At 56.2% G+C, this 57,003-nt stretch carries 51 protein-coding genes, 3 tRNA genes, 3 rRNA genes, 2 pseudogenes and 1 other annotated feature (1 of these 60 only partly in view); of the genes and pseudogenes, 25 read left to right on the forward strand and 34 right to left on the reverse strand.

The window, feature by feature from the left end; all coding sequences use genetic code 11:
* Positions 1–1,491, forward strand: the 3' portion of a protein-coding gene (gshA, locus tag CPH57_RS00540) for a glutamate--cysteine ligase (protein ID WP_046688257.1). 72 nt of this gene lie to the left of the window's left edge; only the last 1,491 of its 1,563 coding nucleotides appear in the window; its start codon lies off the left edge, out of view; the stop codon is at positions 1,489–1,491.
* Between the two features lie 166 nt (positions 1,492–1,657).
* The gene (gene luxS, locus CPH57_RS00545; protein ID WP_033641910.1) at positions 1,658–2,173 is read left to right on the forward strand and encodes an S-ribosylhomocysteine lyase; all 516 of its coding nucleotides are present in this window, start codon (positions 1,658–1,660) and stop codon (positions 2,171–2,173) included.
* Between the two features lie 65 nt (positions 2,174–2,238).
* On the opposite strand, the gene CPH57_RS00550 is transcribed toward luxS, so the two are convergent.
* Together CPH57_RS00550 and CPH57_RS00555 are read right to left on the reverse strand one after the other, a co-directional pair.
* Entirely contained in the window at positions 2,239–3,528 is a 1,290-nt protein-coding gene (locus tag CPH57_RS00550) for an HlyC/CorC family transporter (protein ID WP_016929024.1), read from the reverse strand.
* 42 nt (positions 3,529–3,570) lie between these two features.
* A complete protein-coding gene (locus CPH57_RS00555; RefSeq protein WP_004932506.1) occupies positions 3,571–4,362 on the reverse strand; it encodes an inner membrane protein YpjD in 792 nt (263 codons plus the stop codon).
* 169 nt (positions 4,363–4,531) lie between these two features.
* Between CPH57_RS00555 and ffh the strand changes: the two genes are divergently transcribed.
* From ffh to rplS, 5 genes are all read left to right on the forward strand, one after another.
* Positions 4,532–5,893 (forward strand): signal recognition particle protein, encoded by a 1,362-nt coding sequence (gene ffh, locus CPH57_RS00560; protein WP_004932504.1) that lies wholly within the window; start codon positions 4,532–4,534, stop codon positions 5,891–5,893.
* 214 nt (positions 5,894–6,107) lie between these two features.
* On the forward strand, positions 6,108–6,356 hold the full coding sequence (rpsP, locus tag CPH57_RS00565; protein WP_004932501.1) for a 30S ribosomal protein S16: 249 nt from the start codon (positions 6,108–6,110) through the stop codon (positions 6,354–6,356).
* An 18-nt stretch (positions 6,357–6,374) separates the two neighbouring features.
* Positions 6,375–6,923 carry a ribosome maturation factor RimM gene (rimM, locus tag CPH57_RS00570; RefSeq protein ID WP_019455135.1) on the forward strand — a complete coding sequence of 183 codons (549 nt, stop codon included), beginning with the start codon at positions 6,375–6,377 and terminating at the stop codon, positions 6,921–6,923.
* A gap of 52 nt (positions 6,924–6,975) precedes the next feature.
* Positions 6,976–7,743: a tRNA (guanosine(37)-N1)-methyltransferase TrmD gene (trmD, locus tag CPH57_RS00575; protein ID WP_033641911.1), complete on the forward strand. Its 768-nt coding sequence runs from the start codon at positions 6,976–6,978 to the stop codon at positions 7,741–7,743.
* 48 nt (positions 7,744–7,791) lie between these two features.
* Entirely contained in the window at positions 7,792–8,148 is a 357-nt protein-coding gene (gene rplS, locus CPH57_RS00580) for a 50S ribosomal protein L19 (RefSeq protein ID WP_015376707.1), read from the forward strand.
* A gap of 143 nt (positions 8,149–8,291) precedes the next feature.
* Here the strand turns inward: rplS and CPH57_RS00585 are convergent, their stop codons facing one another.
* From CPH57_RS00585 to CPH57_RS00690, 22 genes and pseudogenes are all read right to left on the reverse strand, one after another.
* On the reverse strand, positions 8,292–8,519 hold the full coding sequence (locus CPH57_RS00585) for an ogr/Delta-like zinc finger family protein (protein WP_033641912.1): 228 nt from the start codon (positions 8,517–8,519) through the stop codon (positions 8,292–8,294).
* An 89-nt stretch (positions 8,520–8,608) separates the two neighbouring features.
* Positions 8,609–9,703 (reverse strand): phage late control D family protein, encoded by a 1,095-nt coding sequence (locus CPH57_RS00590; protein WP_069101122.1) that lies wholly within the window; start codon positions 9,701–9,703, stop codon positions 8,609–8,611.
* Complete coding sequence (locus tag CPH57_RS00595) at positions 9,700–10,173, reverse strand: phage tail protein (protein WP_033641914.1); 474 nt, start codon at positions 10,171–10,173, stop codon at positions 9,700–9,702. The genes CPH57_RS00590 and CPH57_RS00595 overlap by 4 nt, the downstream gene beginning before the upstream one ends.
* 22 nt (positions 10,174–10,195) lie before the next feature.
* A complete protein-coding gene (locus tag CPH57_RS00600) occupies positions 10,196–12,289 on the reverse strand; it encodes a phage tail tape measure protein (RefSeq protein ID WP_033641915.1) in 2,094 nt (697 codons plus the stop codon).
* Complete coding sequence (locus tag CPH57_RS00605; RefSeq protein WP_033641916.1) at positions 12,282–12,404, reverse strand: GpE family phage tail protein; 123 nt, start codon at positions 12,402–12,404, stop codon at positions 12,282–12,284. Before CPH57_RS00605 ends, CPH57_RS00600 begins: the two co-directional genes overlap by 8 nt.
* A gap of 32 nt (positions 12,405–12,436) precedes the next feature.
* Positions 12,437–12,724 carry a phage tail assembly protein gene (locus tag CPH57_RS00610; RefSeq protein ID WP_033641917.1) on the reverse strand — a complete coding sequence of 96 codons (288 nt, stop codon included), beginning with the start codon at positions 12,722–12,724 and terminating at the stop codon, positions 12,437–12,439.
* A 64-nt stretch (positions 12,725–12,788) separates the two neighbouring features.
* Complete coding sequence (locus CPH57_RS00615; RefSeq protein ID WP_033641919.1) at positions 12,789–13,298, reverse strand: phage major tail tube protein; 510 nt, start codon at positions 13,296–13,298, stop codon at positions 12,789–12,791.
* 12 nt (positions 13,299–13,310) lie between these two features.
* Positions 13,311–14,480, reverse strand: coding sequence for a phage tail sheath protein (locus tag CPH57_RS00620; protein WP_033641920.1), 1,170 nt, complete (start codon positions 14,478–14,480; stop codon positions 13,311–13,313).
* 140 nt (positions 14,481–14,620) lie between these two features.
* Positions 14,621–15,178 (reverse strand): tail fiber assembly protein, encoded by a 558-nt coding sequence (locus tag CPH57_RS00625; RefSeq protein ID WP_050594401.1) that lies wholly within the window; start codon positions 15,176–15,178, stop codon positions 14,621–14,623.
* Positions 15,178–17,055 carry a phage tail protein gene (locus CPH57_RS00630; protein ID WP_033641921.1) on the reverse strand — a complete coding sequence of 626 codons (1,878 nt, stop codon included), beginning with the start codon at positions 17,053–17,055 and terminating at the stop codon, positions 15,178–15,180. Before CPH57_RS00630 ends, CPH57_RS00625 begins: the two co-directional genes overlap by 1 nt.
* A 2,768-nt stretch (positions 17,056–19,823) precedes the next feature.
* Positions 19,824–20,345, reverse strand: a pseudogene (locus CPH57_RS24805) (phage tail protein I); the annotation flags it as partial.
* Entirely contained in the window at positions 20,338–21,246 is a 909-nt protein-coding gene (locus CPH57_RS00640) for a baseplate assembly protein (protein WP_033641923.1), read from the reverse strand. The pseudogene CPH57_RS24805 and the gene CPH57_RS00640, both read right to left, overlap by 8 nt.
* Before the next feature lie 4 nt (positions 21,247–21,250).
* The gene (locus CPH57_RS00645; RefSeq protein WP_033641924.1) at positions 21,251–21,601 is read right to left on the reverse strand and encodes a GPW/gp25 family protein; all 351 of its coding nucleotides are present in this window, start codon (positions 21,599–21,601) and stop codon (positions 21,251–21,253) included.
* On the reverse strand, positions 21,598–22,233 hold the full coding sequence (locus CPH57_RS00650) for a phage baseplate assembly protein V (RefSeq protein WP_069101126.1): 636 nt from the start codon (positions 22,231–22,233) through the stop codon (positions 21,598–21,600). Before CPH57_RS00650 ends, CPH57_RS00645 begins: the two co-directional genes overlap by 4 nt.
* A gap of 85 nt (positions 22,234–22,318) precedes the next feature.
* A complete protein-coding gene (locus tag CPH57_RS00655; RefSeq protein WP_033641926.1) occupies positions 22,319–22,783 on the reverse strand; it encodes a phage tail protein in 465 nt (154 codons plus the stop codon).
* Positions 22,784–22,836: 53 nt separating this feature from the next.
* Entirely contained in the window at positions 22,837–23,349 is a 513-nt protein-coding gene (locus CPH57_RS00660; RefSeq protein WP_033641927.1) for a lysozyme, read from the reverse strand.
* Positions 23,333–23,550 (reverse strand): annotated as a pseudogene (locus CPH57_RS00665) (HP1 family phage holin). The gene CPH57_RS00660 and the pseudogene CPH57_RS00665 overlap by 17 nt, the downstream one beginning before the upstream one ends.
* A gap of 3 nt (positions 23,551–23,553) precedes the next feature.
* A complete protein-coding gene (locus CPH57_RS00670) occupies positions 23,554–23,757 on the reverse strand; it encodes a tail protein X (protein WP_033641929.1) in 204 nt (67 codons plus the stop codon).
* A gap of 191 nt (positions 23,758–23,948) precedes the next feature.
* Positions 23,949–24,143, reverse strand: coding sequence for a hypothetical protein (locus tag CPH57_RS00675; RefSeq protein WP_033641930.1), 195 nt, complete (start codon positions 24,141–24,143; stop codon positions 23,949–23,951).
* Positions 24,144–24,206: 63 nt separating this feature from the next.
* Positions 24,207–26,303, reverse strand: a complete 2,097-nt coding sequence (locus tag CPH57_RS00680; RefSeq protein WP_096241906.1) for a replication endonuclease — start codon at positions 26,301–26,303, stop codon at positions 24,207–24,209.
* A complete protein-coding gene (locus CPH57_RS00685; protein ID WP_033641931.1) occupies positions 26,287–26,508 on the reverse strand; it encodes a TraR/DksA C4-type zinc finger protein in 222 nt (73 codons plus the stop codon). The genes CPH57_RS00680 and CPH57_RS00685 overlap by 17 nt, the downstream gene beginning before the upstream one ends.
* A 78-nt stretch (positions 26,509–26,586) precedes the next feature.
* Positions 26,587–26,892, reverse strand: a complete 306-nt coding sequence (locus tag CPH57_RS00690; protein WP_060659931.1) for a hypothetical protein — start codon at positions 26,890–26,892, stop codon at positions 26,587–26,589.
* A gap of 242 nt (positions 26,893–27,134) precedes the next feature.
* Between CPH57_RS00690 and CPH57_RS00695 the strand changes: the two genes are divergently transcribed.
* On the forward strand, positions 27,135–28,031 hold the full coding sequence (locus CPH57_RS00695) for a helix-turn-helix domain-containing protein (RefSeq protein WP_096241907.1): 897 nt from the start codon (positions 27,135–27,137) through the stop codon (positions 28,029–28,031).
* 47 nt (positions 28,032–28,078) lie between these two features.
* Here CPH57_RS00695 and CPH57_RS00700 read toward each other — a convergent pair whose 3' ends face one another.
* A complete protein-coding gene (locus CPH57_RS00700) occupies positions 28,079–28,843 on the reverse strand; it encodes a YdiY family protein (protein ID WP_033641933.1) in 765 nt (254 codons plus the stop codon).
* 495 nt (positions 28,844–29,338) lie between these two features.
* On the opposite strand from CPH57_RS00700, the gene CPH57_RS00705 reads away from it, so the two are divergent.
* On the forward strand, positions 29,339–30,415 hold the full coding sequence (locus CPH57_RS00705) for a 3-deoxy-7-phosphoheptulonate synthase (protein ID WP_016929016.1): 1,077 nt from the start codon (positions 29,339–29,341) through the stop codon (positions 30,413–30,415).
* Positions 30,416–30,418: 3 nt separating this feature from the next.
* On the forward strand, positions 30,419–31,540 hold the full coding sequence (gene tyrA, locus CPH57_RS00710; RefSeq protein ID WP_033641935.1) for a bifunctional chorismate mutase/prephenate dehydrogenase: 1,122 nt from the start codon (positions 30,419–30,421) through the stop codon (positions 31,538–31,540).
* 55 nt (positions 31,541–31,595) lie between these two features.
* Here tyrA and pheA read toward each other — a convergent pair whose 3' ends face one another.
* From pheA to bamD, 4 genes are all read right to left on the reverse strand, one after another.
* Complete coding sequence (pheA, locus tag CPH57_RS00715) at positions 31,596–32,753, reverse strand: bifunctional chorismate mutase/prephenate dehydratase (protein WP_033641936.1); 1,158 nt, start codon at positions 32,751–32,753, stop codon at positions 31,596–31,598.
* A gap of 42 nt (positions 32,754–32,795) precedes the next feature.
* Positions 32,796–32,922, reverse strand: a sequence feature (Phe leader region).
* On the reverse strand, positions 32,874–32,921 hold the full coding sequence (locus tag CPH57_RS24235) for a hypothetical protein (protein ID WP_101428074.1): 48 nt from the start codon (positions 32,919–32,921) through the stop codon (positions 32,874–32,876). Its footprint overlaps the feature before it by 48 nt.
* A gap of 122 nt (positions 32,923–33,044) precedes the next feature.
* Complete coding sequence (gene raiA / locus CPH57_RS00720; protein ID WP_004932457.1) at positions 33,045–33,386, reverse strand: ribosome-associated translation inhibitor RaiA; 342 nt, start codon at positions 33,384–33,386, stop codon at positions 33,045–33,047.
* Positions 33,387–33,698: 312 nt separating this feature from the next.
* Entirely contained in the window at positions 33,699–34,430 is a 732-nt protein-coding gene (gene bamD / locus CPH57_RS00725) for an outer membrane protein assembly factor BamD (RefSeq protein WP_004932456.1), read from the reverse strand.
* 131 nt (positions 34,431–34,561) lie between these two features.
* Here bamD and rluD point away from each other — a divergent pair, with 131 nt between their 5' ends.
* From rluD to dkgB, 9 genes are all read left to right on the forward strand, one after another.
* A complete protein-coding gene (gene rluD, locus CPH57_RS00735) occupies positions 34,562–35,539 on the forward strand; it encodes a 23S rRNA pseudouridine(1911/1915/1917) synthase RluD (RefSeq protein WP_004932452.1) in 978 nt (325 codons plus the stop codon).
* Positions 35,539–36,270 carry a purine nucleoside phosphorylase YfiH gene (yfiH, locus tag CPH57_RS00740; protein WP_033641938.1) on the forward strand — a complete coding sequence of 244 codons (732 nt, stop codon included), beginning with the start codon at positions 35,539–35,541 and terminating at the stop codon, positions 36,268–36,270. Before rluD ends, yfiH begins: the two co-directional genes overlap by 1 nt.
* Before the next feature lie 130 nt (positions 36,271–36,400).
* On the forward strand, positions 36,401–38,974 hold the full coding sequence (gene clpB / locus CPH57_RS00745; protein ID WP_025301647.1) for an ATP-dependent chaperone ClpB: 2,574 nt from the start codon (positions 36,401–36,403) through the stop codon (positions 38,972–38,974).
* 512 nt (positions 38,975–39,486) lie between these two features.
* A 16S ribosomal RNA gene (locus CPH57_RS00750) occupies positions 39,487–41,028 on the forward strand.
* Between the two features lie 88 nt (positions 41,029–41,116).
* Positions 41,117–41,192: transfer RNA gene (locus tag CPH57_RS00755), tRNA-Glu, on the forward strand.
* A 239-nt stretch (positions 41,193–41,431) separates the two neighbouring features.
* Positions 41,432–44,339, forward strand: a 23S ribosomal RNA gene (locus CPH57_RS00760).
* Between the two features lie 99 nt (positions 44,340–44,438).
* Positions 44,439–44,554, forward strand: a 5S ribosomal RNA gene (gene rrf / locus CPH57_RS00765).
* Together the 16S, 23S and 5S rRNA genes with 2 tRNA genes alongside form the textbook arrangement of a ribosomal RNA operon.
* Positions 44,555–44,648: 94 nt before the next feature.
* Positions 44,649–44,725: transfer RNA gene (locus tag CPH57_RS00770), tRNA-Asp, on the forward strand.
* Between the two features lie 213 nt (positions 44,726–44,938).
* On the forward strand, positions 44,939–45,742 hold the full coding sequence (dkgB, locus tag CPH57_RS00775) for a 2,5-didehydrogluconate reductase DkgB (protein ID WP_033650993.1): 804 nt from the start codon (positions 44,939–44,941) through the stop codon (positions 45,740–45,742).
* Positions 45,743–45,789: 47 nt separating this feature from the next.
* On the opposite strand, the gene yafC is transcribed toward dkgB, so the two are convergent.
* Positions 45,790–46,677: a DNA-binding transcriptional regulator YafC gene (gene yafC / locus CPH57_RS00780; protein ID WP_004930183.1), complete on the reverse strand. Its 888-nt coding sequence runs from the start codon at positions 46,675–46,677 to the stop codon at positions 45,790–45,792.
* A 105-nt stretch (positions 46,678–46,782) separates the two neighbouring features.
* Here yafC and CPH57_RS00785 point away from each other — a divergent pair, with 105 nt between their 5' ends.
* Positions 46,783–47,958, forward strand: coding sequence for an MFS transporter (locus CPH57_RS00785; protein WP_046688268.1), 1,176 nt, complete (start codon positions 46,783–46,785; stop codon positions 47,956–47,958).
* A 262-nt stretch (positions 47,959–48,220) separates the two neighbouring features.
* A complete protein-coding gene (locus tag CPH57_RS00790; protein ID WP_033634121.1) occupies positions 48,221–48,994 on the forward strand; it encodes an endonuclease/exonuclease/phosphatase family protein in 774 nt (257 codons plus the stop codon).
* A 52-nt stretch (positions 48,995–49,046) separates the two neighbouring features.
* Here the strand turns inward: CPH57_RS00790 and mltD are convergent, their stop codons facing one another.
* Both mltD and gloB read right to left on the reverse strand, forming a co-directional pair.
* A complete protein-coding gene (mltD, locus tag CPH57_RS00795; protein WP_033650995.1) occupies positions 49,047–50,429 on the reverse strand; it encodes a murein transglycosylase D in 1,383 nt (460 codons plus the stop codon).
* A gap of 71 nt (positions 50,430–50,500) precedes the next feature.
* Positions 50,501–51,256: a hydroxyacylglutathione hydrolase gene (gene gloB, locus CPH57_RS00800; RefSeq protein WP_096241908.1), complete on the reverse strand. Its 756-nt coding sequence runs from the start codon at positions 51,254–51,256 to the stop codon at positions 50,501–50,503.
* A gap of 44 nt (positions 51,257–51,300) precedes the next feature.
* On the opposite strand from gloB, the gene CPH57_RS00805 reads away from it, so the two are divergent.
* Entirely contained in the window at positions 51,301–52,020 is a 720-nt protein-coding gene (locus CPH57_RS00805) for a class I SAM-dependent methyltransferase (protein WP_060659928.1), read from the forward strand.
* Here the strand turns inward: CPH57_RS00805 and rnhA are convergent.
* Positions 52,017–52,484, reverse strand: coding sequence for a ribonuclease HI (gene rnhA, locus CPH57_RS00810; RefSeq protein ID WP_033641944.1), 468 nt, complete (start codon positions 52,482–52,484; stop codon positions 52,017–52,019). The two genes, CPH57_RS00805 and rnhA, sit on opposite strands and share 4 nt — an antisense overlap.
* A 72-nt stretch (positions 52,485–52,556) precedes the next feature.
* Here rnhA and dnaQ point away from each other — a divergent pair, with 72 nt between their 5' ends.
* On the forward strand, positions 52,557–53,300 hold the full coding sequence (gene dnaQ, locus CPH57_RS00815; RefSeq protein ID WP_033641945.1) for a DNA polymerase III subunit epsilon: 744 nt from the start codon (positions 52,557–52,559) through the stop codon (positions 53,298–53,300).
* Positions 53,301–53,444: 144 nt separating this feature from the next.
* Positions 53,445–53,521 (forward strand) — tRNA-Asp (locus tag CPH57_RS00820).
* 105 nt (positions 53,522–53,626) lie between these two features.
* On the opposite strand, the gene CPH57_RS00825 is transcribed toward CPH57_RS00820, so the two are convergent.
* Positions 53,627–55,867 (reverse strand): TonB-dependent siderophore receptor, encoded by a 2,241-nt coding sequence (locus tag CPH57_RS00825; RefSeq protein ID WP_046688270.1) that lies wholly within the window; start codon positions 55,865–55,867, stop codon positions 53,627–53,629.
* Between the two features lie 229 nt (positions 55,868–56,096).
* Between CPH57_RS00825 and CPH57_RS00830 the strand changes: the two genes are divergently transcribed.
* On the forward strand, positions 56,097–56,975 hold the full coding sequence (locus CPH57_RS00830) for a siderophore-interacting protein (protein WP_046688271.1): 879 nt from the start codon (positions 56,097–56,099) through the stop codon (positions 56,973–56,975).
* Positions 56,976–57,003 lie beyond the last annotated feature (28 nt).

Here is a 57,003-nt window from a genome sequence, read left to right on the forward strand (position 1 = left end):
GGCATCGAGCGTGAAACGCTGCGAGTCACGCCGAACGGCACCTTGGCGACCACCGGGCATCCGGAAAAGCTGGGGGCGGCATTGACGCACCACTGGATCACCACGGATTTCGCCGAGGCGCTGTTAGAGTTCATTACGCCGGTTGATGACAATATCGATCACTTGCTGACGTTCCTGCGCGATATTCATCGCTACGTGGCGCGCAACATTGGCGATGAGCGCATGTGGCCGCTCAGCATGCCGTGCTTTATCGAAGCCGAGCAGGACATCGAGCTGGCGCAGTTCGGTTCGTCGAACATCGGCCGCATGAAGACGCTGTACCGTGAAGGGCTGAAGAATCGCTATGGCGCGCTGATGCAGACCATTTCCGGCGTGCACTACAACTTCTCGCTGCCGCTGGAATTTTGGCAGGCCTGGGCCGGCGTGCAGGACGCAGAAAGCGGTAAAGAGCAGATCTCGGCCGGTTATTTCCGCCTGATCCGCAACTATTACCGTTTCGGCTGGGTGATCCCGTATCTGTTCGGCGCATCGCCGGCCATTTGTTCTTCGTTCCTCAAAGGGCGCGAGACCAATCTGCCGTTCGAGCGCACCGAGCAGGGGATGTGCTACCTGCCGTACGCCACTTCGCTGCGCCTGAGCGACTTGGGTTATACCAATAAATCGCAGAGTAATCTGGGCATCACCTTCAACGATCTGCACACCTATGTGGCCGGTTTGAAGCGGGCGATCGCCACGCCTTCCGAAGAGTTCGCCAAGCTGGGCGTGAAAGAGGGCGATCGCTACCTGCAGCTGAACAGCAACGTTCTGCAAATCGAGAACGAGCTGTATGCGCCGATCCGGCCAAAGCGAGTGACCCAAAGCGGCGAGACGCCGTCGGACGCGCTGCTGCGCGGCGGTATCGAATACATTGAAGTGCGTTCGCTGGACATCAACCCATTCTCGCCGATCGGCGTGGATGCGGTGCAGGCGCGTTTCCTGGATCTGTTCCTGGTGTGGTGCGCGCTGGCGGATGCGCCGGAGATGAGCAGCGATGAGCTGCTGTGCACGCGCAAGAACTGGAACCGGGTGATCCTCGAAGGGCGCAAGCCGGGCCAGACCATCGGTATCGGCTGTGGCGCCAGCCATGAGCCGCTGGAGAAAGTCGGCAAGGCGCTGTTCGCCGATCTGCGTCGGGTGGCGGAAGTGCTGGACGGCGAAGCCGGCGATCGTCAATACCAGCAGGTGTGCGATGAGCTGGTCGCCGCGTTTGACGATCCTGAGCTGACCTTCTCCGCGCGCATTCTCAAGGCCATGAAGGCGGAAGGCACCGGGCGCGTCGGTTTGCAGCTGGCGGAGCAGTATCGCCAGACATTGCTGGAAGAACCGTTGGAAATCCTGAACGAAGCCGAGCTGGATAAAGAGCGAGAAGCCTCGTGGCAGCGTCAACGCGACATAGAAGCCAATGATACGCTAAGCTTTGAAGCGTTCCTGAAGCAAAACGGCGGAAGCTGAAAAAGAAAAAGGCCACATCAATGTGGCCAAATATGCATCTCTGATGACAGGGATGATGATAACAAATGCGCGTCTTTCACATACTCAGACTCGCAGGGTTGGAAAAGGTTTCCCGGTTAGGAAAAAAAGTTTCGAAATAAATGCTCTTTTACGAGGAGGTAGCGAAATGCCATTGCTGGATAGCTTTACCGTCGATCATACCCGTATGGCAGCTCCGGCTGTCCGCGTTGCAAAAACCATGAAAACGCCTCATGGCGATACCATCACGGTGTTTGATCTGCGCTTTTGCCGCCCGAACCTGGAAGTGATGCCCGAGCGCGGCATTCACACGCTGGAGCACCTGTTCGCCGGCTTTATGCGTGACCACCTGAACGGCCAGGGCGTGGAAATTATCGACATCTCCCCGATGGGCTGTCGCACCGGTTTCTACATGAGCCTGATCGGCGTGCCGGAAGAGCAGCGCGTTGCCGATGCCTGGAAAGCGGCGATGGCCGACGTGCTGAAAGTGACCGACCAGCGCAAGATCCCTGAGCTTAACGAGTACCAGTGCGGCACCTACCATATGCACTCGCTGGAAGAAGCGCAGGAAATCGCCAAGCACATTCTGGATCACGGCGTGGTGGTGAACCACAACGACGAGCTGGCGCTGCCGAAAGAGAAGCTGCAGGAACTGCATATCTAGTCGTGCGTGGCCCGCAAAATAAAAAAAGACGCGATTTCGCGTCTTTTTTACGTTCTGGCCGAGGACTAATGATGGCCGACGCTGGACTGCAGCGAGGTGATCGGCGTGACCCGCACCTGTTTAATCATGTTGCCCTGCACGTCGAGGATGTCGATATCGTAATGACCGATGCGCACCCGGGTGCCGATTTCGGGGATCTCTTCCAGCTCTTCCAGCAGCATGCCGTTGACGGTGCGAGCCTCGTTGGCCGGCAAGGTCCAGTTGAAGGCCTTGTTCAGCTCGCGCACGTTGGCGGTGCCGTCGATCAAGACCGAACCGTCGCTCTGCGGCGTGACTTCTTCCGCCAGCGTGGGTGACATCGAGGTGGTGAAATCGCCCACGATCTCCTCGAGGATGTCTTCCACCGTGACCAGGCCCTGAATGTCGCCGTACTCGTCGACCACGATGCCGACCTTCTCTTTGTTGCGCTGGAATTTCACCAGCTGCACGTTGAGCGGCGTGCCTTCCGGAACGAAATAGATCTCATCGGCGGCGCGCAGCAGGTTCTCTTTGTTGAACTCTTTTTTCTCGGTCATCAGGCGGTAGGCTTCGCGCACGCGCAGCATGCCGATCGCATCGTCCAGCGAGCTGCGATACAGCACGATGCGGCCGTGCGGCGAGTGGGTAAGCTGGCGCATGATCGACTTCCAGTCGTCGTTGACGTCGATGCCGACGATCTCGGTGCGCGGCACCATGATGTCGTTGACCGTCACCTTTTCCAGATCCAGCACCGAGATCAGCATGTCCTGATTGCGGCGGGAGATCTGCGACTGGGATTCGCGCACGATGGTGCGCAGCTCATCCTTGCTGACGGCGTCGCTGATGCGCACGTTGGTGCGAATGCCGAACAGGCGCAAGGTCAGGCTGGTGATGCCGTTGAGCAGCCAGACCAGCGGGAACATCACCTTTTGCAACGGGGCCAGCAGGACGCTGCTGGGGAAGGCGATGCGTTCCGGATAGAGTGCGGCGAAGGTCTTCGGCAGCACTTCGGCGAACAGCAGCACGGCGAAAGTCAGTATGCCGGTCGCAATCGCCACGCCGAGATCGCCATACAGCCGCATGCCGACGATGGTCGCCAGCGCCGAAGCGAGGATGTTGACCAGGTTGTTGCCGATCAGCACCAGGCCGATCAGCCGATCCGGTTTTTGCAGCAGCTTCTCGACCCGACGCGCCGAGCGGTTGCCCTGTTTGGACAGGTGACGCAGGCGATAACGGTTGAGCGTCATCATGCCGGTTTCGGAGGCGGAGAAGTAAGCGGAGACCACGATCATGATCACCAGGATAATGATGAGGGTCCCCGTCGACACATGCTCCAATGCAGTATTCCTTATAGAGAGGGAGAATTGAGCCAGGCTGGCCTAGCGCACCATCACCTGCTGAATCAGACGGCTGCCGAAGTAGGCAAGCGTCAGCAGGAAGGCGCCGGCGAAGCTGAACCAGACGACGCGGCGGCCGCGCCAGCCCTCATGGTAGTGGCCCCACAACAGCACGATATACACGAACCAGGCCATGATCGACAGCACGGCTTTATGCACGTTCTCTTTGCTGAACAGATTATCCATGTACAGCAGGCCGGTGCACAGGGTGAGCGTCAGCAGCACCACGCCTATCTGGGTGATATGGAACATCTTGCGCTCAATGCTCATCAGCGGCGGCATGTCGGCGCTGAAGGTCAGCTTCTTGTTTTTCAACAGGTAGTCGAGCCAGGCGAGCTGCAAGGCATAGAGCGCGGCGATGATCAGGGTGGCGTAAGAGAACAGCGCCAGGCCGATATGCACCATCAGTTCCGGGCTGGCCTCCAGGTGAGTGATGAACTCGCCGGGCATAAAGCTGGCGAAGGCCAGGTTGATCATCGCGAAGCTGTAGACGATTGGCAGCAGGAACCAGCCGCGATCGCGCGAAGCGACGAAGGTCATCACCGAGCAGATGATCAGGCTGACGATGGAACCAATGTTCAGCAGGCTGAGATTCTGCCCGGCGCTGACGTCAAAGATGCGCTGCTGCAGCGCGATGGCGTGGCAAATCAGCGCCACCACCGCCGAGACGAGGGCAAGCCGACGGTATGCGCTGTTCTTCCGCAACAAACTGGGAATGATCAGTCCAAGGCTGAGCAGGTAGGCCATCAAAGCCACAATGGAGAAAACTGGCATAGCGTTTAATTTTGCTTCGGCGTGGTTAATTGGAGTGTCAGTATAACGTTGCGCGCGTTTCACTCCAACCTATCTCCAACGCTGAGGCAGAGATCCTGCTCGCTTCGTGTTATCATCGGCGCAATTGTGTCGCCGGAGCGGCCTGTCATTACACGTTGAGCATGAGACGATGTTTGAAAATTTAACCGATCGATTGTCGCGCACGTTGCGCAATATCAGCGGCCGCGGGCGGCTGACCGAAGAAAATATCAAGGAAACCCTGCGTGAAGTGCGTATGGCATTGCTGGAAGCGGACGTTGCGCTGCCGGTGGTGCGCGACTTCATCAACCGCGTCAAAGAGAGCGCGGTTGGCCATGAAGTCAACAAGAGCCTGACGCCGGGGCAGGAATTCGTCAAGATCGTCAAGGGCGAGCTGATCGCCGCGATGGGCGAAGTCAACACCGAGCTGAATCTGGCGGCTCAGCCGCCGGCGGTGGTGCTGATGGCGGGCCTGCAGGGCGCCGGTAAAACCACCAGCGTCGGTAAGCTCGGCAAGTTCCTGAAAGAAAAACAGAAGAAGAAAGTGTTGGTGGTTTCCGCGGACGTTTATCGCCCGGCGGCGATCAAACAGCTGGAAACGCTGGCGGAAGGTGTCGGCATCGATTTCTTCCCGTCCGACGTCAAAGAAAAACCGATCGACATCGTCAACCGCGCGTTGCAGCAGGCCAAGCTGAAGTTCTATGACGTACTGATCGTCGATACCGCCGGCCGTCTGCACGTTGACGAAGCGATGATGGACGAGATCAAACAGGTGCACGCGGCCATCAAGCCGGTGGAAACCCTGTTCGTGGTCGACGCCATGACCGGCCAGGACGCCGCCAATACCGCCAAGGCGTTTAACGAAGCGCTGCCGCTGACCGGCGTGGTGCTGACCAAGGTCGACGGCGATGCGCGCGGCGGTGCGGCGTTGTCCATCCGCCACATCACCGGCAAGCCGATCAAGTTCCTCGGCGTCGGCGAGAAGACCGAAGCGCTGGAGCCGTTCTATCCGGATCGCGTGGCGTCACGCATCCTGGGCATGGGCGACGTGCTATCGCTGATCGAAGATATCGAAAGCAAGGTCGACCGCGAGCAGGCGGAGAAACTGGCCAACAAGCTGAAGAAGGGCGACGGTTTCGATCTGACCGACTTCCTGGAGCAGCTCAAGCAGATGCGCAACATGGGCGGCATGGCCAATATGCTGAGCAAGCTGCCGGGCGCGGGCCAGCTGCCGGATAACGTCAAGTCGCAGATGGACGACAAAGTGTTGGTGCGCATGGAGGCGATCATCAACTCGATGACGCTGAAAGAGCGTGCCAAACCGGAAATCATCAAGGGCTCGCGCAAGCGCCGCATCGCGATGGGGGCCGGCATGCAGGTGCAGGACGTCAACCGCTTGCTGAAGCAGTTCGACGAAATGCAGCGTATGATGAAGAAGATGAAGAAAGGCGGTATGGCGAAGATGATGCGCGGCATGAAAGGTATGATGCCGCCGGGCTTCCCTGGCCGCTGACGGGCCTCCGCACGCCGAGTGCGGGCGCTTTCAGCATTCGCCGTTCGCGGTGAAAACCGCCCGAAATTTGACAGGCTGCAAAAGTTGTCCCCTGCGATCGACGCTTTAGATTGCTTTTTGCGCCAAAATGAGTAAAATTTTCGGGCTTTTTATATTGCAACCGGGCCCCGTCCCTCAATGGGGCCCGGCTGTTTTATTAACTAAAGAGGATGTTATGGTAACAATTCGTTTGGCACGTGGCGGCGCTAAAAAGCGTCCGTTCTATCAAGTAGTAGTGACCGACAGCCGCAACGCTCGTGATGGTCGTTTCATCGAGCGCGTAGGCTTCTTCAACCCGATCGCTTCCGGTCAGGCTGAAGCACTGCGTCTGGACCTGGACCGCATCGAGCACTGGGTTGGTCTGGGTGCAACCGTTTCTGATCGCGTTCACGCGCTGATCAAAGACGCTAAGAAAGCAGCTTAATCTGTCGCGGTGGTGGCAATGAGCAAGCAACTCAAACCGGTAGCGCCTAAGCAGCCGATTGTACTCGGTAAAATGGGGTCCGCTTACGGCATTCGTGGTTGGCTCAGAGTGTTTTCATCCACCGAGAACGCCGAAAGCATTTTTGACTATCAGCCGTGGTTTATCCAGCAGGCGGGTCAGTGGCAGCATATCGAGTTGGAAGACTGGAAGCGCCACAGTCAGGATCTGATCATCAAAGTCAAAGGCATTGACGATCGGGACGCGGCGAATCTGCTGACTAATCGCGAGATTATGGTGGATTCTGAGCAACTTCCTCCGCTGGAGGGTGACGATTACTACTGGAAAGACCTGATGGGCTGCCAGGTAGTCACCACCGCCGGCTACGAGCTGGGTAAAGTCATCGATATGATGGAAACCGGCTCGAACGATGTGATGGTTGTGAAAGCGAACCTGAAAGATGCGTTCGGCATGAAGGAGCGGTTGATTCCGTTTCTTCATGGGCAGGTTATCAAGAAAGTCGATCTCACTGCCCGCGTGATTGAGGCAGATTGGGATCCTGGTTTTTGACCCCCGGATCAAACGGTCGAAGCAAGTGGAATAACGGTAAGGGGATTGGCTTGTGTTCATCGGTATTGTAAGCCTGTTTCCTGAGATGTTCCGCGCTATCACCGATTACGGGGTGACTGGCCGGGCAGTAAAAAATGGCCTGCTGAGCGTGCAGTGTTGGAGTCCTCGCGACTTCACCTACGACCGGCATCGTACCGTGGACGATCGCCCTTACGGCGGCGGCCCGGGAATGCTGATGATGGTGCAACCTTTACGGGAAGCCATTCATGCGGCGAAAGCAGCGGCAGGCGAGGGAGCAAAGGTGATTTATCTGTCACCTCAGGGGCGCAAGCTGGATCAAACCGGCGTGTGCGAACTGGCGGCCAATCAGAAGATGATTCTGGTGTGCGGCCGTTACGAAGGGATAGACGAGCGCGTAATCCAAACCGAAATTGACGAAGAATGGTCAATCGGCGATTACGTTCTCAGCGGCGGGGAACTGCCGGCGATGACCCTGATTGATTCAGTCGCCCGTTTCATACCGGGTGTGCTGGGCCATCAGGCCTCAGCGGAGGAAGACTCCTTCGCCGACGGATTGCTGGACTGCCCGCACTATACCCGCCCCGAGGTGTTGGAAGGAATGGAAGTACCGCCGGTTCTGCTGTCGGGCAACCATGCCGAGATACGTCGCTGGCGCTTAAAGCAGTCGCTGGGCCGAACCTGGCTTAGAAGACCTGAACTTCTAGAAAGCCTAGCTCTGACTGACGAGCAAGCGGTGTTGCTGGCTGAGTTCCAACGGGAACATCAGACCAGGCAACAGGACTATGAAGGAAACGTCTGACATCAGACGGGACCGATATATCAGTTTACCTAGGGTAAGAGACATATTATGAGCAACATTATTAAGCAACTTGAACAAGAGCAGATGAAACAAGACGTACCTGCATTCCGTCCGGGTGATTCCGTGGAAGTGAAGGTATGGGTCGTTGAAGGTAGCAAAAAACGTCTGCAGGCATTCGAGGGCGTGGTTATCGCTATCCGTAACCGCGGTCTGCACTCTGCATTCACTGTTCGTAAGATTTCCAACGGCGAAGGTGTTGAGCGTGTATTCCAGACTCACTCCCCAGTAATCGACAGCATTACTGTTAAACGTCGTGGTGCCGTTCGTAAAGCTAAACTGTACTACCTGCGTGAACGTACTGGTAAGGCTGCTCGTATCAAAGAGCGTCTGAACCGCGTTAACTAACGCTGCATCCAAAAGTTAATAGTTATCAGGGGTTGGCCTATGCCAACCCCTTTTTTTATCTTAAAACCTCGGCAGGTTGCATTTGCGAGATTTCGTCTGCGCACCGCCAACATAATAAAGCCTGCATAAGCAGGCTTTTTGCATTACAGCGCCGCGGCGCTTTGTTTCTGCTGACTCTCCGGCGGGTGAGGCTGCGCCGGGATAATGTCATCGCCAGGTTTGACGATCACCCGCGCGACGGACTCGTGCGTGGCGAACGTGCAGCTGCAATTGATGTTGCGGCATTGATGGTAACGCTCTTTGGTCGACTCGCTCAGATAGCGGCTGGAGCGAGTGTGGGCCACGTGACCGCATAATGGACAGTGCATCATAGTTGAATCCCTCGTTCTGCTACATCAGGTTATATGACTTATAATAGCTCATTAACTCGCAAAAGCAAGATTAAGATGCAAATGAATTATCACCCCTCCGTGATTGCAAACTCCATGCGTTGAGTCAGTACATCTAATGCGAGGCTGGTGGAGAAACCTCGATCATTAAGCGTGTGAACGACTTGACTAATGATCCAAGGTTGTCTGTCGATAACCTCTTTGAATCCACTTAGGTGGATCGGCGTTTCTGGACTGAGATCAGGCCGGCCGACGGCGAGGTTTATGGAAAATTGCACATTCCCTTGTTGAATGTTTGCCCACCTCGCTTTTGCCGCACGCATTGCGCTTTCTTTGTTCGCGTAGAGCGTCGGCAGGGTAAAAACGTTATTGCTTTCACCTGCCAGATAGCTTGAAGCCGCATTTTCATCTGTGGTATTCCCTTCCTCACGTTGTACTGTCATCTGTTGTTGCCTGGCATGCTGAATATCTTGCCATTTGGCAATAACGCCGGTGTAAGCGTTCCGATCGGCCACATTGAAGTAGTGCTGGTCGCCATCGCTGCGTTCCAAAGTCAGTGACGGCAGAGGTTTGCCCGAGATGCTTAGACCGGAACCTGGGACCAGAAACAGCAGGCGTTCATTTTTAATGGCGGCGACGGCACCATTCATGGTCGCCAGCCGGGTAAGAAAGGCGACATCCGTTTCCTGAGACTGATCGATATGCGTGATTTTGATCTCTGCCAGTCCTGCCGCCAGCGTATGCCCCATCCGGTTACGGTTGGCCACTTCGTTGACGATGTCACCAAGGGTACGATCGTGATAGGAATGATCTCGCGCCACGTTCATCGAGTTTCGAAAGTCGACGCTGCGGGCCCGAATGACGAGTTTATCCGGTGCGCCACGATGTTCGATTTCATCAACGATAAACTTGCCTTTGTCGATCAAGGCTTGTCCTTTCCAGCCGAGCTTCACAGTGAGCGTTTGGCCGCGTTTGGGCATGGCGATTTGCCCATCCGCATCGTCGAGCTCAAGATCCAATCGATCCGCGGTAAAACCGCGATTATCGGTTAACGTCAATGAGAGCAGACGGTGGCGGAAAGCCTCCGTGATGTCCGCTTGCTGTAAAAACAGGGCATAGTCTGGCGCAATGAGCGCGCCAATAGGGACGGGGGTTTGCGTGATCACGGCAGCATCTCCCCGAGCCGCGCCGCAGCCTGACCTGCTTTATCGGCAAGGTCAGAGGCTTGTTGGCGCAGATCGCCGAACATGGCGATCAGCGATTCATCAACGCGCATCAGATTGATCGTAAACTCTATCTGTCGCGCGCTGCCGTTCGAGAAAAGCTGGGTTTTCGTGTCGACTATGCTTTCAATGACATACATCCCATGAATAGTTCCATTGCCCTCGATCAGCGGCCAGGCTCTGCCTTGGGCAGCCATGAGTTGAAGCGCCATCAATGATAATGTCCCTCCGGTTACTTCCGGTACCAAGACTCCCGTCAGCGTTATTTTCTCATTGTCTACTCCCAGAAACTGCGCGGCAGGGCGCTGGCCGATGCGCGGCAGGGTCGGCCAGCGGTAATTGGCGCTGCGTTGCATGCTTTGATAAGGCACGGTTTTCAACATAAAAACGAACATGCCGAGGGTCAGCATCATCATATTTCTCCTATTCGCGAGATTAACTCATCCGACTGCGGGCGTTTGCCGCTTGGCGATGAGCAAGCAATTCAAATTGCCGCGCGACTTCGCGGCCGATGTCTTGTTCATTCTGACCGGCGCCGGCAGTGATGTTGATAGTGACCGACGGAACCTGGATTTGGGTTACCGGCGAACCTGCTACCGGTGAGGCCGGCATTACAGGCGCGCTGAGCGACAGTAAAGCCGCCGACATGGCGGCCGTATGGCGGCGGCCGGTCACTTGAACGGGGCCGCTGACCAACTCAGGACCGTTTTCACCTACAATGCCGAATTGTCCGGCAGGAATGTCTCCCCCGCGATCGAACTTGCCGGCAAACCAGGCGCTGCCGTTTTCGGCATTGCCAGAGGTGCCGCTCTTATCGCCAAATTGCATCCAGTCGGGAAGATATTCGGTCAATGAAGTCAGTTGTTTTATCCAGCCATCAATGGTGTCTGAAATGTAATTCTTCAGCGCCTCACACCCTGCCGATATCTGTTCCCAAAGGTGGCTAAAGAAGGGGCCGACCTTGTCCCAGTTTTCAATCAGGGTGAAAGCGGCAAGCGCAACCAGGCCGACAATGGCCAGCAGCGGGTTGGCCATCGCTATACGCCCCAGCCACATCATGGCTTGCCCGGCCTTTAGGATCGCGCCGCTGATAATAGAGAACCCTGAGAGTACCTGGGTGGCGACCAGGCTGACGCCGCTGAGGCCGCCGAGCAATAACGTGAGCCCACCGGCGACCTGCAGCAAGGTGCCGGCTAACGCCGGATTATTGGTTATCCAGGTATTCAGTTTTACCAGCCACTCTGTCGCCGTTTGGGTCAGTTCCCGCAGGGCTGCGTTTTGGCCGGTAAACAAGTTGATTCTCAGGCTATCCCATGAGGCAAAAAGCTTTTGGATATCACCCTCTATATTGTCGCCTTTGACGGTGACCAAGTGCTGCGCTGAGCCGGCAACCTGGTTGGCCTGGAGTTTTTCTCTGCCCAAAGGCGCAATCTGTTGCGCCGCACTGAAGATATCGGCACCTGTTGTGGCTTTACTTTTCATGGCTGCACCAACGGCCCGAACATCCATGCCATATTGATTGCTGGCCAGCGCCAATACATCGGCAATACGATCGAATTGATCGGGGCCCAGATTGAAGCTGCGCTGCATTTCCGTCATCGTTGCGACGATTTCGTTGACGCTGCTGCCCGTCGCGGCGGAGAGTGTCAGTGCGGCGGGCGAAGCCGTTAAAATTTCCTTGGCATTCAACCCTTGTTTTGCCAGCGCTGTTTGCGCTTGTAGGGCTTGATCCGGGGTATAACCGGATTGGCTCATACCGCGAGCCTGCTGCTCGAGAGCCGTGAGCTGCGGATCGGACTTGCCCAGATTCAGCTGTGCCCGCAGTTGAGAAAGCTGTTTTTCAAATTCGATTCCCGGCGCCAGCAGGTTAGCTCCCCCTATGGCGGCACTTTTGGCGACAGAAAAGCCTGCGCTGCTGGTGTTGCGTAATTTTTCCAGCTTGTCTAGGCGCGCTTGATTGCCTGCCTGTGCGGATCGATAGCGCTCCTGCGCTATCGATTGCCGTTGTTCTTTTAGGGTAACGATAGCGGCGCCGGCATTAATTCTGCCGTCACGCAGATTTTTGCGCTCATTGCCGAGCGATTGTAGATTAATCCCTTGCTGGGTAAGATGATGGCGCTGGCTTTTATCGATTGCGGCGAGGAGATCACGTTTCTTTTCCAGGGCATTTATCGTCTCCGCGACCTGCGCAATCTCTTTGTTCATAAATCGGGAACGCTGGCTTGGCTCGCGATCTTTCGTCAGCATTGCCAGCGCGGCGGATTTTTTGCGCGACGCTGCCAGCAACTTATTGGTCTCAGCCAGCGACTGGTTCGTCTTTTGGAAAGCGTCGATGTCATTTTCCTGCCGGCGCAGATGTTTGACTTTTTTCTCTGCTCGTTGGATATCCTGTCCCAGACTGTTATACAGGTTTTTATCCCCGGTGGGCCTGCGCAACTGCCTCATCAGTTCTTTGCTCTGCTTGGCTATCGCTTGAAGCCCGATGACAATCTCGTTTTGTGACTCCAGCTCCTGTCTGCTGTTACTCATCTGTTTTTACTCCACTACGTTGCAGCGCTCTGTGGCGCCAGCCGATCAGCTCCGCCAGCGTCATGCCGTTCATTTCTGACGGCGGCCAGTGGAAAATCACCGCGATATCCGCCATCAGGTCATCTACTGTCAGAGTAGGATCGACCGTTACTCGGCCGATGTCGGCGACAAAAAACCGATCACCTGGCCGGCCAGCGCAATCAGGTCAGGCAGTTCCAAACGGGCACACTCTTCCTTGGTCAGGTTCGGGTAGGTGACCCGAGGCAGAATAGTGATCAACGCATCGACATCGGCGTTGGCCAGCGCGGCCAGACCGATGCCGCGCAGGCTGCCGGCATTCGGCTTGGTCACTTGCACGCGAGTGATTTCGCTATCGCCACGTTTAATCGGAGTATTCAGGACGACGGTGTTTTCCTGGGATGCATTCAGTTCCATGGGGTATCCAGTTTTCAGTCGGAAAAAGGGGGCCAGCGCGGGGCTGGCCGTTTGAGGTGAAAAATTACAGGCCGATGGCGCGGCGGTGCGCTGCCAGCAGATCTACGCCGTCGACTTTTTCGATCATGTTGACGGTATCGATCTCGATCAGCTCTTTGCCGTCGATGCTCAACTTGAAGTAAGTGCAGTCGGTGGAAACTTTGGTTTCGGTATCTTCACCCTGCTTGAAGTCGCCGCTGTCGATCTCTTTATGACGGCCGCGCATCACCACTTCGAGCGCAGAGACGTCGCCGGTATCGTCGCGTTGGAAAGAGCCGGTAAAGCGCAGCGGTACCGCATCGACGCGGCCCCATTGCTTGAGCACCAGTTCGTCAATGCCGCCCATGGTCCATTCCACCACCAGCGCATCGTCGTCCAGGCCGAAGTCCACCGAGGCTGCGCCGCTCATGCCGCCGCCGCGGAATTTTTCCAGCTTGCGTGTCAGTTTCGGCAGCGTCATTGAGGAAACCACGCCCATGTAGTTGAAGCCGTCGTTAAACAGGTTCAGGTATTTCAGTTTTTTTGGCAGTGCCATGCTTCAGTCTCCTTAGCTGTTCACGGATGCGGCGAAGTTCGCCAGGTAGCGATCGGTAATGCGCTGACGCAGAGTCAGATCCTCCAGAGGCGGTACCGGGGTGTAGTCGTAATCGATAAACAGCTTGCCGGCCTTCAGGGTCTCTTTGTCGTTGGCGCTTTCGTCATACCAGCAGTCACCGTCGATGATCAGACCGGCGGATTTCAGTTCGCGGAACTTGGCCTTGATGCCGTCGATCATGTCGCGGATCAGCGTCGGGGTAAGCGGACGGTCAACCGCCCACAGATGAGCTTCGGCCAAGGTGTCGGCCAATACCTGCGCGGTGCGGGTATAGTTTTCAAACTGGAACAGCGGCTCGTCGGAGCAGGTGCGAGATCCCCAGAACTTGAAGCCATCTTTGCGGATCAGGGTGGTGACGCAACCTTCATTCAGCAGATCGGCGTCGGTGCCTGCGGTTTGCAGATCCCAAAATACGCTGGCCGAGATACCGCTCACACCGTTGACGCCGACGTTGGATAAGGTTTTATGCCAGCCGGTCTCCTGGTCGATCTTGGCACGCAGCCCCAGTGCACGAGCGGTGGCGAAGGCGATGTCGCTGCTGTTGGTGGTGGTATTCCAGTTGATGAAGTCCGGCCAAATCAGCATCAGTTCGCGCTGGCTGAAGTTGGCGCGATATTTGATGGCGTCGGACACGGTTTTACAGCCGTAAGCGCTGATATAGCCGAAAGCGCGCAGCTGCTGGCAGATGCCGGCCAACGCGGTCGCCACTTCCTGATTATCATGGCCCGGTACGCCCAGAATGCGTGGTTTCACGCCCAGCTCGGCCTGAGCGGCCAGCAGCGCTTTCATGCCGGTGTACTTACCGTTTTCATCGGCGCCACCGATGATATTGGACGTGGTTTCGGCCTCGTCTTTCCCTTCCGCCACGCGTACCACGACGGTTACCGGCTTAGTCTGCTCGGCGATCGCCAGCAGCGAACGCGCCAGCGTCCCTTTTTTACCTGCTTTGCCGCTGGCGGCCAGGACGTCGGTAATCAGCACCGGGGTGTTGAGAGGAAACAGGGTTGCATCGGCATCTTCTGCGGTACAAACCATGCCGACAATGGCCGTCGAGACGGTGGAAATTACGCGGGTGCCTTCGTTGATTTCGAGGACACGCACGCCGTGGTGATAGTCACCCATAGCATTACTCCGTTTGTGGTTGGTGATGACAGCATGCCTGTTGGGAGGTGGTGCCGCATCTCATTCGGGGTGTGGGATAACTGGTACAACAGCAGGAAAAATAAAGAAAAAAAACGCCCCGGGCGGGGCGTTGAACGACGTTATTGCGGCGGTTGCGGCCAGTCGATATCCGGGGCCGCTTCGGGATCGACCCGATTAAGCAATACGCGGTAGGTTTTCCAGCGGGTCAGCAGCCGCAGTTCCTCTTCGCTCGCCATTCCCAGGTCAGTAGCGTCGTTAAGCGTTTCTATCTGCAGCGAACTTTGCTTAATCAACTCTTGTTTTTTATTGGCGGCCTGTTGCCGTAGCTCCTGAGTTGAATACGATCTTGGTATGATGTTTTCTCCATCAAAAATCCAGCGGCCGTTGATATCAGCGCCTTCCGGCAAGTTTTCGACCTCCGCCACACTCATATTTTCTGGGAAAAATCCGGAAACGTCATAATGGCCTTCGGCATTCGGTTTCGCGGTGATTGAACGAATGATCCCGTCCTTGTCATACATCAGTTTTACCGTCTCAGGACGGAAGCTTTTTTGACATTCATACCAGTCTTCCCCGGCATCGGATTTTAAAAACAAAACACCGTGCGAGGCGGCCAGCTGTTTCTGTTCTACCGTTTCCGGCGCGGCGAGGGTAAAGTTTTTCATGTTATTCATCATTATACGCTCCAGACGGTAACCCAATTGCCACCAATGTGTTTTTGCAGCGGACGACGGAAAATTACGTCGATGTATTCATCCACGTTGTTGTTTGCTGCGCCGGTCAGGACATAACCCGCGCTATCCGAATAGCCGGGGCCTCGCCAGGTAGCGATACTTTCCACATTACCCAGGCGAACATCCCGCACAAAGTTGTGATTGAGATAGTTGCTTAAATAGCCTCCCCAAATGCCGCCGTTAATATTGCCGTCTGTTTGATAAGCGGCACCTGCAGCAAATAAGGTGCCGTTCGCGCGGAGTTCACCGTTATTACGGAAGCTGAACCAGCCATCGGCCCCGCCGTTGGCAACATGGATACCGAACTCATGGTGGCTCCCGACCTTCTCATAGTGGTAAAGATCGACGAGCAGATTACCTTGCCCCTGTAGACGCATACCGTTTGTTTGGCGATTGCCGTCGGGATGAGTAAGATTTCCTTGTTTAGTAATAAAATCAGAACTATAAAAAGCGGCCATACCGTTGATATTGGCCTTTCCGCCTATCCAGGCATCACCCGTCGCGCTCAGCTTGCCATTGACGTAATATTCATTGCCGTGAAAGGCTAAGGTGCCTTTGTTGTCATTGATGAGTCTGACATCGAAGTCACCGTTGCTATTGCCGTAATGAAAATCCAGATAGGGGGTGGTACCGAACAGCTCGACACCGGCTTTTGTGGTCAACGCTCCGGCGATGGTTACGCTGCCATTTACGGCTAAAGAGGGTGTAGTGAGGCCGGATTTACTCTCAATCGCTCCATTGACCGTTAAAGCGCCGGTAATGGTATCGCCGCTCTGTTTGACGAACTTCCCGTCGGCTTCCGCCTTGCTGTAGGCGTCGACGTCTGTGGCCGTCGGTTTAAAGCCGGTAGTGTAAATTCGGTACCAGTTCAGCGGTTTGTCAGGGGTCGTGGACGTGCCGATGTAAGATGATCCATTAGGCTGGATCGCCAGATAGCCGCTGGAAGGGCCGCCGTCACACGGCAGGTTCAAGACGCCATAAACACCGCCGCCCGGCGCATTTTTCGATGCACCCGTAACCCGATAGATTTCGCCACGGTTGCTCAGAGCGTCTTCGCGATGTATCGGGCCCCCCCCCAAACCGAACGCGCCCACCTCCATCAGGTTGGTTTTTTGCGCGCCGACGTTGCGTGTGGCGGCAGTACCCAGCTCCAGGTTGCCGCGCGCGACGGACTTGTTTGGCAGGTCTTTCAGGTTCGCCGCGATTTTCAGCGAGGCATCGTTAACCGCTTTGACGGCTTTCGGGGTAGCGGCCAGCGTTTCGCTACCGCTATTGCTGTCGTTGCTCAATTGAGTGAAACCCTTTGCCAGCAAGGTGGCGTCAGGATGATTGCGCGAGCGGGCATGTTCGGCAATGGCTGCACTCAGCGTATCGCGCGAGACCAGTAAGGCGGTCTTGTCTGCGACGATCGCCGCATTGGCGTCGCCTTTTACCAGAAGCACCATGCGCACGACCTGGGTGCGGCCGGCACCTTCGGTCAACTGCGGCTTGTAGGTGTCGGGCGTATTGGCGATCGCCACCAGCACGCCGTTTTTGTCATACAGCCCCAGCTCGCGGATCCACCAACCGCCAACGTCCTCCGGGATCACTTGTTCAGCGATCACTTGGTTGCTGTTGCCGGTATCTATCTGCAGTGAATTCAGCTCGGCGCGCCGTTTTTCGTTCACCAGCTTGGTCTGGCTTTCATCGGGCTGCGTTGGCGAACCGCCGCCGTCGCCGACCGCCATATGCGTAATTTCCAGCTTTTGGCCGGTTGCTGCAGCGTTAGCCAGCAGCGCTTTGCCCTGTTCGGTGAGCAGGGCGCGGTATTTTGCTGTCATGGTGTGGTTCTCTTCTGTTTGCCGGCCGGGTAGGTAAGGCCGTTTTTATACATCACATACAGACTCAATCCGCGCAGGATCTCGCCTGACCAAAAGCCGAAGAACATGCCGTTATCGGTGCCGAGACGCGGCGCGGGCGACCAGCCGCCGTCCATCACGTCACCGGTGGAGAGGTAATGTCTTTGTAATTCCGTAACGCATTGTTCGATAAAGTGTTCGAGGCCCTCAATTTCACTGCCGGCCATTCTTGCCAGCACCGCGCCAGCCAGCCACAGGCCGCACATGTGGCCGGTAAAATCCTGTGCATCGGGCTGCGGCAGGCCGGCCATCGGGAAATCGGTCGGCGTGACACCGCCGGCGTCATTGGTAAAATCAATCAGCCAGCGCAGCCAGTTTTCGACATATTCCACCAGCTTGAGCGGTGGCGTTTTGCTCGCCTGCTGTAACTCGAGCCAGGCGCGCGCGGCACCGAAGAAGGCGCGTGGCTGATAGCCGGACCAGGCCGTGCCGTCACCCCAGTGATACATGGTCCAGGTATCCGCCGGACCGTAACTCAGATTGTCCCAACGGTTCCAGATATAGGCCGATGCGCTGGGGCCCAGCACGCCGAATTGCTGCTGATACCACTGCTGCGACTGCCACAGAAACTCGACCATGTTGTTGAGCATCACCCCGTCGGGATCGGCGGCGGCGTGCACGAAAATGAACGGGTACTGGTAGCCCGGATAAGGCATGCCGTGCCAACCATCGAACTGTTGGCTGTCCGCCTGATAAATGTTGGAGAACGGCATGACGCCCGGCGTACAGAACAGGCCGTCGCGGCGGTGATTCAGGAGGGTGCAGTCTCCCAACAGCGCGGTGTAGGGGTGTGCCGCCTGGAACGTGATGCGATAGCGGATCGTGTAGCCGTCATCGGCGTTGAGCGTCGGTGGAATGTCGTTCAGTACGTAGTAGCTGAACGTGGCGTCCGGTACATTTCCGTCTTGCAGAATGGTTACTTGCTTGACGCGGCTGAAGCGAGGTGCAGCCGGTTTGGGCTCGACATCCTGATGGTCCGGCTGATAGCCGCTCAGCGTAGCCGCTTGCGGGGCGAAATTTGCGATTTGCCATTTGCCGCCGGTGGCGGGCAGCATCCAATACCAGCGCCATTTGTCATCATCTTCGAGCCGCAGGTTGAAGTCGGCGTCCGCGCGATAGACCAACTGCGTAACGGGGAAACTTTCCTCTGCGGTCAACCAGGCGCCGATCACCATACCTGCGTCGTCATTGGGGAAACGGGCTTGGATCACTGTCGCGCTGCGGCTGTCGTAAACCTGTTCCTCAAATTGGCTGGCGATCGCGCAACCGCCGTAGTCGGTCACTGCGCGCAGATCGGCCAGCAGATAGTCGCTGCCGTCTTCTTTCGTCAGCGCCGCCAGGCTGCTGAGCGCGATGTCGTAAGTTTTTACCTGAGGTTGGAGCGACTGCGGCAGACCGATGCCCCATTCCGTGGTGCTCGCCGCGTTTTTTTCCGGTGCTATAGATAGCTGTATTTTGCAGGAGATCGGCTGATTCTGATCGTCGACGCCGCCAAAGCAGGTGCGGATTTTTGACTGGCGATTAATGCGGAACCAGATTGCCTGTTGTTCCAGCGATTGTTGCGATGCTATCTCTTTGCGAATGGTGATCATGCCTTCGGCGCTGCGGCCGTAGCTTACCGGCGCACCGGAAGGGTATGACCAATCGTAGGAGATGCCGTCGGTAAACGGCGTATTGGCGCTGCGGCTCTGGCGAAAGAACTTATCCTGCGCATCAATATCGGTATATTCCATCGCGGTGAATTCAACGCTTTTCCAGGCGTTGAAATAGCGCTGCTCGCCGGTGATGCTGTGTAGCAGATAGCAGGCGTCGGCAAACCACAGCTCGGCATCGGCCGCGTTGCCCATGGCGTTGTGCGGGACCGGCACATGCAGCGGACGGTTATGCTGTACCTGATTGCGTTCGATTAACACGCCGCCGTGTTCGACCGGTTGGCGATTGGCGAAATTCAGCTTGTGATTGCCGCCGAGCGTGGCGTCTTTTAATTGCACCGTACCGATTTGTTCAGCGGGCAGCCCTTTGGCCAGGATCTCGCCGTCGGCGCCGATCTGGTAACCCTGCCAATTGATGATCCAGTCCACGTCATAGCGTGTACCGTCGTTATTCCAGTCGATTTCACCGGCGGCATTGAGCGCGCGCACCTGGGCGTTGACGGCATCCCAGGCCAGCGCGCCGTCGAAGGCGAAAGTAGCGATATCGAGATATTCACCCCAGTAGGGCGCGCCGTGAGGGATCTGCGTACGGCCCTTGTTGAACGTTAGCGGAATACCTTTGAAACCGCTATGCGTCGGATCCCTCGTATCGACCGGCCAATTGGCGGGCACTGGCTCTTTGGCGTTGACGATCCAGTTGGCGATCCAGCGTTGAGGGCTGTCAGGGATCGGCGCACCGTCGTAAAAGTAGGTCATATAGGCGTCAAAACAGGCGATGGCCTGATCCAAATATTTTTGTTCTCCGGTCGCCAGATACGCATGGGCATAGCCAAGGATCTGCAGAGCCTGTCCTTCGGTGGTGGCGTCGTTAGGCAGCCCCGCCATGCGCGACAGCTCGCGTTCATGACGGGAATCGGCCAAAACATGTTCGTCGTTGAACACGAAGTGTTGCTGAGTCGAGTCCAGCGTGGTGCCGGTATTGCGTTGCAAGAATTGGTAATGTCCCTCCAGCATTTGCAGGGCGAGACTGGCATAGTCGGGGTACACGGTAGTAAGCTCTCCATCATATTGACCGCCGGCGACGTCGATTGCGCCAGCGGCTTCGAGGTTCAGCGCCAGGCCTGTCAGATGGCGGCTGACCGGCTTGGCATCGGCGATCATCCGCTCCATTTCCAGATACATCTCTTCGGTGATACCGTTCTCCAACACGCCGATATCCAGCGTAAAGGTGCCGGGCTCACCGTTGGTTTCCCACCACTCGCGCAGTTTGATCAGGTAACCCAACGGTTCCACCACGCGGCGAATAGCGCCGATGGTGCCCTTGTGACGGTGGATGAAGAAAGCGGCGGCTACGACGCTGCGTTTGGCATCTTCCGTCCAGGTTTCATCCCAATGATCGACCGAGAAGGCCCAGGCCAGGTACGGCAGCAGATTGACCGGACAGGTGGCTGGATCCCACAGATCGCGCAGCGGCACCGGCATGGCGGCCAGTTCGGCACAGGCGGCCGCAGCCGCGACCTCCAGCGGGGAAGAGCCGACCGGCAGCAGACGGTTACTCATCGGAGCCTCCCACCGTCAGACGATAAGAAGCGCAATGTGACGCCTGGGTTTTGTCCAATACGATGTCGGCCTGCGGGGTCTTCAATTCAACGCGTTGCACCCCTTCGGCATGCAGTGCGGCGTAGATTGCCGACAAGCGAATGTCACGGCCTAAACGGTGCTGGGCGCTGATGTAATTTTTCAGTTTGGCTTCGGCAGCGCGACGTACCGGTTCTGCTTCAGGGCCAGGGTAGAGGTACAGTACGGCATCGATGTTGTAGCTGATGATGTTGGCAGAGCGGACGGTGACGCGATCGGCCACCGGGCGCACATCTTCATCGTTCAACGCTTTATCGACGATCGCCACCAGTTCGGCGCTGGCGGTACCGTCTCCTTCGCGTGACAGTACGGAAATCAGCACGTTGGCCGGACTCGGACTTATTGCGGAAACGTCGGCGACCCGGCCATCGGCGGAACGACCGTGATACTCGTAAGAGCCACTGGATCCAGCCACGCTTAAGCCTTCGAATGCCTGCTGGATGCGCACGCGGAAATCGCTATCCGATTCCATGACCGCCGGCAAGGGCGGGATGACGCTGTCATCCGGCTGTTGCACCACCAGGCGTCGCACCTGGAAGTTTGCGCCCAGTTGGTCGAGGTCGCTGCCGCTGGCATAACCCAGCATCACGGCCTTTGCGGCTTCATTCACGCGCTGGCGTAACAGCAGTTCGCGGTAAGCATTTTCTTGCAACAGTTTGACGATCGGCTCCGATTCCAGCGCCAATGTGCGGGCGATGGCTTCGCGCTGCTCTTCCGGGTAAAGGGAAATCAGCGTGGCCTTGCGATCGGCCAGCAGCGATTCGTAATCGAGAGGATCCACCACCGTCGGGGCGGGTAATAAACTCAGGTCAATGGTTGCCATGGTGTCAGCTCACTGAAATAGAAAGGGAAAAGGCATCCGGCGTATCTGTGCGGTTGCCGGTAATGTCGACCACCATTTTTCCGTCAAAGGTGGTGTTGCAACTGATGCCCGTCAACCGAATGCGTGGTTCCCACTGCAGCAGTGCGCTGTAGCAGGCCGCCATCATTTGCAATCGCAGTACGTCGTTTTGCGGCTGATCCAGCAACTCGGACAGCAACGAACCGTAGCTGCGGCGCATGACGCGTGAGCCGATAGGCGTAATCAGGATGTCGCTCACCGACTGACGAATGTGCTCGAGATCGGCGATTGCGCGGCCGTTGCCGCGATTCATGCCAAGAAATTTCGCGTTGTTCATGCTGGTTTGTCCGTTTGGCCTCCGCCGTTTTGCACTCCACCGTGGGTGTGGGTATGCACCACAATGCCGTTAGAGCTGATGCTGCCACCGGTGTGATTGAGATCGCCGGTCATCGAGCCGCCCTGATGGATGGCGATGGTGCCGGTAGTGAGTTGCTGGGTACACTCCACTTCGGGAGCGTCCAGCGTAATTTTTCCGCTGGCGATACAGGTGATGTTTGGCGCCGTCAGAGTGATCCGCTCGGCGGCTTCAATGGTGGCGCTTTTTATGCCGACGGCCTTAAGCGCCCCGATAGCCGGCTCGTATTCGAGCACTGCACCGTCAGGAAAAGCGATATGCGCCGCCTGTGCTGAGGCCGACGGTGCGGGGTGAGCATCGGAAAATACGCCGGGCAACACGAAAGCGGTTTCAAGTTCCCCGCCAAGTGACAGCACCAAGACCTGTTCACCAATGCTGGGCGCCCACCAGCTGCGTGCGTCGCCGGCCCGTCCGGTCAGCCAGTTGAGCCAGTCGGTAAGATTGCCGCCGGTGGCGACGCGGCAGCGCCCGCGTTCCAGGTCGAGCTCGCTGACGGTCCCGATCCGTATCAGGTTGCGCACCAGGCGCTGAATATCGAAGTTGTCTGTGTTCATGTCTCAAGAATGCCGCTGGATGAAAAGGGGGACAACGCGACGGCGTTTGGCTGCCGCCGGCACAACCGAAGCTGCCTGTAGGGCGCTACGGCTGACCAAATTCGCTGAGTAACTCTCCGTGCAGATAAACCTGGGTGAAGCGAACGATGTTCTCCGGTTCGGGAGGTTCAGCCAGCGGGGTGATATGCAATGCGCCATCGCGCAGTTCCACCCGGATGCGTTCGGTGAGTTGCAGCTGCAATATCAACTGGTTCGGCGTGTCTATATCCCTCTGAAACGAAAAATCATTTTTACGCTTGTCCGGATTGGCAAGAAGGTCTGGTTGGTGGCTGCGCAGCCAGGCCAGTACGGCGACCATGACCCGGTCGTCGTCAGCTGACGGCCCATCCAGCGCCAGATTGAGCTGATAGCGATATTCGAAGGACAGCGAGGGGGCGAGCGTTGAGATCACGCGGCCGTTAGCAATGCCAAGGCGCAATCGTTCGGGGTTTTGCTGCAATACGGGAATGGCATTGAACAGTGCTGCACGGAGCTGTTCGGGTTTTAACATGATGTATCTCCTGAAAAAGGAAGCGGTTTGAGTGGGCGTTTGTTGAAAAACGATCAGCGTGAGATGCCGCTCAGACATAGCGCACGTTCGGCCGTGCGGCGGCGCTCCAGTCCTTTGTTTTTGACGCCGTTGACATAAATCCAACGAGGCAGTTGATCGCAAGCCGCCTGCCACTGACGACGTTTGACAAAGGTGGCCAGCGTTGAATTGCAGGCGGCGTTGACGCCGACGTTGAAAGCGAAAGCGCTGACGGCGTCGTAAACCGGCTGCGGCATCTTGACATCCATACAGCGCGCGAGGCCGCGCTCTACGGCGCGTACATCGTCGATCAAATGGGCGGCCGCCTGGCGTTCGTTGATGACGGCGCCCGGCTTCACGCCGGCGGTGTGGCCGATGCCGTTGGTCCAGACGCCGGCACTGCATTGGTAGGGTGAAAGCCGGCAGCCTTCGAAATCGGCGATCAGGCGCAAACCTTGCTCAGAGGTTTTCAGCGTATTGAACTGAGGCAGCAGGGCAGCGAGGGTTAAAATAGCCGCCACGCTGCAGCGTTTAGCGAGTGAGCTCATCGTAGACTCCGCGTTTCAGGCCGTTTTTTTTAGCGATTTCAGCAACTGGTAGCTTTTACGCCGGTAGTACCAATTCACTGCAAAGGTACCGACGCCGACTGCGGCGCCGACCAGGATGGCAATGTCCTGTGCAGAGTGGCTCCCTAACCAGGCCAGGCAAGCCGCGACGAAATAGGCAAGGGTTGAAGTGAGTTTCTCCATCGCTTAATCCCACAATTTGACGGTTTCTCGTTGGGCCGCCGCAGGCAGGTCCGGCAATTCCACCGGTTGACCGTGCGGCAGCAGGGGCCCCAGATCGGCGAGGCCACGGTTAGCCAGATAGACTTGTTCCACCTGGCGTTGCGTGCTGCCGTAGTAGCGCCAGCAAATCGCATCAATGGTGTCACCTTGTTGTGCATAAATTTTCATCATTACCATCCTGCGATAGCGTTGGGAGAGAGGGCTGTGGCCCCGGATATCTTCAGTTTCGCGCGCGTGGGAGGGAGGGGCAACGCGAGGGGGTTGTGGATGAGATGGCACAACTGAGGCGCAAAAGTGCCGCCGGCAGAAATAAAAACCCCGCCGGCGGCGGGGGGATGAAAAACGTTTGGCTGGAGGGATTAGCAGGGGGGGTGTTCGTCAGCGGGATAAAATATTTCTTGATAATCATTGTTCGGCAGCACCTGACTGGCCAAATCGGAGATCAGCGACATGGCGATCAGAAACTCGGAGGCACTGCATTGCGCAGCCTGTGAAACATCGGCGATGAATTGGATGCGGGACAGTGTTACTTGTTGTTTATCCATAATTTCCACTGTTTTTGCCCTCTCTTGATTATACTGTGTATTTATACAGTATTAAGCAAAACGCTAAAGGCGTCAATGGTTGGACTTATCATTTGTGCAGTAAAAATACGGCCAATCATTGATTAGCGGAAATTGTACAAGGAGGCCGTCAAAATGAATTTTGCCGCCGCGTGCGAGAACCTCCAACTGCCAGCGTTGCGGTTCTATGCCAATACCTCGAAGTTTGCGGGCAATATTCAGACAATGCTGCCGCTGTGGCGGCGTCAAACGAGCCGACGGCGCGGGTGCCGGCGGCAAGTAAAGAGCGCGCGTTCCACAGTTATTGCCAGAACTCCAAGGCGTCGCGGCGGCGAGTGTTTTAGCGACGATCCGCCATTGCACGGTGCGCGTTCGGTATACCCGCTCAATTCCCAAATGCGGTGCATAAATGCCGACAACTTTTGTGACGGGCTCGTCATAAGCGTTCCGGGTTTCTGAGGCTTCGCGCGCGACACGCACCCACTGGTGGCTGCGTGGCACATTGGCGCCGCCTTGCGCCTGTATGTAACCGGCAAAGTCGCCGGCGTCGGCAGCGGCGCGCACGGCTTCGGTGCCGGCGTCAAACTGCGGCGTCAGGTTTTGGCCGCGAATACGTCGACATTCGCGGTAGACCCCGAGACCGGGCAGGCCGAAGGGATGAAACTGGGGGATGCGCCAGGTGGCGGCCCAGGCGCTGACCGCGCGGGCGATATCGCTCAGCGGGGCGCCGGTTTCGCGATCGAGCTCTTCCTCCAATGCATATCCATCGAGGTTTTTTGCGACATATTTGGCCAGATAGGCGGTTGCGCCACCCCGGTTGAGGTGTTTGCTCTGGAAACGATGTTGTTGGGCGCCAGGTTCTGCTGCATCCTGTTGCAGCGCATAACGCTGCATGATGTCAAGCACTGCCTGACGTTGCATTTGTGGAGTGAACATCATCAGATGCCAGTGCGGCGTGCCGTCATGATGAGGCTCAACCACTCGCATACCGTAGACCTGCAGACGGCGATCCTTGAAGGCGGTTCGCATTTTCCCCCACTGGGCAACCAGATAACGTTGGCCATCCTTCGGTGTTAGGGCTTGTCCTTGCCAGCGTGTATTGAAGCGCATTTTGCCTCGTGTGCCGACATGCTGGATAGGGTGAAAGCGTGCCGGCGTCGTCAACGTGATAAACAACCCGCAGTGGCCGTTGCGAGTGGCGTAGGTTTCTATACCGGCGAGGGTATTCATCAACTCCATACGACGAATGGCGGGATTGGCGATGCTGTCGAGCACTTTATCCATAAGATCGGCGCGCTCGCCCGTGGCGACGTTTTCCAGCTCGCAACGGTGAAGATAATCGAGGTTCGATTGACGCCGAGCCTTGACATCGTGAAGGGCCTGTCTGCTGGCATAAGGTGACGTGTTGTTGCGGACGTTGCCTATCGCGATTTGCAGCGCCTCGCGCCACTGCATGCGTTGCATTTTGAGACGCCGCAGCCACCAGCGATCGTCGGTCAGGCGCGACAGCGCCGCAATTGCCCGCTCGCTGTCCAACTTGCCTTTACGATAACAGCGCCAGTGCATGGGCTGGATATTGAAGGCGCGGGCCATCGTGGCGATTTGGCGATAGAGGCGGCGCTGTATATCCGCGTGTAGCAGGATCTCTGCATTATTGCCGTGCTTCGCCAGCAAGGCGTCACATTCACTCTGGTAGAGCGCAGAAAGTTGGCCCCCGATACGCCGCGCCAACTGCTCCAGCGCTTTATCGCCCAGCGCGGGCAGTGCGCTATAGCTGTCCGCTTCGCTGCCAAAGTGCAGTGATTTGCGTTGATCCAAACCGAAATTATTATTTACCTGCTGAATGCGTGGCCATATCCGCCGATGGAAAACTCGCACCAGATAATGCCAGGCGGCGTGGGCTCCCTTCTGGCTGAGCAGTTGGCGGTGGCGCTCAAGGAACGGCGTGCGCAAATAATAAGGCAGGTCATGAATGCACTGCAGTATCGCTTGCCATTGGCGCAGTTGGTCGCGATTCAGCGCCGCTTCGCGCCCTATCGCACGTCGTGGGGCATTCCATGGATAGGCGTAATCACCGTACGCTGCGTGTTGTATGGCAGAGGCGTTGACCGGCAGATGCTCCGCCGGCCTATTTTTAACGGCGAGCGACATGACGTTGCTTGGCTTCTGATAGCTGCTGGCAGGTCACGCAGCGGCTGACGCCGGGAATCGCAATGCGTCTCGCCACAGGAATCGCCGCGTCACAATCGGCACAGCAGAACGCCGAGGGCGCTGTGGCAACCGGCCTGGCATACGCAATTTGTTTCTCGAGCATCAATGCCTGGCGCTCCTGCGCCATATCAATAGTATCAGCCATAATATTTTCCAGTATTTAATAGGGTGAATTTGGGCCGAGCGGTGCCCGGCGGGTTGCACGCCAGCTTGATTCGAAAGGTTATTTTTTTGGGGTTAACAGACAGTCTGTTTCGCTGATATAGCGCGGCAACGATTGACTGAGCGAGATGAGTTCATTGAGTGCCGCGACGATTTTCCGCCGTTCGGCATAACCCATTTCGTGAAACTTTAACCACACATAGCGTTCAGTCAGCCCGGCGAGGAAGCAAAACGTATGGCGCAGGTGCAGCGGCGCCGTGTCGTAAATCTCTTCGGCATGGTTGGGTTGCCGGGCAAACAGTGTGCGGCGGATTTCAGCAATACGCCGCAGGCCGATAGCCCGTTGCTCCTCGCTGGCCAGCAGCATGACAGCCTCCTTATCTGAATTTGATGATGGATGAATACTCGCAAAAGCAAGGTTTGGTTATCCGTCGTTTAGGGTCGAAAATTTGAGTAAACACGCTGTAAACAAGGTGATTACGCAAGATTGTTGTCGCCTTGTGGTATTTGCATTTTCATCACCCATGTCGCATCATCTTAACTAAAGCGATCGACATGCCGAGTGACGGCGAATTGACGGTACTTTAAATCGCAAAATGCGACTTGTAAATGCGAATTTCATTTTTAATCGGTGATGATATGCGTGAAGATGCAACAAACAACAACACCTCCGTGGGAGCGGTAATTGAGAGAGTTCTTTCATCTTATGGCGTTGGCACGCAGAAGGAATTGAGTGAAATCCTTGGGATAGCGCCGAATAACATCAGTAGTTGGCAACAGCGGGGTAGTGTTCCCGGATATGTCATTATCAACTGCGCGTTAACTACGGGAGCAGACCTGGCCTGGCTGATGACTGGTGAACTTGCAAATTCAAAAGTAAATCGCAAGCCTGCGTCATCTGCGCAAGGTAAAGCGCTTTACGATCGCGTTTTGGCTTCCGGCGGGAAAGGGGTATTGCGCCGCATTTTGGATGCTTACGGTTTCAATCTGCAAAAAGAATTGGGCGACCTGCTGGGTATCTCTTCAGGCACGATGAGCACCTGGGTCCGCCGCAACTACTTCCCCGGCGATATCGTGGTGACCTGTGCTCTGGATACAGGCGTCTCGCTGCTGTGGCTGGCGACGGGCCAGGGGGAGATGTGGGGTGATGCCGCATCGGCGGTTCCGGTATCCGAAGCTCGCACGATACCGAAATATCGCCTGCTCGCCGGGCAGTTGAAAGAGGGGGGGCAGTGGTCAGCAGACTGTTCTTTGATTCCTGACGGCGTGGCTCAGCCGGCTTATGTTGATGGCGGGCGCGTATCCTGGCTGGTGGATCTGGCCGTTACGCATATCGCCAATGGCCGCTGGCTGGTGGACATCGACGGTAACCTGGACGTTTACGATATAGCGCGTTTACCGGGTAACCAGGTGCGGGTCAGCGGCGGCAACGTCGACTTTCAATGTTCTCCGGATGCATTGAAAGCGCTTGGCATGGTCTGGTTAACGTTGACGCCGCAGGCATAAAAAAAAGCCCATCGATGATGGGCTTCGAGAAATCATGGGCGGGCAGGTTACAGGCCGTAGACCAGCGTGACCGAGGTTGTCGTGTCGGTATTCTTCGGCGCGGAGGCCGGTGGCTTGCTGTTGTAGGTCACGGTGTAAGCTACGCGCAGTGAAAAGCGATCGTTGATCGCCACGTTCAACGCGCTTTCCGAGTTCAGCGTGGTTTCTTCGTTCGCCAGTGCGGAGACGCCCTGAATGAACTTGGTGTTGTCGGTGAGCTGATAGGAATAGTTGGCCGCGCCATAGGCCAGCCCTTTGGTCGAGCGGCCGCCGCCATGGTATTCGTCATGGCGCACGCCGGGACCGAATTCCACCCGCAGGTCGCTGAGCGGCCCGTTGAGGATTTGACGGCCATAGCCGCTGGTCAGCGTGGAGCGTGAGTCGTAACCGTTGAAACGGTCGCTCAGCCAGCTGGCCTGGCCGAACAGGTAGTTGCGATCGGTCAGGTTATAGCGCGTACGGCCGCCGGCCTGATACTTTTCGGACGAGCGCACGTTGGAGGAGGTGGTGTTGTTGGCCGCCCCCCACAGGCTGTACGCCGCGTCGGTGTTGAACCAGGTCATGTTGGTGTTGGCCAACAGAGTGGAACTCTGCGAGTTGCCGGACTGGGCGTTGTAGCCCGCCTGCACGTTGCCTTCGAACGGTTTCTTGGCGGTGGCCGGATCGTCCATCGCGGTGAAAAGCGTATTGTCGGCAAGGGCTGAAACACTGGTGAAAGTCGTTAAGCAGCAAATATACAGCGGAAAAGCGCGACGAGCGCGGGAAGAGAGCATCTTGGATCCAGTTGTTAAGGGTGATTATTGTTGATGACGGTCACATTATATCGGTTCATTTCGGCGACAAAAATAGCCGCCATTAGCTTAAGTTTTTAATTTTTATCCCTCATTTATTCGCTTTTCTTCTACTTAAATTCATCGCTTTCGACGGCATTTCGTGCTGATCCTGCTTCGCCCGGCCGCCGGTGCCGAGATGGGGCGTGCATCCTCGCTGTAAAATATAATGTACAAATATGTTTACGATAAATGGCTTTGTTAGGCAGGAGGGGTTACAGCGTGATGATGGGCTGTTTAATTGTTTAATATATTGTATTTGTTTAGTTTAAATCTATTTTCGCAACCCTGATTCAAAGGTGTTTTAAGCAAGATAATGACGGTAATCTTTTATTTACAGAAAATGGATTGAAAACTTTACATATCGTGTTAGGGTAGACCCCTGAAACGCTCAATGTTCCATTTCAACGCATAACGCCAAACGACAGGAATAGCATCATGCAAAAAGACGCGCTCAATAACGTACACATCAGTGCAGAACAGGTTCTCATCACGCCGGAGGAGCTGAAGAACCAGTTCCCGCTCAGTGCCGACGACGAAAATGAAATCGCCACTGCGCGTAACACCATCGCCAACATTTTGCAGGGGCGCGATCATCGCCTGTTGGTGGTGTGTGGGCCTTGTTCGATCCACGATCCGGATGCGGCGCTGGACTACGCCCGTCGTTTGAAAACCCTGGCGGCTGACTTGAGCGATCAGCTGTATATCGTTATGCGCGTCTACTTTGAAAAACCCAGAACCACTGTCGGCTGGAAAGGTTTGATCAACGATCCGTACATGGACGGTTCGTTTGACGTTGAAGCAGGCTTGCATATCGCGCGTCGCCTGTTGCTGGATCTGGTGGGCATGGGCTTGCCGTTGGCTACCGAAGCGTTGGATCCGAACAGCCCGCAGTACCTGGGCGATTTGTTCAGCTGGTCGGCGATCGGCGCGCGTACCACCGAATCTCAGACCCACCGAGAAATGGCATCCGGCCTGTCGATGCCGGTCGGGTTCAAAAACGGCACCGACGGCAGCCTGGGCACCGCCATCAACGCCATGCGCGCCGCTGCCATGCCGCATCGCTTCGTCGGCATTAACCAGGCAGGCCAGGTTTGCCTGCTGCAGACTCAGGGCAACCCGGATGGGCACGTGATCCTGCGCGGTGGCAAAACTCCGAACTACAGCGCTGAGCACGTTGCGGCCTGTGAAAAACAGATGCTTGAGGCGGGACTCCACCCGTCCTTGATGATAGATTGCAGCCATGGCAACTCGAATAAAGACTATCGCCGTCAGCCGGCGGTTGCCGAGTCCGTGGTGGAGCAGATCAAGGCGGGTAACCGCTCAATCACCGGCATTATGCTGGAGAGCCATCTGCATGAGGGCAATCAGTCTTCCGAACAGCCGCGTGCAGACATGCGTTACGGTGTGTCCGTCACCGACGCCTGCATCAACTGGGAGAGTACGGAAACCCTGTTGCGCCATATGCATCAGGAACTCGGCGCTGCGCTGACGGCCCGCACGGGAGAAAAGTAAGTTATGGTGGCAGAACTGACCGCGCTGCGCGATCAAATCGATGAGGTGGATAAAGCGCTGCTGGATCTGCTGGCGAAACGCCTGCATCTGGTAGCGGAAGTGGGCGAAGTCAAAAGCCGCCACGGTTTGCCGGTTTATGTGCCGGAGCGCGAAGCCGCGATGCTGGCCTCGCGCCGCCGGGAGGCGGAAAATCTCGGCGTGCCGCCGGATCTGATCGAAGATGTGTTGCGCCGCGTGATGCGCGAGTCTTACGTCAGCGAGAACGACAAGGGCTTTAAAACCCTGTGCCCGCAGCTGCGGCCGATCGTCATTATCGGCGGAAACGGTCAAATGGGCAGGCTGTTCAATCGCTTGCTGACGTTGTCGGGTTATCAGGTCAGGGTGTTGGATCAGGAAGATTGGCCGCAGGCGGAGCAGCTGTTGGCGGATGCCGGCATGGTGATCGTCAGCGTGCCGATCCACGTGACCGAGCAGGTGATAAGCCGCCTGCCGACGCTGCCTGCCGATTGTATTCTGGTGGACCTGGCGTCGGTGAAGAACCGGCCTTTACACGCGATGTTGGCGGCGCACAGCGGCCCGGTGGTCGGTCTGCATCCGATGTTCGGCCCGGACGTGGGCAGCGTGGCCAAGCAGGTGGTGGTCTATTGCGACGGCCGCCAGCCGGAGGCGTATCAGTGGCTGCTTGAACAGTTGCAGGTGTGGGGGGCGCGGCTGCATCGCATCAGCGCGGCCGAGCACGATCAGAATATGGCGTTTATTCAGGCGCTGCGGCACTTCGCTACCTTCGCCTACGGGCTGCACCTGGCGGAAGAGAACGTGCAACTGGAGCAGCTGCTGGCGCTCTCTTCGCCAATCTACCGGTTGGAGCTGGCGATGGTTGGCCGCCTGTTCGCACAGGATCCGCAGCTGTACGCCGATATCATTATGTCGTCGGAAGAAAATGTGGCGCTGATTAAGCGTTACTACCAGCGCTTCGGCGAGGCGATAAAGCTGTTGGAGCATGGCGACAAACAGGCGTTTATCGAGAGCTTCCGCAAGGTAGAGCATTGGTTCGGCGATTACGCCCAGCGCTTCCTGGTGGAGAGCCGCACGCTGTTGCGGCAGGCTAACGACAGCCGGCAGTAAAACTGCGGGCAGTAAACATAAAGGGTTCGGCTTGGCCGAACCCTTTTTTACGGTTTCAGGATGGGTTGACCGGCACCACGGTGTCGCTTGGGTAACAGCCCAGCACCTTCAGCGAGCGGGTGATCGGCGCCAGATCGCGCAGCGCTTTTTGCATCGCCTCGGCGCGCAGGTTGGCCTGCACATCGATATAGAACATCTCCTCCCACGGATTGCCGTTGATCGGACGTGATTCCAGCTTGGTCATGATGATGCCGTTATCGCGCAATACCAGCAGCGCTTCGACCAGCGCGCCGGATTGTTGGCCGGTCGCCATGATCAGCGTGGTTTTTGCCGGCACCTGTTCGGAGACATCGATCGCTTTGCGCGCCAGCACGATGAAGCGAGTGATGTTTTGCTGCTGGTTGGCGAGATTGTGTTCCAGCACCTGCAACCCGTACAGCGCGCCGCCGGCCTCGCTGCCCAGTGCAGCCACCTTCGGTGAATTCAGCTTGGCGACTTTCTCCATCGCGGCCGCCGTGCTTTCGGTGTATTCGATTTTCCAGTGCGGGAAGCGGTTAAGGAACTGGCTGCACTGTTGGAACGGCTGCGGATGGCTGTAGACGGTTTCTATCTGGCTCAGATCGCTGTCGCCGGCGATCAGAACGCAGTGGTTGATAGGGTTAGTCAGTTCGCCGACGATCGACAGGCTGGTGTGTTGCAGCAGATCGTAGACCTCGTTTATCGAACCGGAGCTGGTGTTCTCGATCGGCAAAATCGCATAGTCCGCCTGGCCGGTTTCCACCTGGGCGAAAATATCCTGAAACTTCTGGCAGCCGCATTCGATCAGCCGATCGAAGTGGCGGGCAGCGTATTGGCGTGCCGCCAGATGTGAATAAGAGCCTTTCGGGCCGAGGAAAGCGATGCGGGCGGAATGCTGGCTGACGGGGTTGAGCTGGTGCTGCAACAGCGCCTGCTGGGTCAGAACGGAGTCTTCAATGATCAGTTGGAACAGGCGGGTGACGTAGAAACCGTCCAGGTCGTAAGGCTTGGCGGCGGCGATCAGCGCATCCAGCAGATCGCGTTCGCGCTCTTTGTCACGGATCGGGCGGTGAGAGTGCAGCTTAGTCTTGCCGACTTCGATCGCCAGCTCACGGCGTTCCGCCAGCAAGGCCAACAGTTTCAAGTCCAGTGCGCTGATGCGCTCGCGCAGCACCAATAACGGGTTGTCAGTCATAATCAGCTTCCGCCTTCAGTTCTTATTCGTTGTAAAACAGCCATAAAAAAAGCCCCCTGTTTCCAGGAGGCCTTGTTGTTCGTCTTCGCATTCTTTCTCACACGACGAAACGCCTCCCAGTCAGGGGAAGGTAAAAAAGAATGCGAAGAAAAACGGTGTGCGTGGCATGGTCTACCTAAGGTTAATGCGAACAGGTTTTAAAGTAACCGCTGGCTTTTACCCCGTCAACAAAAATACCCGACAAAAAACGCGCCCTCGGGCGCGTTTGATGCGGCAATCGCTGTCGGACGGTTATTCCTGCTCTTGCGTGACTTCCGGCACAATGTCTTTCACGCTGGCATTGCAGCGGCGCGCTTCGCCTTTGTGCTGCACTTTGTTCAACTGGCGCTCCAGTTTGGCGATCAGCTCGTTAACGGCGGTATACATGTCATCATGTTTGGCGCTGGCGACCAGCGGGCCGTTAGGCGTAGTAATGGTAGCGTCGGCGACAAACCCTTGCGGCTCTTTGGATAAGACGATATGCGGGTTAATCAGCTGGGTCTGCCATTTTTCCAGTTTGGTGAGACGGTCTTCGACGTGATTGCGGATTGCGGGAGTGATATCCATTTGTTTGCTGGTAATGTTCAATGTCATATAACTTACCTCTCTGTCTTTCCGTCTTGGTGAATCCAGCATACCCCGCTTTTTGTTTAAATGCGTGATGTAAATCACGATTTTTTGTCACTTTTTGCAAAGTTAGTTCAATCTGTGATTCAGCATTTGAATTGGCTATCTAATGCTTGAGAGTTGCCGCCGGATGGCGCATTATCGATGAGTTGACCGGTGAGGAGCGCTAGCTAACACCGTGTTTTTACTTGTGTATTTTTCCAGTAAAAACCAGGTCGACGCCAATGAAAACGGCAGCCTTGGCTGCCGTTTGGTTTTTCTGCCGTTGCCGACGCGCGCTTATTGTGGGTTGGCGGCGATCACTTTGGCCACTTTGTCAGCCTGGCCGTTCAGCTGCAGCTGCTTGTAGGCATTTTCCATCAGCGGCAACACGTCGTGCGTCGCTTTGGTATCCGGGAATTCACGCAACATCTGCTCGGCGCGATTAACGACCGCGACGTAAGCACCACGTTTAGTGTAGTATTCCGCCACCGAAAGCTCATACTTGGCCAAACGATCTTTCAGATACACCAAACGTTTGTTGGCGTCGGTCGCGTATTGGCTGTTCGGGTATTGCTGAATCAACTGGCTGAAGTCGCGGAACGCAGCGCGAGCGTGCTGAGGATCGCGGTCCGAACGGTCAACCCCGAAGAAGCCCTGCAGCGCGCTGTCATCAAGCGCCATGTCGGTCAGGCCGCGCATGTACATCACGTAATCGATGTTCGGGTGCGTCGGATTCAGGCGCATGAAGCGATCGATGGATGCCTGAGCCATTGGCAAGTCGGCAGCCTTATAATAGGCGTAAATCAAATCCAGCTGGACCTGCTGGGAATACGGCCCGAAAGGATAGCGGTTATCTAACGCTTCGAGTTGCGTAATCGCGCCCTTGAAGTTACCGTCCTGCAGTTTTTGCTGCGCGGTAGCATAGATTTCCGAAGGCGGGTTGTCGGGAACCGCATCCTTGGATGTGGAGCAACCTGCCAGCGCCAGGCTCAACGTGGCTGCCGCCACCAGATATTTCATACGCGTCATGACGTTTTGATTATCCTCAGGGTGTTATTCCGGGAGACTGTCCGTTAAGCTCCCGACAAAGACCAGGTACAATAGCACATTATATTAAACGGCATCGCCGTGAAAACCCAACGTTAACGAAGAAGCTGCATATGGCACAACAAGTACAACTCACCGCAACGGTGGCCGAATCTCAACTCGGACAACGTTTAGATCAGGCTTTGGCCGAATTGTTCCCTGATTATTCACGATCTCGCATAAAAGAGTGGATCCTGGGCGATCGGGTGAAGGTCAATGGCAAAACGTCAAACAAACCGAAAGAGAAGGTGCTGGGCGGAGAGACAGTCGCCATCGATGCACAGATAGAAGAAGAAGCGCGTTGGGAGCCGCAGGATATCGCGCTGGATATCGTCTATGAAGACAGCGATATCCTGGTGATCAACAAGCCGCGCGATTTGGTGGTGCACCCTGGCGCCGGTAACCCGGACGGCACGGTGCTCAATGCGCTGCTGCATCACTACCCGGAAATCGCCGACGTGCCGCGTGCCGGCATCGTGCACCGTCTGGATAAAGACACCACCGGCCTGATGGTGGTGGCGAAAACCGTGCCGGCGCAAACCCGGCTGGTGGAGGCGCTGCAGGCGCGCGAAATCACCCGTGAATACGAAGCGGTGGCGATCGGCACCATGACGGCAGGCGGTACGGTAGAAGAACCCATCGCGCGCCATTCCACCAAGCGCACTCACATGGCGGTGCACCCGATGGGTAAGCCGGCGGTGACGCACTATCGCATTATGGAGCACTTCCGCGCGCACACTCGTCTGCGCCTGCGCCTGGAAACCGGCCGTACTCACCAGATCCGCGTGCACATGGCTTACATTAGCCATCCGCTGGTGGGCGATCCGCTGTACGGCGGCCGTCCGCGTCCGCCGAAAGGCGCTTCGGAGGCCTTCATTAACACGCTGCGCGGCTTTGACCGCCAGGCGCTGCACGCTACCATGCTGCGTTTGTATCACCCGATCAGCGGCATCCAGATGGAGTGGCATGCGCCGCTGCCGCAGGACATGGTTGATCTGATCAACGCGCTGAAGGCGGACACCGAAGAATTCAAAGATCAGATGGACTGGTAATGCGCTCGCTCATTCTGCCCGACTGGCCGTTGCCTCCCGGCGTTAAAGCTTGCAGCACCACGCGCGATGGTGGCGTCAGCCTGCCACCTTATGACTCGCTGAACCTCGGCGCTCACGTGGGCGACGAGGCGCAAGCGGTGAAGCGCAATCGGGAAAGGTTGGTTACCGCCGCCGGCTTGCCGCAGATGCCGGTATGGCTCGAGCAGGTGCACGGCACTCGCGTGGTGACGTTGACGGGACAAGCGCCCGCCGATCTGCGGGCGGATGCGGTGTACAGCAACGTGCCGGGTCAGGTGTGCGCAGTGATGACGGCGGATTGTCTGCCGGTGCTGTTCTGCTCGCAGCAAGGCGACGAAGTGGCCGCCGCTCACGCCGGTTGGCGTGGGCTATGCCACGGCGTGCTGGAGCAAACCGTGGCGGCGTTCAGCGCCGCACCGGGCCAAATCAGCGCCTGGCTGGGGCCGGCGATCGGCCCGCAGCAGTTCGAGGTCGGGCCGGAGGTGCGCGCCGCTTTCATGGCGGAAGACGCTGAGGCCGCAGCGGCATTTACCCCGCATGGCGATAAGTTTTTGGCTAATATCTACTTGCTGGCTCGCCAACGCTTGTTGCGTGCGGGCGTTCAGGCCATTTATGGCGGCGACCGCTGTACGGTTAACGAAATGAGCCATTTTTTCTCCTATCGACGCGATGGAATAACCGGACGTCTGGCAAGTTTAATCTGGCTGATATAACCTATTGAATTAGGACGATCCAACGACGCATGGCGTTGTACCGAAAATTTAGCGTCGAGATAACCTTGAAAATTTGAGGGATGACCTCATTTAATCTCCAGTAGCAATTTCGACCCATCTTGGAGGTGTTATGCGTCTGGATCGTCTTACCAACAAATTCCAGCTTGCCCTCGCCGATGCCCAGTCACTAGCCCTTGGGCACGACAACCAGTTTATTGAACCGCTACATCTGATGAGCGCCCTGCTCAATCAGGAAGGGGGCACGGTTCGTCCACTATTAACTTCCGCAGGTATCGATGCCGGGCGTGTACGCACCGAGATCGAACAGGCGCTGTCCCGTTTACCGCAGGTAGAAGGCACCGGTGGCGACGTTCAACCGTCCCACGAGTTGGTGCGCGTTCTGAACCTGTGCGACAAGCTGGCGCAAAAGCGTGCGGACAAATTCATTTCTTCCGAGCTGTTTGTGCTTGCGGTGCTGGAAGACCGCGGCTCGTTGACCGACTTGTTGAAAGCGGCCGGCGCGACGGCCGATAAAATCAGCAAAGCCATTGAACAAATGAGAGGCGGTGACAGCGTGGAAGACCAAGGCGCCGAAGACCAACGGCAGGCATTGAAGAAATACACTATCGATCTGACCGAACGTGCTGAGCAGGGCAAACTTGACCCGGTGATCGGCCGTGACGAAGAGATCCGTCGCACCATTCAGGTGCTGCAACGCCGTACCAAAAACAACCCGGTGTTGATCGGCGAGCCTGGCGTAGGTAAAACCGCCATCGTCGAAGGCTTGGCGCAGCGCATCATTAACGGCGAAGTGCCGGAAGGACTGAAGCACAAGCGCGTATTGTCCCTCGATATGGGCGCCTTGATCGCCGGCGCCAAATATCGCGGCGAGTTTGAAGAGCGTCTGAAAGGCGTGCTCAACGATCTGGCCAAGCAGGAAGGCAGCGTTATCCTGTTTATCGACGAACTGCACACCATGGTCGGCGCCGGTAAGGCGGATGGTGCGATGGACGCAGGCAACATGCTGAAGCCGGCGCTGGCGCGCGGCGAGCTGCACTGCGTTGGTGCCACCACGCTGGATGAATACCGTCAATATATAGAGAAGGATGCGGCGCTCGAACGTCGTTTCCAGAAAGTATATGTGGCGGAGCCGAGCGTGGAAGACACCATTGCTATTCTGCGCGGCCTGAAAGAGCGTTACGAACTGCACCACCACGTGCAGATAACCGACCCGGCCATTGTGGCGGCGGCAACGCTTTCGCACCGCTATATCGCCGATCGTCAATTGCCGGACAAGGCTATTGACCTTATCGACGAAGCGGCGTCCAGCATTCGCATGCAGATGGACTCCAAGCCGGAGTCGCTCGACAGGCTTGAGCGCCGCATCATCCAATTGAAACTGGAACAGCAGGCGCTGAATAAAGAGTCTGACGACGCCAGCAAGAAACGCCTGGACATGCTGAGCGATGAGCTGGGGCAGAAAGAGCGCGAATACTCGGAGCTGGAAGAAGAGTGGAAAGCGGAAAAAGCGTCGCTCTCCGGCACCCAGAATATCAAGGCAGAACTCGAGCAGGCCAAAATCACCCTGGAGCAGGCGCGTCGCGTCGGCGATCTGGGGCGGATGTCGGAACTGCAGTACGGCAAAATCCCTGAGCTGGAAAAACAGCTCGCCGCCGCCACGCAGGCCGAAGGCAAGAGCATGAAGCTGTTGCGCAACCGGGTGACCGATGCGGAGATTGCCGAAGTGCTGGCGCGTGCCACCGGGATCCCGGTCGCAAGAATGCTGGAAGGCGAGCGCGACAAGCTGCTGCGCCTGGAACAAGAACTGCATTCGCGAGTGATTGGCCAGGACGAAGCGGTCAGCGCAGTCTCCAATGCGATCCGCCGCAGCCGTGCGGGGTTGTCCGATCCTAACCGACCGATCGGTTCGTTCCTGTTCCTCGGTCCGACCGGGGTAGGGAAAACCGAGCTTTGCAAGGCGCTGGCTTCGTTCCTGTTCGACAGCGACGACGCCATGGTGCGTATCGATATGTCCGAGTTTATGGAGAAACACTCCGTTTCGCGTCTGGTCGGTGCGCCTCCGGGCTATGTCGGTTATGAAGAGGGCGGCTACCTGACGGAAGCCGTACGTCGCCGGCCTTATTCGGTGATTCTGCTGGATGAAGTCGAGAAAGCGCACCCGGACGTGTTCAATATTCTGTTGCAGGTGTTGGATGACGGCCGCCTGACCGATGGTCAAGGCCGCACCGTCGATTTCCGTAATACCGTGGTGATCATGACGTCCAACCTGGGTTCCGATCTGATCCAGGAGCATTTCGGTCAGATGAACTACGCGCAGATGAAAGAGTCGGTGATGGAGATGGTGAGTCACCACTTCCGTCCGGAGTTCATCAACCGTATCGACGAAGTGGTGGTGTTCCACCCACTGGGCGAGAAACACATCGCCGCGATCGCCAAGATTCAGCTGTCGCGTCTCTACAAGCGTTTGGAAGAGCGCGGTTACGAAGTGACCATGACCGAACCGGCCCTGGCGCTGTTGAGCAAAACGGGTTACGACCCTGTATATGGTGCGCGTCCGTTGAAACGCGCTATTCAGCAGGAGATCGAGAACCCGCTGGCGCAGCAAATACTGTCCGGCAAGCTGATCCCTGGCAAGCTGGTCACGTTGGATGTGGAAAACGACCATATCGTTGCACGCCAATAACGGCAATCGAGCGTAATAAAGATGAAAGGGAGCGGGTGACCGCTCCCTTTTCTTTAATCTTCGTTTGTCCCTATTTACAGGGTTTGCCGCTATTACTGTGCTAAAACCGGTATTTTTTGACTAATAAACATCCTAAAAAGGCATTTTTGGTGATTATTTGAACGCTTGAAAAGTTTTTTGCATTTAGGGGTTGCGGCCCGCCGAGAACTCCCTATAATGCGCCTCCACTGACCGGGAACAACGACTGACAAGACGCCGGGTCAGCAAGAGAAAAGCGAAATAAACGCTTGACTCTCAGGGCGAAAAGCGTAATATACGCAGCCCGCGCCGATGAGTTTCTCGGCACTGCTCTTTAACAATTTATCAGACAATCTGTGTGGGCACTCCACAAGACGATATCCAGCATCTTCGGATGCAAAAAAATATCAAGTCTTGAAGAGTGACTAACTGAAGTAAAATTCATGCAGTAAATCTTTGAGCATCGCTTCTCGAGTGGAAGCAAATCAAGCTTTTAATTGAAGAGTTTGATCATGGCTCAGATTGAACGCTGGCGGCAGGCTTAACACATGCAAGTCGAGCGGTAGCACAGGGGAGCTTGCTCCCCGGGTGACGAGCGGCGGACGGGTGAGTAATGTCTGGGAAACTGCCTGATGGAGGGGGATAACTACTGGAAACGGTAGCTAATACCGCATAACGTCGCAAGACCAAAGAGGGGGACCTTCGGGCCTCTTGCCATCAGATGTGCCCAGATGGGATTAGCTAGTAGGTGGGGTAATGGCTCACCTAGGCGACGATCCCTAGCTGGTCTGAGAGGATGACCAGCCACACTGGAACTGAGACACGGTCCAGACTCCTACGGGAGGCAGCAGTGGGGAATATTGCACAATGGGCGCAAGCCTGATGCAGCCATGCCGCGTGTGTGAAGAAGGCCTTCGGGTTGTAAAGCACTTTCAGCGAGGAGGAAGGTGGTGAGCTTAATACGCTCATCAATTGACGTTACTCGCAGAAGAAGCACCGGCTAACTCCGTGCCAGCAGCCGCGGTAATACGGAGGGTGCAAGCGTTAATCGGAATTACTGGGCGTAAAGCGCACGCAGGCGGTTTGTTAAGTCAGATGTGAAATCCCCGGGCTCAACCTGGGAACTGCATTTGAAACTGGCAAGCTAGAGTCTCGTAGAGGGGGGTAGAATTCCAGGTGTAGCGGTGAAATGCGTAGAGATCTGGAGGAATACCGGTGGCGAAGGCGGCCCCCTGGACGAAGACTGACGCTCAGGTGCGAAAGCGTGGGGAGCAAACAGGATTAGATACCCTGGTAGTCCACGCTGTAAACGATGTCGATTTGGAGGTTGTGCCCTTGAGGCGTGGCTTCCGGAGCTAACGCGTTAAATCGACCGCCTGGGGAGTACGGCCGCAAGGTTAAAACTCAAATGAATTGACGGGGGCCCGCACAAGCGGTGGAGCATGTGGTTTAATTCGATGCAACGCGAAGAACCTTACCTACTCTTGACATCCAGAGAACTTTCCAGAGATGGATTGGTGCCTTCGGGAACTCTGAGACAGGTGCTGCATGGCTGTCGTCAGCTCGTGTTGTGAAATGTTGGGTTAAGTCCCGCAACGAGCGCAACCCTTATCCTTTGTTGCCAGCGGTTCGGCCGGGAACTCAAAGGAGACTGCCAGTGATAAACTGGAGGAAGGTGGGGATGACGTCAAGTCATCATGGCCCTTACGAGTAGGGCTACACACGTGCTACAATGGCGTATACAAAGAGAAGCGACCTCGCGAGAGCAAGCGGACCTCATAAAGTACGTCGTAGTCCGGATTGGAGTCTGCAACTCGACTCCATGAAGTCGGAATCGCTAGTAATCGTAGATCAGAATGCTACGGTGAATACGTTCCCGGGCCTTGTACACACCGCCCGTCACACCATGGGAGTGGGTTGCAAAAGAAGTAGGTAGCTTAACCTTCGGGAGGGCGCTTACCACTTTGTGATTCATGACTGGGGTGAAGTCGTAACAAGGTAACCGTAGGGGAACCTGCGGTTGGATCACCTCCTTACCTAAAGATATTAGTTCGCGTGGCGTGCTCACACAGATTGTCTGATGAAAAAGTAACGAGCAAAAGCGTCATAAAAGTACGGTGTCGTGTCCCCTTCGTCTAGAGGCCTAGGACACCGCCCTTTCACGGCGGTAACAGGGGTTCGAATCCCCTAGGGGACGCCAAGCTTCCGACCCACCCGGTGAAAGCGGCGGTCTCAAGTATCTGACGATACACCATATCTTAAAGATGACTTCCGAGTCATGTTTAAGATATTGCTCTTTAACAATCTGGAACAAGCTGAAAATTGAAACATGACGGCTGAAATTTATCCCTCCGTAGATGTATTGGGATGAAGAGTAACCTGTCATAGAGTCTCTCAAATGTTTGCAGCGCGAACGATGGAAACATCTTCGGGTTGTGAGGTTAAGTGACTAAGCGTACACGGTGGATGCCTAGGCAGTCAGAGGCGATGAAGGGCGTGCTAATCTGCGAAAAGCGTCGGTAAGGTGATATGAACCGTTACAACCGGCGATACCCGAATGGGGAAACCCAGTGTGTTTCGACACACTATCATGTCATGAATACATAGTGGCATGAGGCGAACCGGGGGAACTGAAACATCTAAGTACCCCGAGGAAAAGAAATCAACCGAGATTCCCCCAGTAGCGGCGAGCGAACGGGGAGGAGCCCAGAACCTGAATCGGCTTGTGTGTTAGTGGAAGCGTCTGGAAAGTCGCGCAGCAAAGGGTGATAGCCCCGTACACTAAAATGCACAGGTCGTGAGTTCGATGAGTAGGGCGGGACACGTGACATCCTGTCTGAATATGGGGGGACCATCCTCCAAGGCTAAATACTCCTGACTGACCGATAGTGAACCAGTACCGTGAGGGAAAGGCGAAAAGAACCCCGGCGAGGGGAGTGAAATAGAACCTGAAACCGTGTACGTACAAGCAGTGGGAGCACCTTCGTGGTGTGACTGCGTACCTTTTGTATAATGGGTCAGCGACTTATATTTTGTAGCAAGGTTAACCGTATAGGGGAGCCGTAGGGAAACCGAGTCTTAACTGGGCGACTAGTTGCAAGGTATAGACCCGAAACCCGGTGATCTAGCCATGGGCAGGTTGAAGGTTGGGTAACACTAACTGGAGGACCGAACCGACTAATGTTGAAAAATTAGCGGATGACTTGTGGCTGGGGGTGAAAGGCCAATCAAACCGGGAGATAGCTGGTTCTCCCCGAAAGCTATTTAGGTAGCGCCTCGTGAACTCATCTTCGGGGGTAGAGCACTGTTTCGGCTAGGGGGCCATCCCGGCTTACCAAACCGATGCAAACTCCGAATACCGAAGAATGTTATCACGGGAGACACACGGCGGGTGCTAACGTCCGTCGTGAAGAGGGAAACAACCCAGACCGCCAGCTAAGGTCCCAAAGTCATGGTTAAGTGGGAAACGATGTGGGAAGGCATAGACAGCCAGGATGTTGGCTTAGAAGCAGCCATCATTTAAAGAAAGCGTAATAGCTCACTGGTCGAGTCGGCCTGCGCGGAAGATGTAACGGGGCTAAACCATGCACCGAAGCTGCGGCAGCGACGCTTAGGCGTTGTTGGGTAGGGGAGCGTTCTGTAAGCCGTTGAAGGTGGCCTGTGAGGGTTGCTGGAGGTATCAGAAGTGCGAATGCTGACATAAGTAACGATAAAGCGGGTGAAAAGCCCGCTCGCCGGAAGACCAAGGGTTCCTGTCCAACGTTAATCGGGGCAGGGTGAGTCGACCCCTAAGGCGAGGCTGAAAAGCGTAGTCGATGGGAAACAGGTTAATATTCCTGTACTTGGTGTTACTGCGAAGGGGGGACGGAGAAGGCTAGGCTAGCCGGGCGACGGTTGTCCCGGTTTAAGCGTGTAGGGGGTGTGACCTGGTAAATCCGGTTGCATGCTAACCCTGAGGCGTGATGACGATGCACTACGGTGCAGAAGTAGTTGATGCCCTGCTTCCAGGAAAATCCTCTAAGCTCCAGGTAACATTAAATCGTACCCCAAACCGACACAGGTGGTCAGGTAGAGAATACCAAGGCGCTTGAGAGAACTCGGGTGAAGGAACTAGGCAAAATGGTGCCGTAACTTCGGGAGAAGGCACGCTGGCATGTAGGTGAAGTCCCTTGCGGATGGAGCTGAAGCCAGTCGAAGATACCAGCTGGCTGCAACTGTTTAATAAAAACACAGCACTGTGCAAACACGAAAGTGGACGTATACGGTGTGACGCCTGCCCGGTGCTGGAAGGTTAATTGATGGGGTCAGCCGCAAGGCGAAGCTCTTGATCGAAGCCCCAGTAAACGGCGGCCGTAACTATAACGGTCCTAAGGTAGCGAAATTCCTTGTCGGGTAAGTTCCGACCTGCACGAATGGCGTAATGATGGCCAGGCTGTCTCCACCCGAGACTCAGTGAAATTGAACTCGCTGTGAAGATGCAGTGTACCCGCGGCAAGACGGAAAGACCCCGTGAACCTTTACTATAGCTTGACACTGAACATTGAGCCTTGATGTGTAGGATAGGTGGGAGGCTTTGAAGCGTGGACGCCAGTCTGCGTGGAGCCATCCTTGAAATACCACCCTTTAATGTTTGATGTTCTAACTCGGCCCCATAATCTGGGGTGAGGACAGTGTCTGGTGGGTAGTTTGACTGGGGCGGTCTCCTCCCAAAGAGTAACGGAGGAGCACGAAGGTTAGCTAATCACGGTCGGACATCGTGAGGTTAGTGCAAAGGCATAAGCTAGCTTGACTGCGAGAGTGACGGCTCGAGCAGGTACGAAAGTAGGTCTTAGTGATCCGGTGGTTCTGAATGGAAGGGCCATCGCTCAACGGATAAAAGGTACTCCGGGGATAACAGGCTGATACCGCCCAAGAGTTCATATCGACGGCGGTGTTTGGCACCTCGATGTCGGCTCATCACATCCTGGGGCTGAAGTAGGTCCCAAGGGTATGGCTGTTCGCCATTTAAAGTGGTACGCGAGCTGGGTTTAGAACGTCGTGAGACAGTTCGGTCCCTATCTGCCGTGGGCGTTGGAAGATTGAGAGGGGTTGCTCCTAGTACGAGAGGACCGGAGTGAACGCACCACTGGTGTTCGGGTTGTCATGCCAATGGCATTGCCCGGTAGCTAAGTGCGGAAAAGATAAGCGCTGAAAGCATCTAAGCGCGAAACTTGCCTCAAGATGAGTCTTCCCTGGGCCTTTAAGGTCCCTGAAGGAACGTTTAAGACTAAGACGTTGATAGGCTGGGTGTGTAAGTGCAGCGATGCATTGAGCTAACCAGTACTAATGATCCGTGAGGCTTAACCTTACAACACCGAAGGTGTTTTTAGAGAGATTTTCAGCGACGTTCCAAGATTGGTTCTGATGGCTTCATGGAAGTGAAGCGGTTGGAATGAAACAGAATTTGCCTGGCGGCAATAGCGCGGTGGTCCCACCTGACCCCATGCCGAACTCAGAAGTGAAACGCCGTAGCGCCGATGGTAGTGTGGGGTCTCCCCATGCGAGAGTAGGACACTGCCAGGCATCAAATAAACGTTATCAGTGTGACGACTGGTAATGCGCAAGTCGCAAAGCGCGATATTGCCGGTATCGAAAGATACAACGTAAAAGAATCGGTGGAGCGGTAGTTCAGTTGGTTAGAATACCTGCCTGTCACGCAGGGGGTCGCGGGTTCGAGCCCCGTCCGTTCCGCCACTTAATTGATAAGCCCTGAGTCTCTGACTCAGGGCTTTTTCATATCTATATTTTGCGCTTTTCAGGCCGGAATTGTCCTTCCTTACCGCCTTATCTCCCGATATTGTTGCCTTTAGATCAAAAGTCTTATGCCGAACCAGGCGTTTTTGATCAATAAAAAAGTTGCCATAATCTTCCTCATACCACATTTACCCGTTAATGAGAGAAAACATTATGAGCATCCCTGCATTTGGTTTAGGTACTTTCCGCCTTCAGGATCAGGTTGTTATCGATTCTGTCAGCACCGCACTTGAGCTGGGCTACCGTACTATCGATACCGCACAGATCTATGAAAACGAAGCGGCTGTTGGCCAGGCTATCGCTGCCAGCGGCGTGAAACGTGAAGATCTGTTCATCACCACCAAGATTTGGATCGCGAACCTGGCGAAAGGCGCGCTGATCCCAAGCCTGCAAGAAAGCCTGAAAAAACTGCAAACGTCCTACGTTGATCTGACGTTGATCCACTGGCCGTCCCCCCACGACGAAGTGCCGGTTGCCGAATTTATGGCTGAGCTGCTGGAAGCGAAAAAGCTGGGGCTGACCCGTCAAATTGGCGTATCTAACTTCACCATCGATTTGATGCAGCAAGCGATTGACGCGATTGGCGCCGATGAAATCGCCACCAACCAAATCGAGCTGTCACCGTTCTTGCAGAACCGCAAGGTGGTCGAATTTGCACAGCAGCACGGCATCGCCATCACCTCTTACATGACGTTGGCCTACGGCAAAGCGCTGCAGGATGAAACGATCAAAAGCATCGCTGCTCGTCACAATGCAACCCCAGCACAGGTGGTCCTGGCTTGGGCATTGAAGCTGGGTTATGCGGTGATCCCTTCCTCGACCAAGCGTGAAAACCTGGCGAGCAACCTATTGGCGCAGCAACTGACGCTGACCGACGAAGATATGGCGCAGATCGCCGCACTGGAGTGCAACGGCCGTCTGGTTAGTCCGGAAGGCCTGGCGCCAAACTGGGATTAATCATTCCTCGCCGTAGTCAGCATAAGGCGTCCATCGGGGCGCCTTTTTTATCGTTTCAGGTATTCACTCACAAAATCAATAAAGCTGCGCAGACGGTTGCTGACGGCGCTGTCGCTGTAGTAAACCGCGTTGATCGGCATGGCGACCGGCAGTGTCGCTTCCACCAGAATCGGGACCAAATCTCCACGTTTGATATCTTCGTCGCTCATAAAGTCGGACAGGCAGGCGATACCGTTGCCATGCAGACAGAGATGGCGCTGGGTTTCTCCACTATTGGTGGTCAAACCGGGGGTGATTTCCAACTGGCTGCCATCTGAACAAGCCAGTGGCCAACGGTTCAAGCTGGGCAGGTCGTTGAAACCGATACAGCAGTGATGTGCAAGATCTTCTACCGTTAGCGGCGTGCCGTGCTGAGCCAGATAAGCGGGGGAGGCGAGCACATGTCGGTAGCTGGTCATCAGTTTGCGTGCTTTCAGCGTAGAATCGGTCAGCTCGCCTACGCGGATCGCGATATCCACTTTTCGCTCGATCAGATTGATAAAGTTTTCCGAAGACACCAGCGATAACGACATTTCTGGATAACGTTCGCGGAACTCGGCCACTAAAGGCGTCAGCATATGCAGCACCACCGGCGTTGCCGCATCGACGCGCAGCAGGCCTTGCGGGCGCTGGCGGCTTTCCATCAGCGCATTTTCCGCCGCGGCCATGTCGTTCAGTACCTTCTGCACCTGGCGAAAGTAATTCTCTCCTTCCTGAGTCAGGCTGATTTGGCGCGTGGTGCGGTTGAGCAACGTTACGCCCAGTTTGCTTTCCAGTTTTTTCACCGTTCGGCTGACTACGGAGTTCGCTTGTTCCAGGCGTTCGGCCGCCCGGCTGAAGCTGCCGCTTTCTACGACGGTGACAAAGGTGATCAACTCGTCAGAGTTTGCTTTCATTTTTGCTCCGATAGCAAAGTTAATTTGAAATTTTGAGCATTTTTATCATTTAAGCATAGGCCGATAATAGCCGTCATCAACTTGAATGCTATTTCGGAGTAAAAAATGCCACTCGCATTACTTGCCTTAACCATCAGCGCTTTTGCTATCGGCACGACCGAGTTCGTGATAGTCGGGTTGATCCCGACTATCGCGGAGCAGCTTGGGGTGACCGTACCGTCCGCTGGATTGCTGGTGACTATCTATGCCCTCGGCGTGGCCATTGGTGCGCCGGTGCTGACGGCCCTGACCAGCCGCATACCTCGCAAACTGCTGCTGGTTGGCCTGATGGTGCTGTTCACTCTCGGCAACCTGCTGGCCTGGCAGTCACCCAGCTATGAATCGCTGGTAGTGGCTCGGTTGTTGACCGGCCTGGCTCACGGCGTGTTCTTCTCTATCGGCTCCACTATCGCCACTAGCCTGGTGGCGAAAGAGAAGGCGGCCTCCGCCATCGCCATCATGTTTGGTGGCCTGACGGTGGCGTTGGTGACCGGCGTACCGCTGGGGACGTTCATCGGCCAGCAGTTTGGCTGGCGTGAGACCTTCCTGGCCGTTTCTCTGATTGGCGCTGTCGCCACGCTGGCCAGCGTTATTCTGGTACCGAGCAATATCAAGAACCAGGGCAGCGCCGGCGTGCGGGAACAGCTGAAAGTGCTGACTCATCCTCGTCTGCTGCTGATTTACGCGATTACCGCATTGGGATACGGCGGGGTCTTCACGACCTTTACCTTCCTTGCGCCGATGATGCAGGAACTGGCCGGCTTCTCTGCTCCGACCGTGAGCTGGATACTATTGGCTTATGGCGTCGCGGTGGCGGTGGGTAACATCTGGGGAGGCAAGCTGGCCGATCGTCATGGGGCCGTGCGTGCGCTGAGCTTTATCTTTGCCGCGCTGGCCATTTTGTTGCTGGTGTTCCAGTTTACCGCCAGCCACAGTATTGCCGCGTTGCTGACGGTGATTGTGATGGGCGTGTTCGCTTTCGGCAACGTGCCGGGGCTGCAGGTGTATGTGGTGCAGAAAGCCGCGCAATACACGCCAAATGCGGTGGATGTGGCGTCCGGTCTCAACATCGCGGCGTTCAACATCGGCATTGCGCTCGGCTCGGTGATTGGCGGCCAGACCGTTGCCTCACTGGGGCTGGCGCAGACCCCCTGGATTGGCGCGTTGATCGTGGTGGTTGCATTGTTACTGGTTAGCTTCAGCGGTCGCCTGGATAAAAAGTCTCAGCTGCAAACGGCTTAATACGTAAAACTCTTGCTGCCTGGCCCGCATTTTGCGGGCCTTTTCGCATTTTTCACCTATTACCCCTCACCTTTACACAGCTATACCGTCAGAAGATTGAAATCGCTGCAGGCGGCCCCTATAACTGAAAAGGTGATGCCCGCAAAAGCCATGCCCTCTATGCAGGGTAGGCGTATAATCAATTCATCGTTGGCGAGTGTTCATCGCCAGTTTTCATGTTAATGGGTAATAGGCGAATCGCGTGCCGAAACGAACTTATGCAATGAGGTATGTTGCAGGTCAGCCAGTTGAGCGAATCTTTCCTGGTGCCGTTAACCAGCCGTTGCCGCCAGGGGCGGCGCTGCCGACGACCGGCGCCCTGCGCGTCATGGTATGGAATATTTTCAAACAGCAGCGAGCCGACTGGCTTTCGGTGCTGAAAAACCATGGTAAAGACGCGCAGCTGGTATTGTTGCAAGAGGCGCAAACCACGCCAGAGTTGGTGAGCTACGCTACCGCCAACTATCTGGCGGCCGATCAGGTGCCGGCTTTTGTGCTGCCGCAGCACCCTTCCGGCGTGATGACGCTGGCTGCCGCTCATCCTGTTTACTGTTGCCCGCTGCGCGAGCGAGAGCCGCTGCTGCGGCTTTCCAAGTCGGCCTTGATCACCGTTTATCCGCTGTACAATGGCGAGCTGTTGATGGTGGTGAACATCCATGCGGTGAACTTTAGCCTGGGTGTCGACGTCTACAGCAAGCAGTTGGGGCCGATAGGCGAACAGATCGCCAGTCACCGGGGGCCGGTGATTATGGCGGGGGATTTCAACGCCTGGAGCCGCAAGCGCATTAATGCGCTGTATGACTTTGCCGGAGAGATGGCGCTGCGCGAGGTGAGTTTCACCGACGACCATCGCCGCAAGGCCTTCGGTCGTCCACTGGATTTCGTATTTTACCGCAATCTGGGAGTGGTGGAGGCGTCGGTGCTGGTGACCAGCGCATCGGATCACAACCCGCTGTTGGTGGAGTTTCATCCGGAGAAAGACTCGCCGGTATGGTGAATCGCAGCTAATAAAAAAGCACCCCGAAGGGTGCTTTTTTTGTGCCGAACATTTAAGTATCCGGCGTCATCTTGTTGCCGACAAACAGGGTCAGCTTCAGACCTGGCTGCAGGTTGCCTTTGGCGAGCGTTGAATTCCAACGCATCACGTCGTTAATATCGACGCCGTGACGACGTGCGATACTGGCGAGCGAATCACCTTTACGAACCTGGTAGGTGATACTGCTGTTACTGCCAGTATTGCTGGCCACTTGCAGGGTTTGCCCAACTTTTAAGGCGCTCTTGGCGCGTAAGTTGTTCCAACTCTGCAAATCGCTGGTCTTAACGTTCAGCCGCTTGGCTATGGCCGATAAGGTGTCGCCGGAGCGAACTTTATACGAACTGCCACCGGACAAACCGCTGTTCTTCGCCAACTGCGTCGTTGGCTGAGTCACGGCGATCTGGCCATCGGCCAGCGAGTCTTTCAGCTGATCGGCATGCCCTTTGGGAACCATGATGTAATGGGGCCCGTTGGGTGCCGTAACGCCTTTTTTGTAGCCTGGGTTATACGCTTTCATCTTGGTGACTGAAAGCCCAGCCATCTCAGCCGCCTGAGTCAGCTGGATCTGCTGCCCGACATCGATACGAGCCAGCGCACGGGTTTCATCCGTTTTCGGGAGTTTCACGCCGTACTTCTTGCTGTTCTTGATGATGTCGCTCAGCGCCAGCATTTTCGGGACATAGATTGACGTTTCACGCGGAAGCGACAATGCCCAGAAATTGGTTGGCTTACCCTGGCGTTTGTTTGCCTTCACCGCTTGCATCACGCGGCCTTCACCACTGTTATAGGCGGCTACGGTCAGTAACCAGTCGCCGTTAAACATGCGGTTCAAGCGCTGCATCATGTTAAGCGCAGCGGTTGTCGAGGCGACGACATCGCGTCGACCGTCATACCACTGATTGTTTTTCAAACCATAATTGCGACCCGTTTGCGGCACGATTTGCCATAGCCCTGCGGCGTTGGCACTTGACGTGGCGTGTGGGTCAAAAGCGCTCTCCACTATGGGTAGCAGTACCAGTTCCATCGGCATATTACGTTTCTTAATCTGCCCGACTATCCAGTACATGTACGGCTCTGCCCGTAATGTTACATCGTGGAGATAGCTCTTACTTTTTAAGTACTTTCTTTTCTGATCACGGATCCGGGAATTTTCCGGAACCTCCATCTTCAGCTCGTCGCTAATGAAGTTCCACAGGTCCTGTTGCGCGGCGGGACTGTTGTTATCCAACCACCGCGCCGAGCTCGCTCGGCCATTTCCTGTGTACTCTCCTGCTTCACCATCTTGACCAGCCGAAGACAAACTCTGTGCATGCTGTTCTGGCGCCGGTGCGTCCTGCCTGGACGACTGGCAACCCACTAGCAAGACCGAGGCGAGAAATATCGCTTTAGCCTTCATGTGTGTGTCAATGTAGTTGCTTAAAAGACGAGCAATAATACTTTGCTTCGCCAAATAACACAACTAAAAGCTTAGAAGTTATCTTTCCGCAGGCGTAATTCAGAAAAAACTGAATGAAGGCTTTCCGGTGGTGAATTAAAGCCTAATTTCTTTTGTAAATCAGTGTCATGGCAACGTAAAAACAGGTTAATTTTGCGCTCTAATTGCAACGTGGTCGGCACGCTAGCTTGGCCTTTTGCCCTTAACGCTTCAACATGTTGTTGATATGTTTCAATCTCTCGATCTTCCGGCAAAATAGCCCGCGCAAACTTAAGATTTGAAAGAGTATATTCATGCGCGCAGCAAATTAAGGTGTTATCGGGAAGTTGCGCGAGTTGTTGAAATGAGTCGTACATTTGTTTTGCGGTGCCTTCAAACAGCCTGCCGCAGCCGGCGGAGAAAATGGTGTCGCCGCAGAACAGATAAGGGGCACTATAGAATGCCACATGGCCCAGCGTATGGCCGGGAACGGCGATAGTCCTGTACTGGCGGCCATCGATATCAAAGGTATCGCCGTCATGGACGATGTGGTTGGCGCCTTTGCCTGCGGTTTCCTGCGGCCCGTAGACCGCCAGGCCCGGGTATTGTGCGACAATCTGCGCCACGCCACCGACGTGATCGTGGTGGTGGTGGGTCAGCAGGATCGCCGACGGCGCCAGCTGCAGGCGCTGCAGCGCCTCGAGCACCGGCCGCGCTTCACCCGGATCGACGATAATGCAGCGCCCCTGCCGGTCATCCAATAACCAAATGTAATTGTCCTGGAAGGCGGGAATGCTGATAAGATTCATGGTGTACCTCTCGTTGGCAACGGCTTGAAAGAAGATAATAAATCATGAAACCAGCCCATACTCTACAAAAGCTCACCGGCCCGCAGTCCTGGGCTGAGCTGCCGTGGGGGGAGTACTATCGTGAAGCGCTCGAGCGGCAGTTGCAACCCTGGTGGCCCAAGCTGTTCGGTTTCCATCTGCTGAAGATGGGCATGCTCAGCGCCGAGCTGGCCACGGATAAATGCGCAATCTCCCACCAGGTCAACGTAGGGCTGGAGGGGGAAGGGCTGCAGGTGATCGCCGACGCCTATCAACTGCCGTTCGCCGCCAAATCGGTGGATGCCTGCCTGTTGGCGCATACGCTGTCCTACGCGGACGATCCGCATCGGATGCTGCGTGAGGTGGATAGGGTGTTGATCGACGATGGCTGGCTGGTTGTCAGCAGCTTCAATCCGTTCAGCCTGCTGGGATTGGGCAAACTGGTGCCCGGATTGCGCCATCGTCAGCCCTATGTCAGCCGCATGTTTACCCAGATGCGGTTGTTGGATTGGCTCAGCCTGCTGAATTACGAGGTGTTGCACCAGGCGCGTTTTCACGTGCTGCCGTGGCAGCGCAAGGGCGGCAAGTTTTTATGCACCCATTTGCCGGCGCTGGGCTGCATGAGCGTGATTGTGGCGCGCAAGCGCACCTTGCCGCTGACGCCCACGCCGATGAAACTGGGGGCGAGAAAGCCGTCTCTCAGCCGCGCGGTGGGCGCGACCAAGAGTTATCGCAAGCTGCCTTAGGCTTCCGGTTGGTAGCCGACGTCATCCTGCGTCGGTTTACCCGCCGCCTCGCGCGCCAGCTCGTCGCAGCGTTCGTTCTCCGGATGGCCGGCGTGGCCCTTGACCCACTCCCATTTAACGGTGTGGCGCTGAATGGCCTGATCCAGCCGCTGCCACAGATCGACATTCTTGACCGGTTTTTTGTCGGCGGTTTTCCAACCGCGTTTCTTCCAGTTATGGATCCAGCTGGTAATGCCCTGGCGCACGTACTGGCTGTCGGTGCTGAGCGTCACGGCGCAAGGCACCGTCAGCGCTTCCAGCGCCACGATCGCCGCCATCATTTCCATGCGGTTATTGGTGGTCAGACGAAATCCTTCGCTGAAGGTTTTTTCCGTCTGCTTATAGCGCAGTATCGCGCCGTAGCCACCGGGGCCAGGGTTGCCAAGGCAGGAGCCGTCGGTGAAAATTTCTACCTGTTTGAGCATCTCTGGTAGACTCTTCCTATCAGTTTTATAAAAGCCAAGTCTGACATAAACGAGCGCTGTGAGCACTGCAATATGATCTCTACAACCACCAGACAGATTGTCCTCGATACCGAAACCACCGGTATGAACAAGCTTGGGGTGCACTACGAAGGGCACCGCATCATCGAAATCGGTGCGGTGGAAGTGATTAACCGCCGCCTGACCGGGCGCAACTTCCACGTATACATCAAGCCGGATCGGCTGGTGGATCCGGAAGCGTACGGCGTACACGGCATCAGCGACGACTTCCTGGCCGACAAACCGACCTTCGATCAGGTTGCCGACGAATTCCTCGACTTTATCCGCGGCGGCGAGCTGGTGATCCATAACGCGGCGTTCGATATCGGCTTTATGGATCACGAATTCCGCATGCTGCAGCAGGGGATCCCGAAGACCGAGACCTTCTGCACCATCACCGACAGCCTGATGATGGCGCGCCGCCTGTTCCCGGGCAAGCGCAACAACCTCGATGCCTTGTGCAGCCGCTATGAGATAGACAACAGCAAGCGTACGCTGCACGGCGCATTGCTCGATGCCGAGATCCTGGCGGAAGTCTATCTGGCGATGACCGGCGGTCAGACGTCGATAGCGTTCCAAATGGAAGGCGACACCCAGCAAAACGATGCCGCGCAAGAAATACAGCGTATCGTCCGCCCGGCTACGGCGATGAAAGTGGTCTACGCCAGCGACGAAGAAATAAAGGCGCACGAGGCGCGTCTGGATCTGGTGGCGAAGAAGGGCGGCAGCTGCCTGTGGCGCGGGGCGCCGGCGGAATAACGGCGTTTTTGCACGAAAAAAACGCACTGGGCAACCCTTCGTTGAAAAACTGTGCAAACGGTTCATTTGCGGAGAAAAAGGCGTTGACGGAACCGAGAGGCGTCCGTAATATGCGCCTCGTTCCCCCGCAAGAGGGAATGGCGCGGAGCGGTAGTTCAGTTGGTTAGAATACCTGCCTGTCACGCAGGGGGTCGCGGGTTCGAGCCCCGTCCGTTCCGCCACTATTCAGAAGCCCTGAGTTAGCGATAACTCAGGGCTTCGTCGTTTCCGCTCTCGGCAAAACGGTGCGGCCCAGGGAACGGGGCCGGCAGACCGGCCCCTTATCCTCAGAACAACACCGAGTAATTCAAACCGAAGGTGCGTCCGCGGCCTTTATAGCTGTACAGCTCAGGTGAGCCGTAGGTCGGGCTGTACAGGATCGGCGCGCGTTGGCCCCAAACGGTGGTGTACTCCTTATCCAACAGGTTTTCCACGCTGAAGCTGATTTTCCCCACCGGCAGGGCATAGCTGCCGAGGAAATCGAGGGTGTTGTAGCCATCTATTTTGCGGCCTTGGGTGGAGTTGGCCTTGGTATAATCGCCGTCGTCCGACACGTCGAAGGTTTGCTGCGACTGCAAGCGCAGATTCCAGTCGCCCGGCGCCCAGCCGACGTAAGCGGTGACTTTCGATGGGCTGGCGGTATCGACCACCAGCTTCTTCCATTCGCCGTTGACCTTGGTTTCAGAACGAATGAAGTTGAAGTTGGTGCCGGCGCTCCAGTCGCTGTCTTCGAAGAAGTAGTCCACCGCACCTTCCAGCCCATATATGCGCCGCTTGTCCGCATTGACGTTAATGGTCATGTCGGTTTTGTTGATGGCGATGCTCTTGTCGGACAACGAGTAGTAGGCGGCGATTTGCGTGCGCAGGTTATCGCCGGTATAGCGCCAGCCCAGCTCGTAGGCGTTGACTTTGATGCCTTCCAGCTTGGAATCGCCGACGTTGACGCTCTTCAGCAACTGGTAATGTCCGCCGTTCAACGCGTAGGTGCCGTTGCCGTAATACTTGCCCGGATCCGGGATCTCGAAGCCCTGAGAGAAGTTGAACCAGGTTTGCTGACGCTCGGTCAAGTGCGCCAACAGACCGGCGTTGAACAGCGCATTGTTGTAGTCGGTTTTCCCTCCCGGGATGGCGTCGGCGGAGGCGGCGACGCCGGTGGCGATCGCCTGCTGCTGGTTATAGCCGACGAAGTCGTCGATCTTGTTTTCGGTGTACTGGTAACGCACGCCGCCGCTCAGGGTGAAGATGGGATTGATGTCGTAACTGGCCTGCAGGAACGACGCCAGGTTGCTGGTGGTATAGCTCGGGTAGCGGCCGGTGCCGTAAGCGTTCTCCAGCGTCATGCCGCCGGACTGTTGGGCCTTCGCCAGGTTGAAGAACTGCTGGTTGGCGTTGAAGCTTTCATGCTCGGCGTCGATGCCGTAAGTCAGCGTCAGCGCGTCGACAGGTTTGCTGTTTAACGTCAGTTTGCCGCCGTAAAAATCGGTTTTTTGCTGCGAAGCGCCAATGCTGCTGACGTAATAGTTCGGCGCTTTGCCCGCCAGCGTTGGGAAGGGGTAGAAGGTCAACGTTTCGTCGCGGTAGTAGACCTGCGCCACCAGATCCTGGCCGAGGAAATCGGTGTTGGAATATTGCAGGTTGATCAGGTGGCGCTCGGTGCCGGGGATGCGATCGGAGTTTAAGTTACCGCTGTTGTACGCCTTGGCGTTGCCGGTCACCGCCGCGAAGTTTTCCCCCAGAAACAGGCCGTGATCGCCGTCGGACTGGCTTTTGTAGTATTGGGTGGTCAGCTGCAGCTGTTGATGATCGTCGATGTTGAGGGTGCCGGTGCCCATCACATCGAGGCGATTGGAATACTGCAGGCCGGTTTGAGTATTGTCGATCAGCACCTCGTTGCCTTTGCCGTCGTACCAGCCGCCGTAACGCTGGTAAGAAACGGACAGTCGCCCCGAGGCGTTGTCGTTGCCGCCGCTGACCGCCGCCGCCACGTTCTCGTCGTGATCGTTATGGCCGCCGAAGCCGGTTTTGCCGCCGACCTGCAATTCGACCTGCTGCTCTTTCTGTCCTTTCTTGGTCACGATATTGATCAGGCCGCCGGTGCTGCCGCCGCCGTACAGTGCGGTCGCGCCGGAAATCACCTCAATATGGTCGATATTGAACGGGTCGATCGAATCCAACTGGCGGCTGTCGCTGCGCGACGAGTTCAGGCGTACGCCGTCGATCATCACCATCATCGAACGGCCGCGCATATTCATGCCATAGTTGGTGCGGCCCTGGCCGCTGACGTCCATGCCGGGGATCAGCTGAGCCAACATGTCCTTGATCTCTTTGCCGCCCTGGACCTGCTGTTCGATCTCCTGACTTTCGATCACCCATGTCGTCTGCGCCATTTCCGCCGCGCTGCGGTGCGAACGGCTGGCGGAGACGACCACCTGCTCTTCGCTGCCGTTTTTCTGATCTTCTGCCCAGGCCGCCGGCGCAAGCAACGCCAGCAGACATGGGTTTAATACCCAAAGAGGTTTGCGTTTCATCGTTATTTCCCAGGTGATATTGTCGTTACGTTGTTTTTTGAGAATGCTTCTTTTATCAATAACGTTTCTTGTTATCAATAAAATCATGATATGATTTTTTGCTATGCATTAACGTAATTAATTAGTTTTATTAACATTTATCCGCTGCGCGATCGCGCGGCCACGCCGCCAACACGGCAGCCGATCGGTCATACGTAAAAGCGACAGCCGTTGCCGGAGAGTCGAGAACATGTCCGCCAGCTACAGAATTTTTGATATCACCCTGAAAAGCAAAACGCTGATTTCGCCCTCGCTGCTGCGCTGCGTGTTTGAAGGTGCGGATGTTCATCGCATGAAGCTGGAAGCGCCTGACCAGCGCATCAAACTGCTGTTCCCGGCGGCGGACGGCAAGATCACGCCGTTGGCCAACGGCCCGGACTGGTACGGCGATTACATGGCGCTCCCCAAAGAACAGCGTCCGGTAATGCGCACCTATACGCTGCGTGCGCTGCGCCGCGAGCAGAATCAGATGGACGTCGAGTTCGTGCTGCATGGCGTGAACGGCCCGGCTTCAGCCTGGGCGACCCATGCCGAACCCGGAGACACGATTCAAACGGTCGCCCCCAACGGTGACTTCGACGGCGACAGCGGCGGTTACGAATGGGCGCCGCCGGCGCAGTTGCAACAGGCGTTGCTGATCGCCGATGAGACGGCGGTGCCGGCGGCGATGGCGATTCTGGAACAGCTGGCGCAGCAGGCCAATCCGCCGCGGGTGCAGGCGTTTTTCGAGGTGCCGGTGGCGGCGGATTGCCTGGATTTGGCGCATTTCCCGTTCGCCGACGTTTATTGGCTGCCGCGTGACGTCGGCCGCCAGCTGGTGCACGGCACGCTGCTGGTGGAAGCGGTGCGCCAGCGGGTGGATATCCCCGCATCGGCCTGTGCGCAAGCGCAGTCCCTGGCGGAAAGCAGCCTGAGCGATGAGGTGTTGTGGGAGCGGGCGGCCGGAAGCAACGCTTTCTATGCCTGGGTGGCGGCCGAATCTTCCGCGGTGAAAACGCTGCGGCGTTACCTGATTGGCGAACGCGATCTGGATCGCTCCACCGTCAACTTCATGGCCTATTGGTGCTGAGTCGGCCGCCGCCGTGCGCCTCCATCAT

It is taken from the genome of Serratia sp. JKS000199, from assembly GCF_900215455.1.
GTDB lineage: Bacteria > Pseudomonadota > Gammaproteobacteria > Enterobacterales > Enterobacteriaceae > Serratia > Serratia ureilytica.

Bases quoted from the DNA above. Each gene is read 5' to 3' on its own strand.
- luxS (WP_033641910.1), top strand. From the start codon at position 1,658: ATGCCATTGCTGGATAGCTTTACCGTCGATCATACCCGTATGGCAGCT.
- CPH57_RS00555 (WP_004932506.1), bottom strand. From the start codon at position 4,362: ATGCCAGTTTTCTCCATTGTGGCTTTGATGGCCTACCTGCTCAGCCTT.
- ffh (WP_004932504.1), top strand. From the start codon at position 4,532: ATGTTTGAAAATTTAACCGATCGATTGTCGCGCACGTTGCGCAATATC.
- rpsP (WP_004932501.1), top strand. From the start codon at position 6,108: ATGGTAACAATTCGTTTGGCACGTGGCGGCGCTAAAAAGCGTCCGTTC.
- rimM (WP_019455135.1), top strand. From the start codon at position 6,375: ATGAGCAAGCAACTCAAACCGGTAGCGCCTAAGCAGCCGATTGTACTC.
- rplS (WP_015376707.1), top strand. From the start codon at position 7,792: ATGAGCAACATTATTAAGCAACTTGAACAAGAGCAGATGAAACAAGAC.
- CPH57_RS00585 (WP_033641912.1), bottom strand. From the start codon at position 8,519: ATGATGCACTGTCCATTATGCGGTCACGTGGCCCACACTCGCTCCAGC.
- CPH57_RS00595 (WP_033641914.1), bottom strand. From the start codon at position 10,173: ATGATGCTGACCCTCGGCATGTTCGTTTTTATGTTGAAAACCGTGCCT.
- CPH57_RS00600 (WP_033641915.1), bottom strand. From the start codon at position 12,289: ATGAGTAACAGCAGACAGGAGCTGGAGTCACAAAACGAGATTGTCATC.
- CPH57_RS00605 (WP_033641916.1), bottom strand. From the start codon at position 12,404: ATGGCGGATATCGCGGTGATTTTCCACTGGCCGCCGTCAGAAATGAAC.
- CPH57_RS00610 (WP_033641917.1), bottom strand. From the start codon at position 12,724: ATGGAACTGAATGCATCCCAGGAAAACACCGTCGTCCTGAATACTCCG.
- CPH57_RS00615 (WP_033641919.1), bottom strand. From the start codon at position 13,298: ATGGCACTGCCAAAAAAACTGAAATACCTGAACCTGTTTAACGACGGC.
- CPH57_RS00620 (WP_033641920.1), bottom strand. From the start codon at position 14,480: ATGGGTGACTATCACCACGGCGTGCGTGTCCTCGAAATCAACGAAGGC.
- CPH57_RS00625 (WP_050594401.1), bottom strand. From the start codon at position 15,178: ATGATGAATAACATGAAAAACTTTACCCTCGCCGCGCCGGAAACGGTA.
- CPH57_RS00630 (WP_033641921.1), bottom strand. From the start codon at position 17,055: ATGACAGCAAAATACCGCGCCCTGCTCACCGAACAGGGCAAAGCGCTG.
- CPH57_RS00640 (WP_033641923.1), bottom strand. From the start codon at position 21,246: ATGGCAACCATTGACCTGAGTTTATTACCCGCCCCGACGGTGGTGGAT.
- CPH57_RS00645 (WP_033641924.1), bottom strand. From the start codon at position 21,601: ATGAACAACGCGAAATTTCTTGGCATGAATCGCGGCAACGGCCGCGCA.
- CPH57_RS00650 (WP_069101126.1), bottom strand. From the start codon at position 22,233: ATGAACACAGACAACTTCGATATTCAGCGCCTGGTGCGCAACCTGATA.
- CPH57_RS00655 (WP_033641926.1), bottom strand. From the start codon at position 22,783: ATGTTAAAACCCGAACAGCTCCGTGCAGCACTGTTCAATGCCATTCCC.
- CPH57_RS00660 (WP_033641927.1), bottom strand. From the start codon at position 23,349: ATGAGCTCACTCGCTAAACGCTGCAGCGTGGCGGCTATTTTAACCCTC.
- CPH57_RS00670 (WP_033641929.1), bottom strand. From the start codon at position 23,757: ATGAAAATTTATGCACAACAAGGTGACACCATTGATGCGATTTGCTGG.
- CPH57_RS00680 (WP_096241906.1), bottom strand. From the start codon at position 26,303: ATGTCGCTCGCCGTTAAAAATAGGCCGGCGGAGCATCTGCCGGTCAAC.
- CPH57_RS00685 (WP_033641931.1), bottom strand. From the start codon at position 26,508: ATGGCTGATACTATTGATATGGCGCAGGAGCGCCAGGCATTGATGCTC.
- CPH57_RS00690 (WP_060659931.1), bottom strand. From the start codon at position 26,892: ATGCTGCTGGCCAGCGAGGAGCAACGGGCTATCGGCCTGCGGCGTATT.
- CPH57_RS00695 (WP_096241907.1), top strand. From the start codon at position 27,135: ATGCGAATTTCATTTTTAATCGGTGATGATATGCGTGAAGATGCAACA.
- CPH57_RS00700 (WP_033641933.1), bottom strand. From the start codon at position 28,843: ATGCTCTCTTCCCGCGCTCGTCGCGCTTTTCCGCTGTATATTTGCTGC.
- CPH57_RS00705 (WP_016929016.1), top strand. From the start codon at position 29,339: ATGCAAAAAGACGCGCTCAATAACGTACACATCAGTGCAGAACAGGTT.
- tyrA (WP_033641935.1), top strand. From the start codon at position 30,419: ATGGTGGCAGAACTGACCGCGCTGCGCGATCAAATCGATGAGGTGGAT.
- pheA (WP_033641936.1), bottom strand. From the start codon at position 32,753: ATGACTGACAACCCGTTATTGGTGCTGCGCGAGCGCATCAGCGCACTG.
- raiA (WP_004932457.1), bottom strand. From the start codon at position 33,386: ATGACATTGAACATTACCAGCAAACAAATGGATATCACTCCCGCAATC.
- bamD (WP_004932456.1), bottom strand. From the start codon at position 34,430: ATGACGCGTATGAAATATCTGGTGGCGGCAGCCACGTTGAGCCTGGCG.
- rluD (WP_004932452.1), top strand. From the start codon at position 34,562: ATGGCACAACAAGTACAACTCACCGCAACGGTGGCCGAATCTCAACTC.
- yfiH (WP_033641938.1), top strand. From the start codon at position 35,539: ATGCGCTCGCTCATTCTGCCCGACTGGCCGTTGCCTCCCGGCGTTAAA.
- clpB (WP_025301647.1), top strand. From the start codon at position 36,401: ATGCGTCTGGATCGTCTTACCAACAAATTCCAGCTTGCCCTCGCCGAT.
- dkgB (WP_033650993.1), top strand. From the start codon at position 44,939: ATGAGCATCCCTGCATTTGGTTTAGGTACTTTCCGCCTTCAGGATCAG.
- yafC (WP_004930183.1), bottom strand. From the start codon at position 46,677: ATGAAAGCAAACTCTGACGAGTTGATCACCTTTGTCACCGTCGTAGAA.
- CPH57_RS00785 (WP_046688268.1), top strand. From the start codon at position 46,783: ATGCCACTCGCATTACTTGCCTTAACCATCAGCGCTTTTGCTATCGGC.
- CPH57_RS00790 (WP_033634121.1), top strand. From the start codon at position 48,221: ATGAGGTATGTTGCAGGTCAGCCAGTTGAGCGAATCTTTCCTGGTGCC.
- mltD (WP_033650995.1), bottom strand. From the start codon at position 50,429: ATGAAGGCTAAAGCGATATTTCTCGCCTCGGTCTTGCTAGTGGGTTGC.
- gloB (WP_096241908.1), bottom strand. From the start codon at position 51,256: ATGAATCTTATCAGCATTCCCGCCTTCCAGGACAATTACATTTGGTTA.
- CPH57_RS00805 (WP_060659928.1), top strand. From the start codon at position 51,301: ATGAAACCAGCCCATACTCTACAAAAGCTCACCGGCCCGCAGTCCTGG.
- rnhA (WP_033641944.1), bottom strand. From the start codon at position 52,484: ATGCTCAAACAGGTAGAAATTTTCACCGACGGCTCCTGCCTTGGCAAC.
- dnaQ (WP_033641945.1), top strand. From the start codon at position 52,557: ATGATCTCTACAACCACCAGACAGATTGTCCTCGATACCGAAACCACC.
- CPH57_RS00825 (WP_046688270.1), bottom strand. From the start codon at position 55,867: ATGAAACGCAAACCTCTTTGGGTATTAAACCCATGTCTGCTGGCGTTG.
- CPH57_RS00830 (WP_046688271.1), top strand. From the start codon at position 56,097: ATGTCCGCCAGCTACAGAATTTTTGATATCACCCTGAAAAGCAAAACG.